Genomic DNA, 57,671 nt, shown 5'->3' on the forward strand with positions numbered 1-57,671 from the left:
TTAGTGGCTATCGCGCCGCCCCCCCGTTCGGTATTGTTAGCTAAAGAACCGTCATTGTCGCTAAACTTGCTGTTAATTACATTGGTCGTGCTGCGAAAACCCGTGTAAATGCCGCCAGCAAAACCCGCAACATTATTATTGACTTGGCAATTTTCTAAAGTTAAAGTGCTGTTACCTCCCGTTTGAATGCCACCACCGGCGCTAGTTGCCTCATTATTCGGATCGGTTCCAGAAACTTTGCCGTTGGCAATAATCAGGTTTTTTAGAGTAACATTTGTTGCACCTTCTGTGCGGATTACCCGCGAAGTATTGTTGCCACTGATGGTTAAATTGGCTGCACCAACGGCATCAATTGTCAAGTTTTTGTTGATGACCAGTTGACCGGAAGTGAGAGTAATTGTTTGGCTGGCAAGAGTGGAGGCAAATTGAATGGTATCGCCGGCCACAGCCGTGGCGATCGCATCTCTCAATGAACCCGGCCCGCTATCATTACTGTTAGTAACGGTAATGGTGGCTAAAGCCCCTTGATAATCCGCCATTGCGTCTGGAGTCAAGGCTAGCGGTGCTTCAATATCACCCTTGGCAAACTCCAAATTCCAGTTACCTCCGCGGCCAGTGCGATCGCTAGATGCCGCAATATCAGCCCCGGTTAACTCGCCCAGGCGATCGACAAAATCGCTTCCCGAACCCGCCGCAACATCACAACCGTAAAGCACAATATCTGCTTTGTCACTCAGCGCATTTCGCCACTCTTGCAACTGGCTTTCATATTGTGACAAATTATCCGAATTCAGCGTTGCAGAACCTAGCTGCAAGCTGCCAGAATTGCCGTGAGAAAAAACGTGAACTTGGTCTACAGTTTCCCCCGCAGCAGAAATTGTTTGCAGTTTCGCAGTAATTTGCTCGACTCCGTTACCATTTTTATCTAAAATGATTATCTCTGTACCGGGAAGCACGCCACCCGCAAGAGTTTGATAGTCATCTAAGCCGGAATCAATGAAGAGAAGAGATTTAGAACCAGCATTGCGGAGAACAGATTGTGAATCCATGTTGGTGGCAAAAGTTGAACTCATTTCGCATACCCATGAGAATGTTTACTATTTGCTGGTAGATTCACCTTGAAAGCAGAAGGCTAAAGATGCAGAAGGCAGTAGGCAGAATTAAAACCTCGGTGATCCGTCGGAGAGATTAAAATTTAGGGGAAAAGTTTAATTTTATCCCTAAGTGAAATCCGAGACTTGTCTCCCTAATCAGCTTAAGCTGTGTGAAAATTGCGATTTTTTGAGCAATTAACTGCAGAGAATGTAATGTAAATAGTCCGGCACGGGGAACCTCTCTATGTAGATTTGCCCTGCACATTCTTAGCCAGATAAGTAGTGCATCAAAGCATTTGAAAGCCTTGGTTAGGGAAAATCCCAAAAAAATTTTATGGGTTCCAAATTTCTGACAATTTCTCTAGCTAGTACCTGATACATTCACCTTCGCGGAAACCAGGAAAATTGCCTAAAAATTTGATTAATTTAACTTTTTTTATACCTGGCAAAAAGTTCCAAAAAATCTGAAATTTAGTTGTTGAGAAAGCTTGTTTTATTCGGGCGCTGCTTATGGCTAGCCAGCTCAGGAGTGCAAGAGACGGATGTGCATCATTCTACGTGTGGGCGATCGGCAATAAACAAGATTTATTACCGATCGCTGTTAAAAAGAATCAGATCGAGCGCTCCTCTTCGTTAGCGCAGCCCGCCCCTACGGGGGCTGCGCTAACGTTTTCCACCAAATTTCAGGAGTTTGAGAGCTTTCTTCACCACTTCTAAGCGGGCTTGCTGCTTATAGCGCACTCTACCCGAGGTAGTTAGATTGTTACCTGAGTGAAATCGGTAGCGGTGAGAATACCGGGGGTAATACCGTTAAGCTTAGCCAACAATTGATTGGTGTCCGTCACAGTAATCAAAGTTTGATTGTTGCTGGAAGTAATACTGAGTTGATTAAAACTCAAACCAGGATTCAACCCAATTAAATCCTCTCCCTTGCGGAAATCATTAATGATGTCGCTACCCAAACTTTGATTTAGGAAAAACACATCATTTCCCGAACCACCAGTCAAAGTATCGTCCCCAACATCTCCGGAAAGGAAATCGTCCCCAGCACCGCCGCTGAGAATATCATTACCTTTGCCGCTGTAGAGGGTATCGTTACCGATGTCGCCACAGAGCACATCGTTGTCATTGCCACCGAAGAGCAAGTCGTTGCCCTCACCGCCATCGAGACTGTCGTTTTCTTTGCCGCCGTAGAGGGTGTCATTTCCCCCCTCGCCAAAAATCAGGTCTGCACCTTCATTGCCAAAGGCAATATCGTTGCCGTTTCCGGCATTAATTGTGTCATTTCCTAAGTTGCCTAAAATGTAGTCATCGCCATCTTCACCCAGCAAGATATCGTCATCTTTACCGCCGAAAATGCTGTCGTTACCAACGCCGCCGGCAACTGTATCATTGCCGAGATCTCCCCTCAACAAGTCGTCGCCCTCGGCATCTACCACAGTGTCAGGATCTTTGCCAGCGTAGATGGTATCGTTGCCAGCGCCGCCAGCGATGAAATCGCTGCCTCCATTGCCGAAGATTGAGTCGTTATCTGCGCCACCGTCAATGTTGTCATTGTCACCCATGCCGTAGAGAGTATCGTTGCCGGCTTGTCCGTTAATTGACTCGTTGATGCCACCGCCCATGATGAAATCGTTACCTTCGCCGCCGTTGACAGTTTGTTGGACGGGGTTGGGGGTGATGGTGGCAGGATCTAGTTGCGGGGCGTTGAGGCTATCGAGTAGGCAATCATCTACGGCCGGAGTGGGAGTCGGTGCGGGAGTAGGAGTCGGCGTCGGCGGAGTCGGCGCAGGTGTGGGAGTAGGAGTGGGTTCGGGTGTAGGTGTCGGAGTGGGTTCGGGTGTGGGAGTAGGAGTGGGTTCGGGCGTCGGAGTTGGCGCCGGAGTCGGTGTGGGAGTAGGAGTCGGCGTCGGCGGAGTTGGTGTGGGAGTCTCAGTTGGAGTTGGCGCCGGAGTCGGTGTGGGGGTAGGAGTCGGCGTCGGCGGAGTTGGTGTGGGAGTCTCAGTTGGAATTGGCGCCGGAGTCGGTGTGGGAGTAGGAGTGGGTTCGGGCGTCGGAGTTGGCGCCGGAGTCGGTGTGGGAGTAGGAGTGGGTTCGGGCGTCGGAGTCGGCGCCGGAGTCGGTGTGGGAGTAGGAGTGGGTTCGGGCGTCGGAATTGGCGCCGGAGTCGGTGTGGGAGTAGGAGTGGGTTCGGGCGTCGGAGTTGGCGCCGGAGTCGGTGTGGGAGTAGGAGTCGGTTCGGGCGTCGGAGTCGGCGCCGGAGTCGGTGTGGGAGTAGGAGTGGGTTCGGGCGTCGGAGTTGGCGCCGGAGTCGGAGTTGGCACTGGGACGACACTACCTCCCAATTCAAAAGAGCCGCTGTCCACGATCGCGCCTGGAATGCTGTCGCCATCTTGAGGGCGAGTCACGCCGCGCTGATCTGTAGCGGGTGCGCCGGTGGCAATCCCTTTATCAATTGCCGGGCTTCCTGTCAGCAGCGGCCTGACTAAAGCGCCGTTGAGGTTTTGCAAAGGGCCAAGTAAGGGGTCTGCGATCGTCACACTTGTCGTCACCTTGGTATCGGTGTCAATCACCGGCCACTGAAAATTCCCTCCTTGATCGCTATATTGGGCGGTGACGTGTTGCTGAATGCCCCAAGGGTTTCCTCCGTTAGCCGCTGTATTGTTGGAAAGAATCGTGTTTTTGAGGGTGACATTATTGGCATCGGCGAAGATACCTCCACCAACCCAGCCTGCTGAATTATCGGCGATCGTCGTGTTGAGAATGGTTGTGGGTGCACCAAGAGTCATTGCACCGCCGAGTTTGTTGAAATCACCAGCAGCAAACGCCGTGGAGTTGCCAGAAAACGTACTGTTAGTAATCGTAGTAGGGGCATTTCGCATCCACAGCCCGCCACCTTGATTGCCGGCTTTGTTGCCCGCAAAGGTGGTGTTGGTAATGGTCAATCCCTGGTTGGTGCTGTCGCTCAAAATCGTTACCCCACCACCGTTTCCAGGATTTCCACCGTTGGGTAGCGCCAGAATTTCGTTATTTTGGAAGGTGCTCTTTTCCAAAATAACCTTGTCTTGGCTGCCGGTGAACAGATAAGCTGCGCCTCCTTCACCTCGACCTTTATTGTCTTGAAATACGCTATTGGTAATCTTAATTGTGCCGGAAGCTTCGCTCGGATTGCTGGCTCTGTCTGTGTAAACTGCGCCGCCAAAACCCCTTAAAAACGGATTATCTTGGCCTGTTGCGTAAACGGCTGCGGTGGTATCGTTGCCGATAAATCGGGAGTTGTCAATTGTCAGCTTACCTTGAAGGCTGTTAATCGCCCCGCCGTTAATTCCTTTGTTGTTGGTGAAGTCGCTGTTGGTGACTGTAAAAGTTTTGAAACTCAAAAAGCCGATCGCACCTGCACCACGTTCATCGTTAGCGGAGGTGGCTACGTTGCCGTTGAATTTACTGTTGGTAACAGTTAGGGTATTGTTGAAATTACCGAAAATTGCGCCACCGCCTTTATCGGCGACGTTGTTGTTGAACTGAACGTTTTCTACTGTGAGGTTTACTTCGTCGGTTGTGCCGATCGCGCCACCTCGATCAGTAGTTTTGCCGTTAGTAATAATCAGGTTTTTGACAACAAAATTGGTAGCAGTCGCAACGTTTGCATTGACAAAAAAGGCGCGGGATGCGTTGTTGCCACTGATAGTTAAACCCGCTGCTGCGGCGCCGTCAATCGTGATGTTTTTGCCAACGGGAATATCGAGTTGACCGCTGGTTAGAGTAATGGTTTGGCTGGCTAAACCTGGAGCGAAGGTAATTATATCGCCGGCAACAGCGGTGGCGATCGCAGCCCTTAATGAACCCGGTCCGCTATCGCTATTGTTGGCTACTACGATCGTAGCTAAATCACCTTGGTAACTTGCCATAGCCTCGGTCTGCAAGGCTAAGGGAGATTCAATTTTGCCCTTAGCAAATTCTAAATTCCAGTCGCCGCCGCGGCCGGTTGTGTTGGTGGATGCCGCAACGTCAGCCCCGGTTAATTGACTGAATCGATCGACGAAATTAGCACCTGTACCGCCTGCTACATCGCAGCCGTACAGCATGATGTCTGCTTGTGGGGCTAGTGAACTTTGCCACTTTTCTAAGTGGCTTTTGTATTGCTCTATGTTATCGGAACCCACAGCGGTATTGCCTAATTGTAGGCTGCCAGAACTGCCATGAGAAATAATGTGAACCGAGTCTAGCGCCCCCTTAGTAGAGGCGTATTTTTCCATCTCGGAGGTGATTTGTTCGATGCCGTTTTTGGTGCGATCGAGTATTACTACCTGCTGTCCCGGCAGCACTCCCGCTGTCATTGACTCGTAATCTTCCACGCCGGAGTCAATGAAGACTAAGGAGCGCATTGGTCGTTTTTCAAAAGAAGATTGTGAGTTAATTTGAGCGAATGTAGAACTCATAGTGGAGACTCCATAAAGGGCATTATTAGTAGATACACCCCGGATTAATCTCATCAGGCTTATTTAATTATATCTTAACACCACATTGAGAAATTGTACATTTTTAGAATTTTTTTGTTTTATTATTTATTTGTATTCCCATATACCTGTTGGCGCATTTCTCGAAGGGAAGTTTTGGCCACTACCGCTGGGAATAGATAGCAAATTTTATGGGAATATTCAAATACATCCCGGTGTTACATACAATTCTTTTCAACTTTATGTGGCTAAGAGTAGCCTTCTCTTAGGTATTAGAAAATGGTGCACTAATTTTCCATTCCCTCAATTTTATTAATTATATTTAGGAGTTTTTAGGGGACTGTGATATTTTACGTGTATGCACAAGGTAGTACGGATTACCTACCTTTATTTCATTCCCTCTAAAACTGAATAATGTACATTTTTAATAATTATATATGCTTTGAAATTGCTAGATATTCGATACACCCAAATACTGATGCTAAGGGGGTTTGGCCGCATTTACTAAGAGTAAAAACTCTGATATTAAATAGAGGTTAATGGCTGGGGAGCAATTTGTTTGTAGGCGGGTGCGGACACTTTGAGGACTGCCCTCGTCCCTAAAAACGGGATTAAAATTATTCAGGGGGATTTGATAGGATTGCAGGTTGAGTCCGAGCAAATCGTTGATTGCGATCGCGCCTGCCTCCCTAATTACAATTGCATTCGAGTCCAGTCGCCCTCGGTACGTTCCACACCCTCCATTAAATCACTCTCCTTAATTAGCAAACAGTCGATCGCGCCCACCGCCGTTGCTGAGTGTATCACTATCTCGATCGGCATAACACGAACCAATGCCGCTGTTTTGAGTCAGAGAACTATGCGATTTTGGCAATTGACTTTTGTATGGTTCTAGGTAATCTGAAGTGAAGATAACAGAGCCTAATTGCAGTTGACCCGAGCTTTCCCTAAAAGTTGTGCGAACTTTGTCAATCTCTCTAAGGATAGAGGCATATTTTTGAAGTGCCGAGGTAATTTTCTCGATGCAGTCAGATTCCCCAGCCAAAATTCCGGAAACACAATATCCACCGTTATTAATGCTGGAGTCCTTGAATACAAAGCTTTTGGATGGGGGATTTGCGTATTCCGAGGCGGGAGTCGTTTCCCTTAAAGAAGTCAACATATTCCGTCCTCCAAAAGTGAGTTGAGCGCTAGATAAACCCCTGGGATCAGACCGCCAGAAGCTGCCAGCTACCTTGTTTATTTCGCTCATTCTTATTTAACCTATCTCTTAGTTTCCCCTATTTCTGCAGCACTGCCATCCGCGATCGCACGGAATTTACATTCTGCGTGTTTTCCCTGACTTCCGGCAAACGCGCAATTACCTATCGATCCGATATCCTATCCGTGATACCACTTTAAAAAAAAAATCCAACTGTAAGCCGGTGCTTCAAACCTCGATAGTCTGCACTCATTCCCCTATCTAAAATCTAAAGGGGTATGACAGTTAGCTGATTGGCCTCGCAACTGCACCGCTCAAGATTCTGTGGAAGATGGCGGTTTTTTCCCTGCATTGCGAATATTAATAATCTTGTTGAGCGCCTCAAACCAAAAAGCAGCCCCCATAGAAATAGCTACGCCGCTCAATATCCAACCAAACAATTTTGCCATCAACGCCGGCCACAATAAATTGCCCTGCTTATCTCTATCTAAGCTGTTCTGTTCGCTCCATCCAAAAGGCAGAGCTACCTGATCCAAAGCTCGATCGACATCCTTTTGAACTTGTGTCAGACTGCTTAAATTATTTGATTTAGTCTTAGCATTGTTTGCCACCAACTGCTGAGCATACAAGTTAACATTCGATCGCAGCATCGAATCCTTCGACAGCCGATCAATAATATTAATGGTATCAGCATTAGCAGCGACAGCAATCGCAGTTCCGAGCAAAATAGCCACCCCTCGGGCATTCCGCTTGTAAACCCCAGAAGCACGCTGCATCGATTGGTCAAACCAAATTTCAATTTCTTGCTGAAACCGCTGCAACTGCTCTTGAGTATCTCCCCCGCCTTTTTCAGCGCGCTGCGCTAAAAGATAAAGGCTGCGTTTCAAAGAGTCTGGCATACTGTCCAAGGTTTGTTGAATTTGTTGGTAAATCGGACTGTCCTCTTTTAGCTCCATAATTTCGCCTACCGTATCTTGACTTTTTTTAACAGTATTTAACAGATTGCTCAAACTCGGTTGCAGTTGCCCTAGCAGCGCCGCCCGCTCAAATTTGCTGTCAAAACGAGCCTTAACAAATGCCATATGCCTCTGAAAATCTCTCCCTGCCAGCTCGGCTTCAGGCAGATAAACCTGAGAGTCCTTAATATAAAATCCCAGCTTTTCCGACATCCTATCCAAGCTGTTGTTCAAACTTACCAACTCGTTTTTATAATCTTCAATAACTCGATTAAACTCCGCAGTCAGCCAGCCAAATTCTTGCTCGATAATCGGTTTAGTAGAGTGCGGCAGATTCAGACTCTCTCCTATCCTTTTAATTTGTGCCAACTGTAAATTCTTAAATCTTTCTAATCTCGTTTTAGAAATAGAGCTGAGCAAACTAGAAATCTTTAAAGTATCCAAAAGGCTAGCAGAAAAACACTCGGCTGGAATATAAGAAGGTCCACTGGATTTATTGCCGAAAACATTTTTAGTACCCGTAACTCCGTGGTAAAAATCTCCCATGCGGTGCGTAACAGAACGGAATCCCTCGGATAAAAGCCCTTTCGCGCCCTGATTCAAATCCTTGATCATGGGATTGGTGTAAATCGAATTTGCCAATTGTCCGACTCGCTTAAATTGCATGGGATCTTTCGCGCCTTCGCTGCCACCAGAAATCAGCACTTCGATCGACTTCTTTAAATGTTCCGCGCGCCACTGCAAAACAGTAGCAATCAGTTCCTGAATTTCCGAAGCTAGCAAGCTTAAAGTCAGGTAGATAAAGACTAAGCCAATGATAATATCTATAATTACAGGCAAGTTCATGGTATTTTCCTAGTCGCAAATAACTGCTGTCTAAGTTTACCTTCAGTTTGGGACGCTCAAAACTCTCTTAACTTATGTCAGAAATCTTTCCATTCCTGGGCCACAAACCGAAAAATCGCTGGAATGACAACTTTACAGACAAAGTGTGGATGCTGGCTTTTCTGTTGGCTGCAGTGCTGATTTTCGGGCTGAATCTGGGCGGCGTGGCTTTGCGGGATTGGGATGAAGGCATTGCAGCGCAGGTAAGCCGCGAAATTTGGCGCGGCAACTTAAATTGGCTGTATCCGACGATCGACTCAATGCCTTATGTCAACAAACCGCCGCTAGTACACTGGCTAATCGGGCTGTGTTTTGCAGCAGGCGGTGTCAGCGAATGGACGGCGAGGTTGGTACCGGCGATGCTGACAGCCACTTCAGTGCCCTTGCTTTACGCCATTGGCAGGGAGTTGTTTCCCAGACGGTCGATCGCCATTTTTTCTGCCTTCGTTTATCTGACGCTGTTACCGGTGGTGCGGCATGGACGTTTGGCGATGTTGGATGGGGCGGTTTTGTGTTTTTTGCTGGGGGCGATGTGGTGTTTGCTACGATCGCGCCGGGATTTGCGCTACGCTTTGGGCGCGGGGATTGGGTTCGGACTCATTTGCCTGACTAAGGGCGTGATGTTGGGGCTGCTGTTGGCTGCTGTTGGCTGTATTTTTTTGGTTTGGGATACCCCGCGACTCCTCACTTCTGGGTATCTTTGGGGCGGATTGGCGATCGGAACTTTGCCAGTAGCTGCTTGGTATTTTGCCCAATGGCTGCACTACGGCCAATATTTCATCCACACTAATTTAGTTAACGAATCTTTCCGGCGCATTTCGGAACCTGTGAGCAGTCACAGAGGCCCGCCTTGGTATTATCTTTTAGAAATTTTAAAATTAGCTTGGCCCTGGCAGTTATTTTGGCTGCAAGGGCTGCGTTTGAGTTGGGAAAATCGCAGTTTTCCCGGGCCAAAATTAGTATTGGTTTGGACGGGAGTATATCTGCTGGCTATTTCTGTGATGAATACTAAATTACCGTGGTATGTTTTGCCAATTTATCCAGCTTTTGCTCTTGCAGTTGGCAGTTATCTCGCTGAAGTTTGGGAGCAACTGTGGCTCCCGCCAGAGCCGGTCAAAGAGGAAGCAGAAGAACGTTTTGATGCTATTTCTTTGTTGCCTCATCCCGCGATTTTGGCAGTGCTGGCTGTAGTTGCTGTCGTCGGTTGCGTGTACTTCAGTGGCTGGGTACCGATCGGGGGACAAATTATGGCTCCCGAGCGTGATTTGCAGTTAATGCTGATGGTTGTAGCTTTGACAATGACAATGGCTGCAGTGTTGCTGCACCGCAAAGACCGGCAGTTTATATTAGTTTTAATTTGGGGAACTTACCTGACGCTATTGGTATTGGTGGCTTCAGATAACTGGGTTTGGGAACTGGCGGAGGATTATCCCGTTAAGCCGATCGCCGAAATTGTCCGCACAGGAACTCCGGCGGGTCAACAAGTGTTTACTTCTCACCGCTTGGGCCGTCCATCGCTGAATTTTTACAGTGAACGCCAAGTTATTGTCGCCGACGCGCCGACGCTCAAACAGAAATGGCAATCTCATCCTCCACCTTATTTTCTGTTAGAAAAACCAGTTTTCAAACATTTAGGTTTGCAGAATGCTGAGATTGTCAAAACAGCGGACGATTGGGTTTTGGTCACTCGAAAATAAGTGATCGTGTGTGCCCCAATTCTCGTAGGGCCGGATTTCACCAACCATCTATGTCAGAAACCAACAATATAATAAACCCGCCCCCACCCAACGACTGAGAATAGTTATATTTTGCCCCGATTATGGGGCTTTTTTTTGTGCTTGTTAATTCTTCGCAACTAGGATTGATTGCAGAAATTTGAGTTGTAAAAGTTTGTCTTTGGAGTTTTCCAGAGCTTAAAAATTTAGAGATTTTGGCACTACAGAAGGCTCTGATTTTTTAATTTCTGTTTGCGGTGTCGGGTGGAGTCGAAGCCTCCTTCGATTCCGCATTAATAGAAGACCTCGACAAAATTTGTCTTAGCTACCTATTTCTAGGCAGTGCCGACTTAAATTTAAGTGCCGTAACCCTTCGGCTGGGGGGATAGGACGATGCCTTAGGGACGGCTTTCTATGCGGTAGAGGCGTCCCCCAAAATTAGACTATTAGAAATCTAGTCTTTTGTCAACAGCTATTTATGGTTTCCCTTAAACTGTCGCATTAATAGAAGAATTCCACTGGGTTTTGGTAACTCGAAAATAAGCGATCGTGTGTGCCCAAATTCTCGTAGGGGCGGGTTTCACCAACCATCTATGTCAGAAACCAACAATATAATAAACCCGCCCCCACCCAACGACTGAGAATAGTTATATTTTGCCCCGATTATGGGGCTTTTTTTTGTGCTTGTTAATTCTTCGCAACTCGGATTGATTGCAGAAATTTGAGTGGTAAAAGTTGGTCTTTGGAGTTTTCCAGAGGTTAAAGATTTAGAGCTTTTGGCACTACAGAAGGCTCTGATTTTTTAATTTCTGTTTGCGGTGTCGGGGGGGGTCGAAGCCTCCTTCGATTCCGCATTAATAGAGACTTCGACTAAATTTGTCTTAGCTACCTATTTCTAGGCAGTGACAATGTAAGTTGCTACACAGTGACAATGTAAGTGGCGTAACCCTTCGACTGGGGGATAGAACGATGCCTTAAAGACGTTATTCTATGCGGTAGAGGCGTCCCCTAAAGGCATCCCCCCAAAACTACACTATTAGAAATCTAGTCTTTTGTCAACAGCTATTTATGGTTGCCCTTAAACTGTCGCATTAATAGAAGACTTCCACTAATTTTGTTTTAGCGTTTCCATTCAATTAGTTTCCCCAACGAGTGGGGAGATATCAAAACCCAGTCCTTAAAAGATTTCAATCGGCTGGTAATGTTTCCATTCAATTAGTTTCCCCAACGAGTGGGGAGGCAAAATCAAACTAAGTTATGTCTTTCTAAGTCTAAAGTTTCCATTCAATTAGTTTCCCCAACGAGTGGGGAGTAGAGAAGTACAACACATAATTCGAGTTTTGAAAGCACATGAACTAGCGTTTCCATTCAATTAGTTTCCCCAACGAGTGGGGAGTTGATTGTGATCGCATCATTTACATCAGCAAAGATCACCGCAAGTTTCCATTCAATTAGTTTCCCCAACGAGTGGGGAGTCTTCGTTCCCCGGTCTTTGTCGGTTGTGCTCGTGGCGTTGATGCTGCTTTGTTTCCATTCAATTAGTTTCCCCAACGAGTGGGGAGTTGAAAATTATCGAAATGCTTGAAGGAGCGGTCAAACTGTTTCCATTCAATTAGTTTCCCCAACGAGTGGGAAGTCCGATCAAGATTTGTGAAAAGTCCCGACGGATTGGCATTAGTTGGGCGGATGCGTTTCCATTCAATTAGTTTCCCCAACGAGTGGGGAGTCTTTCGATCCTCGTGAAAAATGGGCGTACCAGATATTCAAGTTTCCATTCAATTAGTTTCCCCAACGAGTGGGGAGTAAAACAAGCCCTAATCAATAGGGTTCACAGATTGCGACTAGATATGTTTCCATTCAATTAGTTTCCCCAACGAGTGGGGAGTTGCTAGCGGTTTTTCCGCTAGTAGCTTCCGTCTGGGAAATTGCAGATGCGTTTCCATTCAATTAGTTTCCCCAACGAGTGGGGAGTATGGCGCAGATACGCAAGTCAATGATCGAGAATACTACACTACAGTTTCCATTCAATTAGTTTCCCCAACGAGTGGGGAGTGGGGATTACAAGTTTCGTGGTGAGTGGTTGAAAAATGAGTTTCCATTCAATTAGTTTCCCCAACGAGTGGGGAGTACACTTGGATCGTGATGGATGTCGCCGGAGCAAAGTTTCCATTCAATTAGTTTCCCCAACGAGTGGGGAGTCCTCCACATTAAACCTCATACAGCGCAAGATGTCTACAGGCAGTTTGCGAGGGGGTCGAAAATTTTCCTGACTAACGCCGCCCATCTCCGGCTCAAAATAGCTGAAACCCTTGTCCAGCAATATATCGAGGGGGTCAACCGCAGAATCAGTATTTTAGCGATTTGCGTACCCCCTCGCAAGTTTCAGATAATCACAGACTTCGGCAACTCAGTAATTGATGGGCCCACACCCCAAGTTTCCTCCTGACTCAAAGTATGGCGCGACACCGGATAAAAGCGGATGCTGCGATATATCAATTTTAGGTTGGAATGTTGTTAGGGTCGATCGCCTCTACTAATTCCTCATGCACTTTCGCCATCAAACTAGCTTCTTCAAGCGATGTAAATTCTTGTAGCAAATCTGGTTTGGCAATAAAATTCATGCAGCTTAAAATCCGCTGTTTCCACTCATCTTTATTTTGAGTATCCCAAGCAGCAAAAACCTCTGATTCTTGTAAACCTTCTAGACGATGAAAGCAATTATTGCGTTCTTTTTTAGCAACTTCCCAAACAGTTTTAATGTCGGGATGGTTTTGCCAATCAGGTCGAGCTTGTTTTAGCAACTCATAAAGTTGATCGCCATACAGTCCTAAACTGCGCCATTTTTGAAAGTTTTTTTGCAGATTTTCAGAGAGTGCATTTAAGTAGTTAGGTAATTCTTGACAAATGGAAATCTTAATTTGAAGTCCATAGGTTGGATGTTGAACGATGTGAGAACGAAAACGCTTTTCCGCCCATTTAATAATCGAGCCTTCAGCAGCACGGAAGCTATGAAATAACGCATCAACCGTACTGCCTTGTTCCAAGCGAATCCAAGCGAGATAGATTGATTCATATCCTGACTGATACCACGGAAAATTATGGACTGGTAACAATTTGCGATCGGCTAAAATTTTCTTGAATTTTTGAAATTCAGCAAAATTCCACTGTTCACCTGCATCTAGTAAATCTTTGATGCGTTTCTCTTTAGGATTATTTGGAGCTATTTTAGTCAGCCCTAAAATATCGCGAACACCTGCATAGTCATGCCGCTCCAAAAGTGCATTTGCTTCCTGTAGTTGAATAGCTCCGAGATAAGTAGAACGAGGTATCTTACGAGTTTCTAGATTATACTCATTGCTAACTAAAAACTCGACATTGTTTCTAAACCGTGCCAAGGTGACAAACTGTACAGCCGATGAAATTGCTGGAGTTCCTGCTTGATGGCTAACATATACCGTCTTAATTTCTTCATTTTTGATTTCTTCACCATCAAACTTAAAACTGTGTAGCTTTTCACGAACCAAGTCGAGAACGTAGTTCCAATCATCTAGTCCTTTATCCGCAGATGTCGGAGACAAAAAAACTGGTTTGCATTTTGCTTCCGGGAATTTCTCCTGAAAATACCTCTTCAAAATAGGCTCCAACTTGCAGGTATCTTGCCAGTAAGCACATTTCGGTTTCCGTCTCGCTTTGTTATCTTTGAAAATCTCAGATTGATCTGTTAGTATAATAGCGATCGCATCTGGGTGAGATATTTTGAACTCTCCCAGAAAATTATCTAGCAGGGGAAAGGTTAAATACGACCAAATTTCATCTTGTACTTTCAAAGAACTTGACTCATAAACCGTCCCCAAAGCTCTTGCTTCAATCCGGTAAGACTCATCACTCTTATTAGAAGATGTCTTGGGTACAAAAATTAGATCGTGGCACTCTTCCTTAATCGCCTCATCATACCATTCAGACCAAACCTTATCGCTTCTTTGCTTCTCAGTTAGGCCCTTTTCACGATTTATTTGCTCGCTCTCAAGTTGCACATCACTGCTACCGATTGTGACAATCCAAATATTCATCATTGCTCCTCTCCCCACAGTAGGTTAAATCCATCAGGTTGGGTATTCAGAAAATCCAAAAAATCATTTGACTCCCTTGAACCATCTGGAAAGAGCGCGATCAGTTCCAAATAGCGAGGAGTTGGTTTAATAATCGGCTTTCTCGGATTTTCAGGATTGTTTTTAACAACGATCAAAGGGTAAAGCCGATGCCAGATCAGACTAATTTGCTTAAGGCTTCCTGTTACAGATGATGGATAAATTGAGCCTTCTCGCTGAATGCCTGGTATTTTTTGTTGGTATGGTTCGTGAAACCAGCGCACGGCCGCACTTTCATCAGTATTGTCTGCAATTCGACCCCAAACCTGAACATTACTTGGATGCCAAGCTTCTCGCCAATCTTTTGCCCATTCAGTTTGTCGTAGCGGCTTGTTTTGAGATTGTATCCACTCTCTAGCTATTTGTCGGACTCTCTCTAAAAATTCACCTACCTTCTCTAATCGGCTAACCTGCACATTTCGTGATTGTGTATTCTCTCCTAACCATTGCCAGTGACAACCAATCAATGCTTTGTAGTTATTTTCGTAATATTCTTCAAAAAATTTGCGGTGATCCACTCGCCGCCATGATTTACCAAATCCTCCCATAACCATTGCAAACTGCATTAACTTGCTAACCAACTTTTTCAGAAGAGATTCTTGTTCGGGGTCAGATAATGGTTTAGCTAAAAACCAAATCAGTTCTCCCTCAACTTCGCAGGCAGGTTGAGCATACTTCCCAGAACCAAAAGATTTTATCTCTAATTTAGAAGCATGAAATTGGAACCCTAGCAACCCGACAGTTGCTTCTTTTTGCTGGATACCTCCAAACAAGTTCTGTACTAATTCTTCGGCGGTTTTACTATCTGTTAGGCCGCCAAAAATCCTTAAGGCATGACCGCGCAGTGCAGATCGAAAAATGTTAGGACGAAACTCTCCCGTACCATCAATCCGTTTAGCAGCTTGTCCTTGTCCTTTGAGTTTTGCCCGATAAACAATCGGGTGAGAAGTTTTGGTAATTTGTCCGTAACCTGTAGAGACTTTTGAACCTAATCCGGCCGCGATGGCTGCTTCCCAAATTTGCCAAATTTGCTGCCACCGATCCGATGATAGCGGTTTAGAACAGGAGATAGCAAATCTTAGGGTCGGCTGGTAAAGAGAAACTTGAGCATATGCACTCTCCCCTCTTGGTTTCTCATCAGTATCGCGAGTCATAACTTGCCAACCCTGTTGAGGATGAACTAAGTCTAGTAAGCCTTGTGTCCAATCATTAGTAGGATAAGCGCCCTGAAACCGCAAAATACCTGGTGTAATTTCAGACTCATCGCCGCAATAATTATTACAGGTTCCTAGCGGTATATCACCTGCTTTTTCCGCTTGTTCGCAAGCTTGGCGAAACGCTCCTTTCATACTGCTACCAGGATAAAAGGGCATCCCTGAAGCACCGATTACAGGACGAAGCATTCCATCATCTTGCCCGCCATTGGTGAGAAACCGCCAAGAGATTTGATAAGATTTTGCTCCGTATGTCTCAGTCTGTACGTCTTGTGCATCTTCCGCAGAAATAAACTCAGCTTTGTCAGTCCATTCATCTGCCCACCTTTCAACATCTTGTTGTTCGCCTGCCCTTTTCTTGTCAGGGTCAAGATATTGCAGTTGCGATCGCCCCTGCACCTGTGCCCGAAACATCATGGGAATCTTTTTGTGTGCATTAGGAATCAATTTCATTGACGACCCTCCCGAACTTTATAGCGTTGCGTCCACCACACAAGACAATCGCACAATTGAGTCAAAACTGCGATCGCCACTCGCTGATCTTCCACAGGCAATGCCCAGAGACTTTCAGACATCGCCTGAATTTCTCTAGTCGGAATCTTGCCATTACTATCAGGATGTAAAGGCTCGTTGGGAATTGTCACCCCTCCCTTCTCCATGATTGTTTCTAGAGCGTCCCAGGTTTCTTTCCAGAAAATTGATTTGTTTTCTTCTTTACCTTTAAGTCGCAAGTGCTCGCCCCAAAAGCGCTCTAACCCATAAGCTACAGCCATTCGCATATTATGGGACTGGTTGAGGGATTTTGGATCGCGCTCCCGTGCGTTGAGCACTAACTTTTGAGCAGCGCGATCGAGTTCGTAAGATTTCCAACCCATTACTGATAATCTCCTGAAAGCGATACAAGACAACGACCAAAACCAATTGATTCCAAACCGCCGAAATATAACTCTGATGAATTCTCATTTTCACCAAAGGGTTTCCAATCGGTTTGCTTCAACGCGATCGGAAATACTAAAATACTTCCTTCTGGCAAAGCTTCAGTATTGAAAAAAGCACCACCATCAACTTTTTTTTCGTTGGGTTTTTCTTTCGATCCCAATTTGACGCGACTCTGGCGATACAGTGCCATATCGTGCAGCATCGCAATATCGTTATCGTGAACCACGACTAACTTATTAGCATCTAAATCTGTCGTCTCCGCGGGAATCCAAGCTGATAAATCCTCCTCATGCTCAATTTCAAGAAACCCTAGATTGAAAAAGAGAATTTTGCCTCGGTCTTTCATTGGCCGACCCTGTAAACCTTTCTGTGCCGTGTAAGGTTCAGGAATATCTGCTGTCACGCCTGCAATGCGTTTAAACCGTTTCAACAGTAGAGGGCAACTTACCCAAACTACAGGCTGGCCAGGACAGAACACCGGGAACCAAACCAGTGAAGCATATTCAAACTTCACAAGTGCTTCGGTTGTCCCGCCATCCGAACGACCATCAACGGCTTCATGTCCGTACCATATTTGTTCTTCGCCCGGTTCCCTATCTCTCAAATCTGCGCGAAACCGTCCCCGAATAGAACTGCCTGGAATAATCCCTGTTTGCGTAAACTGATCGCGAAAAATCAGGTTGAGATTGCCCGTTTCTTCCCCTGCGGTTGCCCCAACATGGACAGGTGCAAGGGTTTCAATTACTCCGTAAGCTTTGCGGTACATTGCGGTAATCCTTGAATATCAATGGGTAAACACAAACCACACCCCAAATGTTTGAGGTGAAATCCTTCTTTTGGGAACCACTCGTCTGGGAAATCCCACCAAGTAAGTTCGAGGGGATGTTTGAAAACATAAACGCTTCCTGCTGGAACGGCGTAGCGTCCCCGGCTGAGTCGCCCGGTTTTTTTGGCATCGCAGCGCGAGCCCTCACCTTCTGTTTCTTCCTCTTTCCTGGAATGACCGATGCGATAGCGGTAGGGAACTGGTTTATCGGTCAACATTTTGAGTCCTTGCCGAGGAAAACTGGGATGGTGAGGGTAACGGTAGGATAATTTATTCGACCCCCAGACTCCAGGTGCAATCAGAGCAAAGGCTTGTTGAATCTTATTCTTAGAGTTAAGTAATCGATTGATTTTGTGTTTTTCTGAGATCAAGTGACTTTCAATTTCCACCAGATGTCCTTCACCGCCCAATCGATACCACCCATTAGGTATTTCATAGTTAGATAGATATACTAAACAGTAATCTTCAGGAATCTGCACGGCGCTTTCTAAGAAAAGTCCGTTCTTTTCGACAACGTGACGCTCCTGGGCCTTGATTTTGGGATGCAGAAAGGAGACAAATTCCCACGGTGCTTTGGCGATCGCTTTTCTTTCTCGCAGTTCTTCGGCGGGTAAATTCCAGGCATCAATCGACTGCCAACTATATTCTGGTTTCAAATCTTTGTTCTGGCGCTCCCACTGATGCTGACCCAGACACCATTTATCCTCATCTGCTCGAACAATCCCTGGTTCATCAGATTTCTTTTTCACAAAAACCCATTCATCATCCTCTTTTTCAGCAATTACTTGATGCCAGGGAATCGGCACGTAGAATTGTTTAGGTGTATCCTGTTTTGCCCAAAAAGGGCCTGAAATTACGAGGTGATCTCTAAGCTCTTGGTGAGAAGCAAACTTCTGTTCGCGATTGGCATTCAAAAACAGTCCAGCGATCGCGGCGCTATCCGGTGGAAACTTACTACCCGATCGCCCGACTAGATTCTCTGGAGACAGAAAAGCTCCCGCACTGCCATACATGAATCCCAAAGGGGAAACCGTAATTAAATATTGGAATTTTGACATAGCTGCCATCCCACTAGAACAAGGTCATCGATCCAATTCACGATCGCAGAGTCAGAGTTATCCCCTGCCAAATCGATCCATTTCCTTTCTTGCTTAAACTTCTCTCCGGCGTTATCGAAATATAAATTGAATAGAGCAAGAGCTAGTTCCTTGTTGATAGAAAGCTCTTCCATTTCTTGAAGTCTAATTGCATGACGCGCTTTTAGTTGCGCCCAATCGTTGTAGATGTGAGTCCAGTTGGGTTTTTCTCCCCAAGTTTTACCATCTCGATCGCGATAAATCCTCAACACATGAAGATAGTCCCAAGGACAAGTCCACTGCACAAATTGACCGCTGTTAAAAACTACTCGAAGTGTAACCCGATCGCGCCCCAAACTTTTTGCCCGTTTTTCCGCCTCCCGACAGTGTTGCAAAATATCTCGCTGTGGAACCTGATGCCCCGCCCAAACAAAACCTACACTATAGGTAAAATCTAGATTAAATTCCTGCTTAATTGTGTTTTGATGATCTTTCCAGTGGTCTTCTAGGGTTAACAACCAATTCAAAGCCTCTATCGGTTTCACTTTCTCAGGCTTTTCTTGTGTATCAGTTTTCTCACTGTAAAGCACTCCGAGAAAGTCATCGCCACCAGCATAGATGACACGACCTTTACCTTGAGGAAATAAATCTTTTTTATTCTGAAAACCTTTTCCCCAATTCCTCATTAACTCAGTGAAGCTTTTGAGGTCATGTTCTTGCTTGTTTTCATCATTTTCAGGGCGCGTGGCAAGTTCTTTAAGCTTATCTCCAACCTTGTCGCCATCGCCCATAAACCAGCCTGTCCAGTATCCGGCTTCACGATTAATATCTTTGAACTCTGGGTCATCTGGTTTCTTCTTCAGTTTCTCGATACCGATGTCATCAGCGATTTTGTCGTAGGTGACTAAACGCTTCACCAATTCTGGAATACTCAGACGCTCGTTAAATGCAATATATTTCCCAATATCATCAGGCTTAGATTTCTCATATTCTCTCAAGTTTTCCAGCGATAGGCTTGGTTTCCCAACCCTGTAATCTGGGTTGTCCAGCAGCCAAGACAATCGGCGATAAAAAAGTTCTTGATCTTCTTGTTCTTGTCTTGTGAGCGATCGCCCTGGTTCTTTTGACTCTTTACCTAGTTGATGCCATGCGATCGCATCTGTCCCAGTCAGACTCGAACTCTCACCCATCCAGTTGATAGCTGTCCAATCTCGCTTTAGCTTGCGAGTCTCCAAGTCATCCATTGCCTTTTTGATGGCTTCTTTTTCAGATTCACCGTATCCCCAAAAAATTTCCCAGGTATAGCTTCCCCATCGTTCCCACTCTCCTTTTTGTCGGCCTTTTTTATCTTCTGTTTGTGACCAGTAATATTGGCCTTTTGGGATGTCAAGATTGTCTTCTATCCACTCGCGGCAAACCTTTAAGATTTCTTGCCATTCTTTTAAGAGAGTATTTTGGACATCATTGCGCTCAAATTTTCCCTTAATGAGAATTCGGTTTGGCATTCCTTCTTGTATAGTAGGCAATCCAGGGGAAATCACCTTAAGTCCTAAAGACTCTGCTTTTTGTACAAGCTTAAAACTCAAAAAAGATAAAATCAGCGAGGCCCCATACAAATCTCGGAGTTTGCGGGATTTCTCGATAAAGCCTTGAACGGGTGCAAAGGCGATCGCAGTGTATGCAGACATAAATTCAATTTTAAGGCGGGCAATGCCCACCTGAATGCTGCTGGTAGTCTCCCAAGTAGCTAACTGCTTAAGCCCTACTCAACTCAATATATCAGCCGAGCCAGCTTCATGTCTCCAAATTCACAATATTTATAAAACTCTTTTCAAAAGCTAAACTGTTGCAAATAAAGGGTTTCAGTTATTTGTATATTTTTATGTCAATATTGTCTTTTACTTGACTTTTCCGGAAGTTACCCGATACACCCCTCATGGCCAAAAAACCCACCCCTCATCACTACGCCGACAAACTAACGTTCGATCGCATCATGCTTCTAATCGCCACATTAGTAAACCATCCCGGAATCGGACACTCGGACACCGAAACATCGGACAGTAAATATCACGATGCTTTGCTAGAAGTGCAATCTCAATTGCAGAAAATTGCCGCCGAATTCAGCATCGAATTTCCCGAAAACTATCCCGCAACTCCCACAATTCGCAAAGACTTAGAAACTTTGCGCCGCTACGGAATCCTGGACAAACGAATGTATCGCTTCGGCTACTATCTCGGTACTGGCGCAATGACTCGCGAAGAACTACTATTCGCATTTCAAGCAATAGCATCTCAAGCCAAATATCAGGGAAATCCCCAAGCCCGCCAAATTTGTGAAAAACTCACTAAACTGTTGCGCGGACTAGATATCGAACTCAAAGGTCAATTGTTTTATCCGGTTCGCGAACACCTAAATCGCGCGATTATTTACACCGATCCTGTAGAAATGCTCGATCGCCAAGAATATCGGAATACCCTATTTCACAAACTAGACATTGTAGAAACAGCAATTGTTCGGGGTCAGGCGATCGAACTTTACCGTCAAAGCGATTATTACGGTAAAGGCAAAGTCGGTTTCCGGCGCATCTGGCCCCTGCAACTGATCTATCACGATATCGCCTGGTACCTGATTTGCGAATCTTGCGACAGCGGGCATTTGAGCGTAGAACGGGTGAATCGCTTTACTGACTGCTGCGAAATAATCGATGCAGAAGGGCGCGGTATAGCCGTACAGGAACAGCGTTTGAAAATAGCTCAAAAGTTGTTAAAAAACGGCTGGGGGCTGTTCTTGGGCAATCCAGAGCAACAGCAGGCTGAATTGGGCGGTACGCTGAAGTTGGAAAAAGTGAAGGTACGGTTTTTTGAGAAAGTGGTGGGATTTATTTTAGAGGGCGATCGGCGGCATCCGCGACAAAAGATTAAAGAAGGCCCGAGGGATAGTTTTGGCAAAGTGGCTTATGTGGATTATCAGATCGATTTGCCCGATCGCTCCCTCAACGAATTCAGTCTGTGGGTGAACAGATATATGGATAGCGCCCAAGTGCTTTCCCCGCCGAGTTTGGTAGAAAAACACCGACAAGCAGCGAGAGATTTAGTCGATCGATACAGCTTGTAATCGTGGGGGCGGGTTTTATCCACCATCACTGTCTAAAACAAACCATTTCAAAAACCCGCCCCCACGCACGAAGAATAGTTAATTAGGACTTGTTAACGATCACTTGTTAATTATTCTGTCATTGTTTCGCTGTACTGCCTTTCTATTTTCAACGCCGTTTCGACTCTTTGATACTCGGCCTCAACCTGTTCTAAAAGCGCGCAGGCCGGATCGGGTAAAGGCTGGTTAGCATTCGTTCCCATGCGGCCCATGATTTCGAGTTCCTCGCACAGCTCAAACAAGCGAAAAGCACCGAGAGTACCGCTAATCGACTTTAAAGAGTGAGCCGATCGCCGCAAAGCCAGCGGATCGGCGTTGCTCAGGGCCATAGAGATGCCTTGCAGCAGTTCGGGAGCTGTTTCGAGGTAAATCTCGATCGCCTCGTCCAAAGCTTCCACTTCTCGCAGTCCCTCTATAATCTTGGCACTCAGGGAATCGTGGCTCTGTGACAAAGCCCGATCGAGATTTGATGCACCCCAATCGACGACTGTCGGCGAATTGGGAATTGTCAGTTGTGGATTTCCTGCAACAGCCACATTCGATCGCACTTGTAATTCACTCGTTCCTCCGATCTGTTCCGCCGGGGCATCCAAACAAACGATCGGCTGCAGGCGATCGAATGCGGAGTTGGATCGAGATTTACACCCGATCAAAGCTCGCACCAACTGCTCAATGGCGATCGGCTTGCTCAAATAGTCGTCCATCCCCGCAGCCATACACTCTTCGCGATCGCCCTGCATCGCATTTGCTGTCATCGCCACAATCCAAGGTCTCGTCGATTTTCGATTTTCGATTTTCGATTTTCGATTGTTAGATTCCTCCTCAGTCAATTTTGGATTTTGGATTCGGGATTTTCGATTATTAGATTGCTCATCTGTTGCGGAAACTTTTGATCCTCCCGTGGGATTTTTGGTCGAGTCTAGATTATTAGATGGCTCATTTGTTACGGAAATTTCTGATTCTCCCGTGTGATTTTCTAAGGTTAAATCTGCTGAAAATTGCTCGCGGATGCGGCGGGTAGTTTCCAATCCGTCCATTTCCGGCATTTGCACATCCATCAGCACCACATCGTAAGGCTGGCGGCGCAAAGCTTCAAGCACTTCGATACCGTTTCCCGCCACATCCGCCCGATACCCCATCCGCTGTAAAATTTGCAAAGCCACCTTCTGGTTCACCAAATGATCGTCAGCCAACAGAATCCGCAGGGGTAAGTCCTCAGCCAGCACGGGTATGCTTTGCAAGAAAGGCCCGCTAGTGCGCTGCCCTTTAAATTCAGTTGTCTGTTCTCCAAAAATATTGATTAAAACATTGTAAAGCTGAGATTGTTTGATGGGTTTATTCAAAAAAGCAGCAAAATCCATCTCCATAGCAGGAGAGTTAATTTCTTGCCTGCCGATCGAAGTTAGCATCACTAACGGCAACTTTTCGCAATCAGGATACCGGCGAATTTGCGCAGCTAAAGCTAACCCGTCCATTTCCGGCATTTGCATATCCAAAACTGCCAAGTCAAACATCTCTTTAGCAGCCAGCCAATCTAAAGCCAAATGAGCCGAAGCTGAAGCCCTAGCCACCATTCCCCAAGACTGAGCTTGGAGAGTCAAAATTCTGCGGTTGGTAGCATTGTCATCGACAATTAAGACTCGCTTGCCAGCTAATTCAGGTTGAGAATTGCTCAAGCTAACTGGTAAGCAACTGTTGCAGGCAGAAACGATCGTACTGAAATAAAAAGTAGAGCCAACGGATTTCGTATTTTGGCCGATCGGCTTGTTGCTGAGTACAGATTTGCCATAGCCATATTTTTCGGCAATTTCGCAAGATTCTCCCCATCCTAAATCAAAAACTGCGGATCTAAAATCGGCAGGAGGATTGCCCGCGACACTACCCATACTTTCCACCCACATCCGGCCGCCCATCATTTCGGCCAAACGCTTGCTAATTGCCAAACCCAATCCGGTACCGCCGTACTGCCGGCTCGTTGAAGAATCAACCTGGCTGAAAGATTTAAATAGCCGATCCATGCGATCGCTCGGAATGCCGATACCGGTATCTTTGACCGCAAAATGTATTTCGTATGCTGGGTTAATTACTACCGGTTCGCCATTAATTGCTGGCGGTTCTTTAGCGTTAGCCGCTGACACTGAAATCTTTTTGGCAGTCACCGCAACCACCACTTCTCCAGCTTCGGTAAATTTAACCGCATTACTGAGCAAGTTGATTAAAATTTGCCTCAAGCGGGTGCTATCGCCGATCGCCGTTGCGGGTACTGCACGATCGATCAAGTAACCCACTTCCAGTTTTTTTTCTGCCGCCTTGGCAGCTACCAAGTCTAGAGATTCCTCAATGCAAGTGCGGATGTCAAACGGATGTTCCTCCAAGTCCAATTTGCCCGACTCAATTTTCGAGAAATCTAGAATATCGTTGATCAGCGTCAGCAAGGCATCGCCGCTGCTGCGGATAGTTTCTACAAAATCGCGCTGTTCGCGAGTTAAGGGGGTATCCAGCAGCAAACCGGTCATGCCGATGACTCCATTCATCGGAGTGCGAATTTCGTGGCTCATGGTGGCTAAAAATTCGCTTTTGGCTCTAGTAGCCGCCAGTGCTTGATCGCGAGCTTTTGCCAAATCTACGTCTGTTTGCTGGCGTTCGAGTTCGCTTCCCACCCACTGAGCCATCAGTTTCACCAACTCTCTGTCTACAACTCGGAACGGTTCTGTCACAGGAGTCGGAGAAAAGAAGCACAGAGTGCCGTAAACTTCACCTGCCACCGTGACAGGAATGCCCATGTAAGCTTCGATTGGGAAAGCTCGATCGTCCCTGTTGAAGGAAAAACCCGAAAATCTTACCGACTCAAAGTAAATCGGTTCTTTTGCCATTGCCGTAGCGACGCAGAAGGTTTTTTCCAGATCGTAGATTTGTTCTTTGACGATCGACCCGTCGGGACACTCAACAGCCATTATTTGATAGTTGTCGCCTTGAATGCGGGACAAAATTCCCACGGACAGGCCTAAATGTCGGCATCCCATTGCCAGCAGTTCTTGGAGGCGCAAATCAAAGGTAGAGAGGTGGTTGAGCGGGTCTGTACGAGGAGCCGAAGTCACTTGGTACAACGCTTTTATTGCAGCTTCGCTTTCTCGCAGTTCTTGTTCTGTTTGCTTCCGCACGCTGATGTCGCGGGAAATGCCGATAATTTCTTGAACTTCGCCGGTTTGGGGATCGCTGATCGTGCGACCGGTGGTTTCAAACCAAATGTATTTGCCGTCTTTGCGGCGGATGCGGTAGCTGACGGTGTAAGTAACTGGGAGCGCCAGGACTTTCCAGTGAGCTTTGGCGATGGTTTCTAAATCGTCGGGGTGAAAATAATCGTTGGGGACGCGGCCGATGAGTTCCGAAGGTTCGTATCCCAGCAAAGCCCGGCTGGCTGGGGAGACGTAAACAAACACGCCTTTGGGATCGTGTCTGGTGATCATGTCGGTTGAGTTTTCGGCCATCAACCGATAGCGGTCTTCGCTTTCATTACGTTCGAGTTGAGAATTGCCCAATGCTTCTAGCATTCGGTTAATGGCGTCGGCCAAGCTTGAGAGTTCATCTGCTCCGGCCATATGAACTCTCAAGCTTGGGTCGCCGTTGGCTGCGATGTTGCTGACGCTGGTGCTCAAGGAAGCCAATCTCGCCAAGACTAATTTTTCTAGCAACAGCAGGGTGATCGCGCTAAATATTAAACCTACTGCCAGTATTGATAAGGTAAACAGCTCCAAGGTAGCCTGACCTTGGCGGGAGATGATGCGATCTGTCTCTACCCGCAGCAGCAACGCTAGGTTGCCGTGGATGTCGCGAATCAGGGCGTATCCTGCGACGAAGGTGTCGCTGAGTGGCTCGACTAAAATTTCTACTGATTTGAGGTGGGAAATTTTGAGTTTGAGATTTTCCAAATCCTGCCTCGATGGAGCCATCGCCTTGGCGCCGTGCGCGGAGTAGTTCGTGGCTCCCACTTTAAAATCCAAACTCGGCAATCTAAAATCTACTGACAGGTGAGTTAGTTTTGAAAGCAAACCGATTTCGCTGCTGTCGAGATAGCGTCCCACGATCAGCATCCCGCGCGGCGGGCCTTGGGCGTTGCTGTTGAAAATCGGCTTTGAAGCAATCAGCAGCGTGGCTTCTGGCAGGGTGAGGACGCCTGTTTTGGCGGCGGGGCGATCGCCAGAACCTGTCGAGGAGTCCAGCAGCCCCTCGGTCAAGTGCTGTTTTAAGCTTTCGGGAATTGGGATTTCGGTTTTGGATTTCAGGTCGAAACCTTTGCTGAAGATCGTCTTACCGTTGGAGTCCAGCAGCACCAATAAGTTTAGTCTCAAGTAAATAAATGTCGAATCGACGAAATTTGACTTGACAAAATTTTCGTTCCGTGTTTCGACGAAAGAGTAAGTATCGTCCCACTCGGCGTAATCTTGGGCGCTGGTGTCTAAATTCGACAAGTCATCATCTAATGCGTCCAAAGCCCGTGCGACATCCTGGCGGACGTACTGTGCCTCCAGGTTGTGAAAATCATGCAGCAAAATAGTTGATGCAGTGGCATAGAGAACCACAATCAGGCTGATCAGCGCTGCACCGATGATTAATAGTGTTTTTTTTCGGAGTTGCATGGCGTCGCCCTCCTCACGGTGCTAATAGGCAACTAGCCAGGAGAGGTTTGAGACGTAGGTTGTTTAGCATTGGCGATCGCAGGGCCTGCGTGTTTGGACTGTTCTGGGGTGACTTGGCAAAGCCCTTGGTATTTCCAAGGTATCCGGTATGTTGCCCCCCACAGTCAGTGTAGTATTTTCACAGCTTTAGTTCCCTATTATGCACAACCTATGACCTACAAGTTATAACTTGACGATCGGCATCTTCAAAGGAAACGGGCGATCAAACTCAAAACAGTTCGCGTTTGATACTGACGCAGCCAGGGAGGCGGGCGGGGGAGCATCTCACTTTTTCACAGCCAAGCTAGAAGAAATTGGAGTTTTGAGGCAGGAGGCAGGAGGCAGAAGGAAAGAGGAAGAAGCAAGCAGCCAGAAGAAGTGTTTTTACAAATATTTTTACAAATATCAGATGCTCCCGGCGGGCGGTTGGTAGAACATGCGTGCTGGGTTGAGAACCCTCACTATTATTGTACCTAAAAATATTCAGGAGAGAGCGGACTGGCGCGCCGAGTTGGGCCTGCCAAAAGGTTCTCATTCCCATAGCTGTTTTAATTTTTGTCGTTCTATAGCAATCCTTGCAGGAGTAGGGGAATAAGCTCAAAAGCCTATCCAGCCTAGAAGCTTGAACCGCGTTCAAAAATTGTCATAGCAGAGGCAATGAATATCCGGCGACTTTTCATTTATTACATCCGCAAATAAAATATACAACAATCAAAAAAATTAGTTTTTTACTTTTCTATTTTGAATTAATCAAAACTGCTAATTAAGATTTATAAAGTCACAGTTTGCACTCCTCAACAAACGGGTAGGAACGGGTTTACCCATAACATTATTCAACAGTACCAACAAATTAATACAAACCCGTTCTCACTTGCCGATCAAATCCTTTACTAACATTAGTGCCTGATATCAGTTTCTACTGATATCAGGCACTATCTGCAATCCGATCGCAACTTGAGTCTTTTTTACCGGATGACGGCTAAAGCACCGGCGCCGGCAGCTGCGGCGGCCGAGGAAAGAGCCGTGAAAAACAGCCACCAAGAGGCAACTTCTGCTGCTTTCCGGGTTTCTTCGGCTTGTTTTTCGGCTTGCAGTTTGATGCTTTCGAGGCGAAGCTGCGCCTCTTGCTGCAAGCGTTCTGCTCTTTGCAAGACGCTGTTGCGGCTTCTTTCAATTTGGTCGATCAAGCGGTTGGCATCTGCTTCGGAAATGTCCTCGCGGGAACTCATTAATGCTACTAAAGTATCGCGGTTGAAATGACCCAGCCGATCGCGCAAAGCGTCAAATCCGGCTTGCGGATCGTCAAATAACTTCCGCACGTCCCGCGTAATGCCTTCGTAGTTGAGTTCAGGGCGATCGAGCGAATTGAGGTAATCCCGAATTTTTCCGAGAATCCCGTCAATTACCGACTGAATACCCTCCTGTATTTTCTGAATTTGCATTGCGAACTCGTCACGCACCGACAAAATTCCATCGACAATGCGATTTGCTTCTGCTTCAGAAATATCCGGCCGCTGAGACAGCAGAGAAACAACTGTAGCTCGATCGATGTGTGACAAGCGCTCGCCCAAACTGTAAGCGCCGACTTTCGGGTCATGCAGCAGCAGTTGCAAGTCGCGCTTGATGGCGTCGGGATTTAATTCATCCTTGCCTGTATTACGCAAATAATCTTGTAAAACACTCTGAAAATCCTGCACTTGGCTTTGCATCCGCTTTGCCAAACGGCGCGGCGCTTTCACAATCGAGCCCAGGGTTTCCTGCACTTGGTCGATAATTTGATTGACTTGTTCCTCGCTCAAATCTTGTCTCTGAGAAAGCAGTTTCACCAAAGTATCGCGATCGACTTGAGACAGGCGGCCCCGCAGTGCTAAAGCTCCTTCTTTGGGATTTTCCAGCAGTTTTGTCAAATCCCGCTTAATCCCTTCTGGATTGAGTTCTGATTTGCCTGTATTGCGGAGGTAATCTGCAAGGGCGGTTGTTGTATTGTCGTACTGATCCTTAGCTTTTTCCGCCAACTTTTGCGGCGTATGCACCGCGCTGTGCCAATTTTCTTCAGTGCTGTCGAGAAGCTGATTTACTTGGTCTTCGCTGAGGTCTTTCCGCTGAGATAGCAATTTTACCAAAGTTTGGCGATCGAACTTAGAAGCTCTAGCTCTCAGCGCCCACATTCCCGCTTCCGGGTTGTCCAGCAGCGTTTTCAAATCGCGCTTGATGCCTTCGGGATTGAGTTCTTCTTTGCCCGTAGACTTCAAGTATTCTTGCACTCTTTGCCACTGGTTGTCTAGTCGGGCTTGCGCTGCTTCTTGCAGACCTTTAGCATCTGCTAAAACTACATCTCGCGTCCTTTCCAACTCTTGAACAATCTGTTCTACTTCCTGGAATCCGAAGTTTTCGCGACCTCGGAGAATTTGCACGAAACTGTCGCGCGTGTAAGGAGAAAGCCGATCGCGCAACTGTTCGTAACTAGCGTCGGAATCCTCTAAGATTTTTTTGAAAGCGCTCCCGATACCTGCTGCTGTCAGTTCTTCTTTCGGCGTCAGCTTCAAATAAGTTTCTACCCGCCACTGCAAATCGCGAGATTTTTCTTGCTCCTCGGCAAAGATCACGGTTTGTAAAACGCGCTGTCTAATTGCTTCTAATTCCTGGGAAATTTGTTTAATTTTGTCTTGGGTAAAAACACCTCTACTAGCCAGGATTTCGGCAAAATTAGACTGTTTTAGTTTTTCTAATTCGCGGCGCACAGTTCCTGGATCGGCCGTAGGATCGTAGAGAACGTCCCGAAATTCGCGCTCGATGGCTTGGGGGTTCATCTGCCACGAATAAGTGTTGAGTAGGTAGTTTTCTACGTCGGCACGAATTGGGCTGTAAGTTACGGGTTCGCCTTTGACTTGAGCGGTAATTTTATCAGTTTGCTGGGTAACTTTGTCTTTAGCTTCTTTAAGCTGACCGACTACTTTTTCAACATCGAAGTCGGACATATCCGTGCGACCCAATACTATTCCCATTAAAGCATTGACTGCCATTGTCGTTGCTTGGTTCATCATGGTCGGGCTTTGTCCAGAATTTTGACCACCGCCCAGATTGCTGAGGGCTTTTTCTACCCTACTTGCTAATGTATCTGAGACCAAATCTCCCGATTTTGCAGATTTGAGATAGTCTACTAATTGGGCAATGCCGTCTGATTGCTGCCCTTGTTTTCCTACTTGTTTCCAAGCATCTTGAAGTTGGTCTACAATCCGGTTTACGTCGCGTTTTGATAAGTCAGATCGCGAACTTACTAAATCTACGAGAGTTTGCCGATCGAGATTCGGCAAATTTTCGCTGGCAATGGTTTTTAGTTGCGGATCATTAAGCAATTTTTCAAACTCGCTACGCATCCCTTTGATGTCTAATTCCGGCGGTTTGAGGCTTTGGATGTAGTCTTCGACGTTTTCGCGCAAGCTTGTGGGGTCGATCGCGCTACCCAGTTCATGACCCACTGCTGCTGCTGCTGCTTTGGCCGTGGCGACGACTTGGTTGCTGGCTGCTTTTGCGCCGATGGCCGAGGCTGCGGTGCCGACAATGGCTTGAAAGCCTGATGTGGCGGTGTTGACGACGGAACCGATCAAGGAACCGACGGTGGTGGAACTCACCCAAACAAGCATTGAGAAATAGGTTGCCCACACGACTAAACCGACGATCGCACCTAAACCGGGACTGCTAATCAAGCTGAGCTTAACTGCTAGCAAGCAAGCGAAAAATAAAGCGATGGTGACGGTGATTAGCGTCCAAGTACCTACCTTTCGGCCGATGTGGCGGACTGGGGAGCTGCCACTATCCGAGTGGTGACCGTCGTCGTCGTGGGATTGTCCCATGTACGAAAGGCCCGCGGCTACTGATAAATTTGTTAGCAATAGTTGGAAAGCGCAGGCGAGTACCACTCCAGCTATCAAGGCGATAAAAAATTGCGGCCCGGAATAGAGGAGTGCTGCGTCTTCTGCTGTGTTTGTAGTAGTCTGCTCTACTGGCACTTGGGCCAGCCAGAACCCGATGTTATACAGTTGTGGATTTATTGGCAAATTTTGATACATAGTATATTCCTCGTTAAGCAGTGGGTGCGCGCGCTCATTGGCGCAAGTTAACCAATGTATAGTTTTAGACTCATGCCCCCACTGGCAAGCATCGCCTTATTGACGAGCTAAAGCATCCCCCTACAGTTGGAAGTGTAGAAATATGTCTGCGGCCGGCTGTCACTTTAGGAATATTTGTGCTATGTAAATTGGCAGTTGTGAAGTTGTTAGTTCTCAGGTATGAGTAAGGTGCGCTGCGGCGCATCCGAGATAGATGGTAGTAATGGTAAGTCGGATTAAAATAATCGCAGAGGAAAATCTTTGGTTGATCGATATTAAGAGTCGGCACAGAAGCCCAGACAAATTGTTCAGAATTCATCAACCAATGCCATAGCAAATTAGCTTTCAAGGAATTCGATAGTGCAGCGAGAAAGTCATGCAATTATTATTGGCGGCAGTTTAGCAGGACTGTTGGCCTGTAAAGTATTAGCAAAACACTTCGACCGAGTAAGTATTGTTGAACGAGATTTTTTTTCTGAACAACCGGCACCTCGCCCCGGGATTCCTCAATCCCGTCACCTTCACATCCTTTTAAATCGGGGGAAAATCATCCTAGAAGAGTTGTTTCCCGGCTTGGAAAACGAACTGGTAGCTGCTGGTGCTCCTAGGTTAAATCCGAAGTCGATCGGGTGGTTTAGTCCGGCGGGTTGGGCCCCGCAATTTAGCCCGGATCTAAATGATTTAATTATGTTCAGTCGGGATTTACTGGATTTGCAAATTCGCCGTCGGTTGGCTGAAAATACGAACGTGCATTTCCTCGAAGGAGGCACAGTAACGGGGTTGCTGACGAATGCCTCGCGTGCGGAGGTTGCTGGCGTGTCGGTGCGTTTTCGCGATCGCCACAACCCGGCTAACATCCATGCAGAGAATTTGTATGCAGATTTAGTAGTCGATGCTAGTGGCAAAGTTTCCAAAACACCTCAATGGTTGAAAAGTTTGGGCTATGAACCTCCGCAAGAAACCGCTATCAATGCTTTTGTCGGCTATGCCAGCCGCATCTATGAAGGCAGCGGTAAATTGTCAGACACTGCGCCAGTATTTGTGTCAACCGCACCGCCATTTCGCACCCGTGGCGGTGCAATTTTTCCGATCGAAGGCCATCGCTGGCTGGTGGGTTTCGCCGGGGGCGATCGCGATTATCCCCCTGCAGACGAAGCAGGTTTTCTAGAATTTGCCCGCAGTCTGCCAACCCCGACAATTTATGATGCGATTAAAGAGGCAGAAGCCATCACTCCAGTTTATAGCTATCGAGGTACAGAAAACCGTTGGCGCCACTACGAAAGCCTCGCCCGCTACCCTGAAAACTTAATAATTATCGGTCATGCAGTTTGCGCTTTCAACCCAGTTTATGGCCAGGGAATGACGGTTGCTGCGCTGGATGCTCAGATGCTAGATAAATGTTTGCAAAAGCAAAGAAAGCGGTATCCAGAAGGCGAGTTAACAGGCTTGGCGCGACAATTTCAACAAAAACTAGCAAAATTACACACTATTCCTTGGACGTTTGCCATCAGTCAGGATTCCCGCTATCGAGGAAGTACAGGTGCTAAACCAAATTTGGGAACGCGGCTGATTATTGAGTACATGGAGTTGGTGCTAAAAGCGCTTGTAGATGATGCTAAAGTTTGTCAAGCTTTTTTGGAAGTTCTGCACATGATTGAGTCGCCGGCTGTACTTTTTCATCCCAGTATTGCGGTTAAGGCGATCGGGCAATTAGTCACCGGAAGTCAGAAGGCCGAATTAAGATAAAGAGTTTATACAGAATCCGGTTAGTTTTGCCAATTCTATTTTTTCCCCGCCGGGGAAGGAAGATAAACCCAGATGAAATCCTATTCATCTGCGTTTATTTAACCTGATATGATGTCCGCTAGAACCTGCCTGATAAAAGTGGTTTGTAGTGAGGGCTGAAGTCCTCATACTTTTATGAGGAAGCACGTGGTTACTACAAACTTATAACGGTTATTTTAGCGGACATGATATCAAAATGTTCGGAAATCGTTGACAGCAATTAGGCTGGCGGTGACTCCCGTTAACGAAGCAATTACTTCTCCACTTCCCTTTAATTTAATCAGCGCGCTATTATTGTTCTGACTTATTTCTAACTGGTTAAAACTCAGCCCCCCCGACAATCCTATGAAATCCTGACCTTTGACAAAATCAGAGATAATATCGAATCCGCGATCGACACCTAAGACAAAAGTATCGTTGCCCAAACCTCCGATCAGGCTGTCATCCCCTAAATCTCCCGACAAGAAATCATCGCCAACGCAGCCGAGTAAGGTGTCATTATCTTCACCGCCGTAAATTGTATCGTTTCCTTCGCAGCCGTCGATTAAGTCCTTATTCTCGTTGCCGCTGAGGAAGTCATCTCCTGCACCGCCGCACAAAGTATCGTCTCCGAGTTGTCCGAAGAGAGTATCATTGCCTTCGCTGCCTAGAATTAAATCCTGAGCTTTTCCGCCCAATAGGATATCGTTTCCTTTGCCACCGTCGATAAAATCATTACCTCGATTGCCAAAGATTAAGTCATTATCTTCTTTGCCGTTAATTGCATCGTTGCCCTCATTCCCAAAGATAATATCTTCACCAAAACCACCAAGAAGGATGTCGTTTCCTTTGCCACCAAATAAGAGGTCGTCTCCTTTGTTGCCGTCAATGAAGTCATTGTCTTCATTGCCGTTGAAAATATCCTTAAATTCGCCACCAAATAGGTTGTCGTTGCCAGTTAAAGCATCAAAGATATTGGGACTGTTGCTGCCAAAATATGCGTCGTTTCTGGGAGTACCAATTAGAAGACCGGGACGACTATTGATAATAGTATCAATTTGTTCGTTGGGTTTGTTGAGATTGGGATACTCAATTTGATCGCAAATGCACTCTGTATCCGGAATGTTAACAGGCGTAGGCGTGGGTACGGGTGCTGGAGTCGGCGTGGGTACTGGTGTTGGAGTCGGTACGGGTGCTGGAGTCGGCGTGGGTACGGGTGCTGGAGTCGGCGTGGGTACGGGTGCTGGAGTCGGCGTGAATACGGGTGCAGGTGTTGGCGTGGTTACAGGTGCAGGAGTTGGCGTGGTTACGGGTGCAGGTGTCGGCGTTGGAGTTGGTGTGGCTGTGACGGAGGCCGCTATGGGGAAATCAAAAGGATTTTCGTCACTATCATCATTGACAAGTTGCAGCGTACCTGTTTTATTTCCTGCTGCTGTCGTATCTACTTGAATTTGGAAATTAGCACTCGCGCCGGCGGCAACAGTTGCAGGTAAGGTTCCGACACTGCTAAATCCGGTTGGTAAGGTAAGGTTGCTGAGGTTTAAAACTGCTGTACCGAGATTTTTGACGGTAAAGGTTTTGTTGAGAGTCGTGCCAACTATCACGCTACCAAAGTCGATCGCACTTGTACTACCATCAACAATATCCGTAGTTCCGTCTAAGACTTGGATTTCTGGTAAGGGCGTGGCTGTGACTGTGGCTGAAATCGCGAAATCAAAGGGATTTTCATCGCTGTCATTATTGACAAATTGCAGCGTACCTGTTTTATTTCCTGCTGTGGCTGTATCTACTTGAACTTGCACATTTGCACTACCGGAGGCGGCGACAGTTGCAGGGAAATTTCCAACTAAGCTAAATCCCGTTGGTAAAGTCAGGTTGCTGAGGTTTAAAGCTGCTGTACCGAGATTTTTCACGGTAAAGGTTTTGTTGAGAGTCGCACCGACTGTGACACTACCAAAGTCGATCGCACCTATCGTACCATCAGCAATATCCGTTGTACCGTCTAATACTGGAATTTCTGGTAAGGGAGTAAAGTTGATCGCACCTATCGTACCATCAGCAATATCCGTTGTACCGTCTAATACTTGAATTTCTGGTAAGGGAGTTACGTCGTTATCGGTGTTAGTCACCGCGACATTTGCTGGATTAACTCCGTTGTAATTAGTGTCGGTACTGGTAGCAGCGGCGGTGACAATGTTATAGGCTTTATTCCCATCTACTAGATTGTCATCAACTCCCGTGGCGGTGACTGTTTGGGCGACATTCCAATTAGCTGAGGTGAAGGTTACTGAAGTTGGGGAAACTGTACCTTCGGCGGTGTTATCGCTGGTTAAAGCTACAGTCACATCTGCCGTAGGTTGTGTGTTGAGTTGGATGGTAAAAGTTGCTGTTCCTCCGGCTTCTGTGGTGTTTCCACTAATTGCTGAAACTTTAAAGCCTGCGATGTCGTTATCTGTGTTAGTCACCGCGACATCTGCTGGATTAACTCCGTTGTAATTAGTGTCGGTACTGGTAGCAGCGGCGGTGACAATGTTATAGGCTTTATTCCCATCTACTAGATTGTCATCAACTCCCGTGGCGGTGACTGTTTGGGCGACATTCCAATTAGCTGAGGTGAAGGTTACTGAAGTTGGGGAAACTGTGCCTTCGGTGGGGTTATCGCTGGTTAAAGCTACAGTCACATCTGCCGTAGGTTGTGTGTTGAGTTGGATGGTAAAAGTTGCTGTACCACCGACTTCTGTGGTGTTTCCACTAATTGTGGAGATGGTGAATCCTGGGGAGTCGTTATCGGTGTTAGTCACCGCGACATCTGCTGGATTAACTCCGCTGTAATTAGTGTCGGTACTGGTAGCGGCAGCCGTGACGATGTTGTAGGCAATATTCCCGTCTGCTACTAAGTCATCTACTCCCGTAACGGTGACTGTTTGGGGAGTATTCCAGTTAGCCTTCGTGAAAGTTAAACTGGATTTATCTACAGTACCTTCAGCGATGTTACTGCTAGTTAATCCCAGAGTGACATCTGCTATGGGTTGGCTATTTAAAACTACTGTAAAATTAGCTGTTCCCCCTGCTTCCGTAGTTGTTAATCCTGCCGTCGGATTGATGGAAATTCCCGCAGTATCATCGTTTTGAATCGTGGTGGTGACAGGAGAACCGATAACATTAGCAGTCCCTGGCGCTGTGGCGTTGCTTAAAGTAAGTGCTAGGGTTTCGTCTGGTTCTACAATTTGGTCGCCGACAATATCCACTGCAATTGTGGCTGTCGTAGCATTAGCCGCAAAACTAATCGTACTGCCACTAACAGTAACTCCTGTTCCCGTAACATTGGCGTTATTGTAATCGACGTTATTAGTTGCGGTTCCTCCAAAACCAAAATCGATGCTACTACTTTGGTTGATTTCTCCGGTGCGGGTAATGGTGAAACTTACTAATTGAGTGCCACTATTTTGCTCATTGAGATTAGTGGTACTACCGACAACGCTGTAAGTAATATCGTTATCGGTAATCTGTGCATTCACAGGGCCGATTGCCAGTGTTGTGGGATGATTGGGATCGGTACTGTTGGTAATTGCGTGGGTTAATGCACTGGTATGGGTGCTTTCCGGCAGCGTGTCATCAACGGCGCGGACTGTGACAGTTTGGGGAGTTTGACCGTTAACACTGGTGAAGGTTAAGGTTTGCGTGGCGGCCAAATTCGTTCCATCTAAGCTAACTTGTGCTTGAGTATCTGCCGTCACGGTAACGTTAACATTACTGGTGGGGAGGGTGTTCAATTGGAGGGTATAAGTATCTGTAATTCCCCCCTCTGTTACTTCCGTGCTGCCACCAGATTGAGTGACGGTAACGCCGGGAGTGTCGTTATCTGTGTTGGTGACACTGACATCGGCCGGATTGAGATTGTTATAGTTGGTGTCGGCGGTGGTGGTGTCGGCTGCCGTGATAATTTGGTAGTTAATATTACCGTCAGCCACGGCATCGTCTACACCGGTGATGGTGGCGGTTTGGTAAGTGTTCCAATTGGTGGAATTAAATGTGAGGTTAGGGGGTAAAACCGTACCTTCTGCCGTGTTGCTGCTAGTTAAACCAATGATGACATTGGCAGTGGGTTGGCTGGTTAAGCGGATGTCAAAGGTGGCTTGGCCGCCGAATTCGCTGATATTGCCGCTGATGGGGAGGATGTCAAAGCCTGCGGTGTCGTTGTCGGTGATGGTGAAACTACCTGTGGTGGTGGTTCCTAATTGAATGCCTGCGGAGGGGTTGCTAATTGTGAGGTTGGCGGTTTCGTCAATTTCGTCGATTTGGTCGTCGTTGATAGTGAAGGTGACAGAACCGCTACTGGCCCCATTGGCGATGGGAATTTGGGTGGGAATTGCGCCGGTGAAGTCGGCGGCGGTGGCAGTTCCGGTTAAGCCGAGGTCAACGGTTTGGTTTCCTGATACTGGGCCGGCGGCGGTAGCTGTGACGGTGATGCTGGTGGTTTCGGCTTCGGTGCCCGTAGCAGGAGAAACGGAGAGGTTAACTGTGGGGAAATCGTTATCGGTAATCGCAACGTCACCCGATAAAGTAGTTCCCAGTGTAACACCACTAGAAGGAGTAGAAATAGTGAAAGTCCCTGTTTCACTTCCTTCGATTAGTGCATCATCATTAACATTAACCGTAAAGGCACCTGTGGTTTGACCGTTAAGAATGGTAATGTTAGTGGGAATTGTGCCGTTAAAGTCAGCAGCAGTGGCAGTTCCAGACAGAGCCACATTTACAGTTTGATCTCCGACAACTGCGCTGGATGCTGTGGCGGTGACGGTGATAACTGGACTTCCGGTTTCTGTACTTGTGACTGGGGAAACTGAGAGGTTGACTGTGGGGAAGTCGTTGTCGGTAATTGCAACGTTACCTGTTGTCGTATTTCCCAGTGTGATACCGCTAGAAGGAGTCGAGATTGTGAAAGTACCTGTTTCACTCCCTTCTACCAAGGTATCATCATTAACATTAACGGTAAAGGAACCTGTAGTTTGACCAGCAGGAATGGTAATAAGAGTGGGAATTGTACCAGTGAAGTCGGCAGCAGTGGCAGTTCCAGACAGAGCCACATTTACAGTTTGATCTCCGACAACTGCTTGAGATGCTGTGGCGGTGACAGTAATAACTGGACTTCCGGTTTCTGTACTTGTGACTGGGGAAACTGAGAGGTTGACTGTGGGGAAGTCGTTGTCGGTAATTGTTAGTGTAGCAGTAGTATTGGCGGCAACTGGATCGAGAAAGTAGTTAAAATTGTTGGTATCAGCAGTGACGTTGACTTTGACTGTTTCCCCTGGGTTGATAATAGCATCATCAATGGGGACGGCATTGAGGACAGCGGTAGTTGCACCAGCGGCAATGGTGAAAGTATTAGCAGTAACAGCCGTGATATTCGTACCCGCCGTTAAGGAGTAGTGACCAGGAGTAGCGGCGGTACTGTCGGTGGTGTTGAAGTTGACGACTATGCCACCAGCGGGCGCGGCAGTATCAAGGGTGATATTAAATGTGCCAGTGGTGGGGCCGGTTTCGCTGGGAGTAGTACCTGCGGCGATGCTGACTTTGGGGGTGTTGTTCAGGAAGATGGAGGTGCTGTTGCTGTTGCTCAAAACGTTCGCCACAGCTAAGTCTGGTTTGCCGTCGCCGTTGAAGTCGCCGATGCTGACTGATCCGGGTAGATCCCCAGTAGTTAAGTCAACTTTGGTGGCGAAGGTGGGGGTGGTGGCTCCTGTGGTGGTGGTGTTCAGCAGGATGGAGGTGCTGTCGCTAAAAGGGTTCGCCGTTGCTAAGTCAGGGAGGCCGTCACCGTTGAAGTCGCCGATGCTGACTGAAATGGGGCCAGCCCCAATGGTGAAGTCAACGTTGGTGGCGAAGGTGGGGGTAGTGGCTCCTGTGGTGGTGTTCAGCAGGATGGAGATGGTGGTGCTCGAAAAGTTCGCCACAGCTAAGTCAGGGAGGCCGTCACCGTTGATGTCGCCGATGCTGACTGATCTGGGTTGATCCCCAGTAGTGAAGTCAACGTTGGTGGCGAAGGTGGGGGTGGTGGCGAAGGTGGGGGTGGTGTTCAGCAGGATGGAGGTGCTGTCGCTGTCCGCGTTCGCCACAGCTAAGTCAGGGAGGCGGTCGCCGTTGAAGTCGCCGATGCTGACTGAAATGGGTTGATCCCCAGTAGTGAAGTCAACTTTGGGGGCGAAGGTGGGGGTAGTGGCCCCTGTGGGGGTGGTGTTCAGCAGGATGGAGGTGCTGTCGCTGCCCGCGTTCGCCACAGCTAAGTCAGGGAGGCGGTCGCCGTTGAAGTCGCCGATGCTGACTGATGCGGGTGTATCCCCAGTAGTGAAGTCAACTTTGGGGGCGAAGGTGGGGGTGGTGGCACCTGTGGTGGTGGTGTTCAGCAGGATGGAGGTGCTGTTGCTGTCCGCGTTCGCCACAGCTAAGTCAGGGAGGCCGTCGCCGTTGAAGTCGCCGATGCTGACTGAATAGGGCCTAGCCCCAGTAGTGAAGTTAACGTTGGTGGCGAAGGTGGGGGTGGTGGCCCCTGTGGGGGTGGTGTTCAGCAGGATGGAGGTGCTGTTGCTGTTGCTGCCCCTGTTCGCCACAGCTAAGTCAGGGAGGCCGTCGCCGTTGAAGTCGCCGATGCTGACTGATCTGGGTTCAAACCCAGTGGTGAAGTCAACTTTGGGGGCGAAACCCAGGATACCACTGTAGGTTTTGAGGGCACTTTCCGTGAAGGGGAGTTTGGGTGGTGTGGGGGATGGGGGGATGAGTTGAGAGATTTCCCAGTTGCCTCCGTTGGCCCAGTTGCCTGTCGGGTGGGCGTTGGCGGCGATTTTTGCTCCCGTGAGTTGGTGGAGGCGAGTGAGGAATTGGTTGGCTTGTTTGTGTTCGTCTCGAAGTCCACCGGGGGTGTGGCAACTCTCAGGGGTCTGGCCCTTCGCCACATTTACCTCTTGTGTATTTGTCGCGGCGACGTTACACCCGTAAATAATGATTTCTGCGTTTTCTGTGAGGCTTGATCGCCACTGTTGTAGCTGCTGAGTATATTGGGGGAGAGTTTCAATATTTAATGCTGTATTCCCTAACTGGAGATGGCCGGGTGCACCGTGTGAAATAATGTGGATGGCTGAGTATTGCTTACCTTTGAGGACTGGGGTAATTTGTGCCACAGCGTCGCGGTTGGGGTCCAGGATGGCGGTGTCGATGCCTTTGAGGATGCCGTCGATCAGGGTTTGGCTGTCTGGGATATCGGAAGAAATGAAGGCGATCGCTCTGGTAATTATATGTGGCATTAAACATTAGTTTAGTTAAATTTGTAATAACTATACCATTGGGAATATTATTCCTATCCGATCCCGATCACAACTTAATATATAAAATATATGATTTCTGATACAACCCATGACCCATCAGTTTTGAACACTATCCACGAACATGATATTTTTGGCGATCGCGAGTTTCCAACTTGGCTAACTCAACAACAAATCAGCCTTGCTTGCACTACCTATCAAACCAGCCGGTTAATATTAATCGGTGCTGCGCCAGAAACTAAAAAAATTTCAGCATTTTGGCGCATATTCGACCGGGCAATGGGGCTTTACTGCACACGCGATCGCATTTACTTAAGTTCTAAATATCAACTCTGGCAATTAGACAATGTGCTAACTGCGGGAGGGCAACATCAAGGTTACGATCGCTTATACATACCCCGCATCGCCTACACCACAGGCGATATCGACATCCATGATGTAGCTGTAGATAGCAGTGGACAAGTAATTTTTATCAGCACATTACTCAATTGTATAGCCACATTGAGCGATCGCCACAGTTGCAAACCTTTATGGAAACCACCCTTTATCTCACAATATATCAACGAAGATCGCTGTCACCTCAACGGTTTAGCAATGGTAGCGGGGGAGGCGAAATATGTCACGGCGTCGAGTCAGTCGGATGTTGTGGATGGGTGGCGCGATCGCCGACAAAACGGTGGCATAGTAATAGATATAGAATCAGATAATATCATCGTTACAGGATTATCAATGCCGCACTCACCTCGATGGTATCAAGACAAATTGTGGGTGCTGAATTCTGGTAGGGGAGAATTAGGATATGTGGATTTAGATACAGGGAACTTTCATGCGATCGCATTTTGTCCCGGCTATTTGCGAGGCTTAGCCTTTTGGCAAAACAGGGCAATAGTTGGACTTTCCAAGCCCAGAGGCGGTGACAAGACATTTAGCGGCTTAGAATTAGATGAATTGTTAATAAAAAAAGATGCCGAACCGCGCTGTGGTATCATGGTAATAGATATTAACACTGGAACAATAGTTCACTGGGTGCGATTTGAAGGAGTAGTTACAGAACTCTATGATGTGCAAATAATCCCCGAAGTGCAAAGAGCGATGGCTTTAGGTTTTCAGAGTGAAGAAATTGCTCAATTAATCACTTTGGAAGTTTAACATATAAGAGCCTAAAGAGAAGGTCGATCGTCCTTATTTTCGATCGAACCTATGATAATTTGATAGTCCTGCAATTCTCAATTGCCAACCAAACAATCTAATTGTTCTTGCATTTGATTTGTAACTAAATCGAAACAAGCATCAACATAATCGCGATCGCGCGCCGCCTCCGAACCGTACTTCTCAAATACAATCGGTTCGCAGACGCGAGTCCGAATTTGCACGGGTAAAGGCAGGTTCGGCAAAGGCCCAATACCCAGTCCCCAAGGCAATCCCAAATACACCGGAAATACCACTGGATCGATGCCCAACAACCACGGCATCCCCCATTCATGCAATTGCTTAATTTGTTCGTACAAATCTCCCAAAACTATCAAAGTATCGTGGGCGCCGTGGGATATTATTGGTATAATTGGCACTTCTTCTCGCAATGCTAATTTGATAAATCCCTTGCGTCCGGCAAAGTAGATTTGATCGCGCAAATGGTGGGGGCGAAAAACATCTTGGGCGCCGCCCGGATAGACGAGAACAGGGGCATTTTGGCGCAAAGCTGCGATCGCCATTTTCGGATGCGCCTTGAGGGCACCACACTGAACCGCCATGCTAGCAATATCAGGAGAAACTTGCCAAACCGTCGGGTGCATCAATCCGTAGGCCAAGCGTTCCGTGCCGTACCTGCGGAACCATTCGTAGAGGAACATAAACATATCTGGAACGGCGATTCCCCCATTGTGAGAACCGACAACGAGCATTTTTCCGCTCGCTGGTACGTGGTGCCAGCCGTCGCTTTGTACGCGAAAATAGTAGCGGTACAGCCATTCCCAGACTGGCAACAAAAGCTGAATGAAGTCGGGATTGCGATCGTCTAAAGATAGACCGTCCAAGGGATACTTAGAGGATTTGCCGTCTTTTTTGTTAGTAGTTTTTGTCACTGCAAAAATATTTAACGCTTTGGTCATTGTATAGCAGGAGGAAGAAAGCTTGAGCTATCTAGGAGAGAAGGAAGAAGAGAGAAGATCAGTTGTGCTTTTACTCTTCTTGTGCGTGCGAGCTTCCCGCTCGCCCTCAAAAAAAATGATTTTTACTCTCATTAATATGCTCCCATTCAGAAGGAACCTACCTCATTAGTTTCAGCAAGAAAAAATGTCCTAACCGTCGAGTGCGGTTGCTATATCAATATAATTAAATCAGAAATTGCACCAATATTTGGTTCCTAATTTGAGCGGGCTGGTTTTGTTCGGAGGTTTTGTGCTGATTGTCTATTTTGTTGGCTCAACCTGCCCCTTGTATCTTTAAACAGACAGGCGAGATAGAATCGCAGCAGGCCAAGTAAAGCGTCAGCGAGTAAATATAAAGAAACCATCCAAGTTCCTTACTTAAGAGCCAGAACTAAGGGTACCTGAAGTCTAGGAACTACAAGCCGGCGTTGCGGCGACTAGAATCGTTAATGGAAATATCTCCACAGGAACAAAACTGTTTGGAAACAGCGACCGCCACTGTCGTTGACCGATCGCGCGGCGGCTTTAGCCACAAAAACACAACCCTGTCTAAAGCCGATGGGTTTCCGTTTTGGAAGATTTTATCAAATTGAGGCCACCCATCGGGTCAATGCTAGGGATTTGCGCTGTTTGCCCCAACTTTAAGTAAGGTGCGATCGACATTTGAGTTATGTGAGCGAGATCGAAGAAGTGTATGTGGCTTGCGGCACCCGACTAGGACGATCGGGTCGATCGCACCAATCGCCTGTCACTCAGAATCTTGGAGCACCTCAAGCACCATCTCGCTCTCGAAGCTGCCAAGAATTCACCTGAAATGCAGCAAAATATTACTCAAGTGCAACAACTGGCAGCTAAATGGTTTAACGAACACCTGACAAGATCTTGACGGACAACAAATGACTTGCATTCCTATTGACACTCCTCGGTCTGAAGACGCGAGGATTCTTGGATCAATCAGTCGATTTGCTCGTTGATGCTGCCACGAACGAGTAGAGATCGGTCTGTCCCCAAGCGTTAATTTCGGCGTGCCCCGCCGTATTTAAAGTGATTCCTGCTTGCTTCAACCCTTTAGCCAAAATATTGCGACCAGCGTTGTGATCCCGATCCAATGTCGTACCGCAACCGCAAATATGGGTGCGAGTTGAAAGTGTTTTCAAGACAGTATTGCCACAGCTTGAACAGTCTTGAGAAGTGTACACAGGTGCAACAGCAATTACTGTTCTGTCGTACACTTTTCCAAAGTATTCTAACCATTGTGCAAATTGTGACCACGCTGCATCACTAATTGATTTGGCAAGCTTATGGTTTTTCACCATATTCCGCACCTGAAGATCTTCGTAGGCTACAAAATCGCTAGATTTTACCACGCACAACGCCGTCTTAATGGCGAAGTCTTTGCGCTGCCTGCTGACTTTCAGATGCTTTCTTCCTAACTTGTTGATCGCTTTTCTTCGATTGCTCGAACCTTTCTTCTTTCGAGAAATCCGCTTCTGCAATCTTTTCAAAGCTTTTTCACTTTTACGAAGATAGCGAGGGTTGGCAAACGTCTCACCATCGCTATCAGTATAAAAGTGGTTCTATCCCACATCTATCCCAATAGCTTTCCCAGTGAAAATAGGCTCCTCTTTTCGCTCCACGTTAATACAGAATTGGGCATAGTAGCCGTCGGCACGACGCACAACTCTGATTCGTTTGATCTCGTCAGGCGCATAGAAATGCAAATCCCGATTACCGATCAACTTAAACTTACCAGCAGCAAAACCGTCTTTAAATGTCAGACATCTTTTGTCGGTAGAAAGTAGCCATCCTGACGTTTTGTATTCGACCGAACGAGTGTGTTTCTTGAACTGCGGGTATCCCTTTTTTCCTGGTTTCTTGGCTTTACAATTAGCAAAAAAACGTTGGATAGCAAAAATGGCACGTTCGGCCGAAGCCTGACGTGCCATCGAATTAAGCTTACCTGCCCATTCAAACTCTTTTGCCATAATGGCGCATTGTTTGTACAGGTCAACTAACTTAACCCCTTGATTCTCTGTCCAATACCTAAGAGTTTTATTTCGGACAAATTGAGCCGTCCTAATCATCTCGTCAATGACTCGGTATTGCTTCGCTTTGCCTTTCAACTTAAACTCTAATGTTATCATTCAAATATCTTACCGTATTACGAAACACTATGTTTACAAAATGCGTATGTTTAATCATTCTTTACACTTTATAGAAACTAAAGCCGTCCTCTAAGGACGGGGCTTTAAACCCAATTTTTCTGGTAAACTGTCGCGCATTTAAACAGTTAACAGTTAACTATTGACTCCTCCACTCTCCCACTCCCCCACTCTCCCCGCTCTGCCCCTCTCGTCTTCTCCCCCTCCGTCGCTCTGCCATAACGAGCAATTTATAGGCGCACCAGCTTAATTTGTCTTGGCTTAACTCTCAGCAAAAATTAAATTATATAGATAAAACTTGACTTACAGCCATAAAAAATGTTATTAGAGCTTTTTCCTGGAAGACAAATCGATTTTTTTGCTATATTGACCTGCAATAAAGATAATGGTTTTGATTAGATGAGGAGTTGAACGGAATGAAAAACTTGAGTTACTGGAACAAACCCGCTGCATTGCTGGGCGCGATCGCCATCGCAGCCGGAAGTTTGCAAGCGAATGCGGCAAATGTTGCCACCCCATCAACATCCACTGCCAGTCAGGATGCTGAAAATAGTTCATTTGAAGATAGCGCCACCTTTCAAATAGCCCAAGCTGGCAACATTTGCCGCACAGTCACTCCCAAAGAAGGTTTGACCGTTCGCCAAAACCCAGATCCCAAATCCCCTAGAGTTGGCGGTGTAGCAATTAACACTCAGGTAACGGTGCCCCAAAGCGCTACTTCTGTTAAAGCCTCCGACGGCCGCCTGTGGATTCAAATTACCGCTCCTGTAAAAGGGTATGTAGCTACCGGATACCCCAACAACGAGGCTAATTTAGGTTCGTGCACGACAGCAAGCACAATTAGTCAAACTCCTTCCCCTAGTCCGGCACCCGCACCCGCACCGGCAGCGACACCAGCACCGGCACCTGCTGCGACACCAGCACCGAGTCCAAGTCCTGCACCGGCAGCGACACCTGCACCGGCACGGACTCCAAGTCCAGCACCGGCAGCGACACCAGCACCGGCACCGGCAGCGACACCAGCACCGGCACCGGCACCCGCACCAGCACCAGCGCCAGCACCAGCACCAGCACCAGCACCAGCACCAGCACCAGCGCCAGCACCAGCACCAGCACCAGCACCAGCACCAGCACCAGCACCAGCACCAGCACCAGCACCAGCACCAGCACCAGCAACGGGCCCCGTAAGTCTGTGCCGCCAAGTAGAACCTCGCGTAGCGCCGAGGGGTCTAGCTATCCGCACGGAGCCTTCAAAGACTGCTGCGGTTAAAGGTGGCGTAGCTGCTAACGGTCAAGTAACGCTTGTACCGAATTTCCAGTTAGTGAGAGATAAGAATGGAGAAGACCGCAATTGGGTTGAGATTTCAGCCCCTGTGGCCGGATTCATCTCGGCTGGAAATTTGATCATGTGCAAGTAAACTTCTGAGTTCGATCGCTCTTTTAGTCAAAAAGAGCGATCGACACCGAAAATAGTTTTAAGATTATCGCGCAGCCAGGGAACAACGCGGAGTCCAGACTGCTTCTGGGGCTTACGAATGAATAACTTATTTCTATCGGGAAGCAGCGGTAGCGAATCTTTCTGGGCCTCTGTTTTTCGTCGGTTGGGTTAAGTCCTAGCTTCGTGCCTGGCAACGCACGCAGAGTGAATGAATTTAAGCAAAAAGCCGATCGACCTTTCTACTGACAGCGGCCGCTTGCCCAATCTTGGTGTCCGCGATTTGGTTGACACTTCGATTGTCGGCCAATCCAGACAATTTCCCACTTATTTTGCCTGAGTCTGAGTTCGATGCGGTGTCGCATTGCAGCAACAGAATCGTCAGCTAAACCGACCACGGTTTGGACAATTACGGCTGTTTCTCGCGTGGGATATTCAACTGAAATTTGGTCGCTTTTTCTGCCTTCAGATTCTTGGTCACTGCTAAAGAGTTTTGCTGCGATCTCTTTGGGCTTGGAGACGGTAATTTTGCGCTCGGCAAGGAACTGTTTAGCGTTAATTGCTTCGTAGTTCGATCGGGCGGCAGCCTGCCCCATTGCTGCGATGGGAATTTGGATGCAGGTAAACACAGCTAGGAAAAAGAGCGATCGCTTGACAATTGATTGGTTCATGAGGCTTCAGATTGTGCGAGAAATTTTTGTCTCCGAGATGCGAAAGCCGCCACATCTGCCTCGGTGAATTGAGTTTGCTGCCATGAGGGACGCGACATTAGTCGATCGCACCAAGCTTGAATTTTTGGATAACCATCTATGGATACACCAACCTGCGACGACAGCAAAGGCACGACGGTACCGGCAGTGCACTCGGCAAACGTCACATTGTTGCTACCGAAAAAAGGGCGATCGTCCAACAAACCTTCAAAAAATGCCAGCACAGTATTGACTTTTTCCTTCGCCTTTTTTATTGCTTGAGGTTCAGGATTTCCCCAGCCCATTTTTTCGCTGATGAGGGGGGAAAGGGCCGGCCCAAGTTCGTTAATCGTGACCAATTCTACCATTTTCACAACTGCCAAATCTTGCGGTTCTTTCGGGAGCATTGCCGGTTCGGGATACTTCGTTTCTAGATAGTCAAGAATTGCCAGAGACTCGAAGACGGTGAAGCCATCATCGACCAAAACAGGGATGCGGTGAAAAGGATTGATTGCCACAAATTCAGACTGCAAGTGATCGCCGTCCAAGTGGATTTCTATTAATTCAAAATCGAGGTTTTTTTCTAAAAGGGCGACCCACACGCGGCGGGAGTTGGTGGAAATGGGAGTGTGATAAAGTTTCATAAATGGTGTGCCTGGTTATTGAGAGGTAATAAAAGCCACATTTTGATTATGCACCTTAACTGTCATTTGATTTATTTTCTCCAACTTTGTCCTCTCCAGTTTCACCGTCTCCACTGTCGGCTAAGTTGTTACTTTTATCGGAAACTTCATAATTCTCCATAATTTCGAGCAATAAACGCTTTAGATTCTGATCCGGTGGTCGTTTCTCAAATTCTGCGTGCGTGTAAATCCACACCAACACAACTTCTTTTTTTGTAATATCTAACAAATATATAAGTCGCCCCTGTTCAGCGGCTCCACGAAGCTGAGGCATTTTAAACTCCAGCTTCCACAATTCTAATCCATCACGGCTAGAGCCTTTAGGCCAAGGCTCTAAATGTCCCAACGGTGGACGGGGACGGGGGTCAATACTCAGAAATTTGATAAATTTTTGGATTAATTCGACAAATTTTACTAATCCTGCCTGATTTTTACGATAGCGATCGCGGATTAGTTTTTGCTGAGTTTTATCAAAGTTCTTCGAGAGCTTGATATGAAATTGCTCTGATCCGTTCACAGGCCTCCTCCGCTGTCATCGCCTCGATAGTTTCTAACTCTGCAAAAGTCTGTTCCAGGGCTTCAGATAGTGTTTTTTGATAAGCAATATCTTCCCGTTCTACTCCACTCAAAATCGCATTAATAAGTCTATTAAAGGCGTTAATATAAGCTACAAAACTATCGAGTTCACCTTTAAGTACAATCCAAGGTAAAGCCATAGCCAAAGAAAAAAGCCCCACAAATTTAAGCAACCTCTCTTTAATTCCTTGAGGCGGTTCCATGAAAGCATAGGCAAAAACTTTGAGTAATTCTTGCGTTTCAGCAGGAATTTTTTCCCAACGGTCTTCAATTATTACAGCTAAATTGTTTGCTTTTTGAGCCAATTCCCAAAACCTTGAAGCGCTGGACGTGCGGGGCTGAAATATCTGCCGAATTTCGCTAGGGCTAATTGTGATGGTGGCTGACATTGGCCTGACCTCTTGCAATTTAATTGCTTGACTGGTAATCACTGTTTTCATTATACCAGTAGAGCAGTATTATTATACTGTTAGAGCAGTATTATTACACTGCTCTAACAGTATTATTATACTGTTAGAGCAGTATTATTACACTGGTAGAGCAGTTTAGTCAGCCCCAAAAAAACATTGCTGTCACCATCAGGAAACAGCAATTTTGTCTCTTAAAAAGGCGGGCCCTAAAGCCCGCCCCATCAAACGATCGACTTAGTAATCGAAGTCGCCGCCGCCCATGCCGCCGCCAGCGCCAGCAGCAGCGCCATCCTTCGGTTCGGGCTTGTCAACGACGATGCACTCGGTTGTCAGCACCATGCCAGCAATAGATGCTGCATTTTGCAGAGCAGAACGAGTCACCTTCGCAGGGTCAACGATACCAGCTTCAAACATATCGACAAACTCATTTGTCGCTGCGTTGAAACCAACGTTAAATGGCTTTTCTTTGACGCGCTCAGCGATGACAGCGCCATTCAAACCAGCATTTTCAGCAATCCGCTTCAGAGGAGCAGCCAGAGCCCGTGCAACAATCAAAGCACCAGTCAACTCTTCGCCCTTCAGAGTGCTATTCGCCCACTCTTCCAATTGAGGAGTCAGGTGAGCCAAAGTTGTACCGCCGCCAGGAACAATTCCTTCTTCTACAGCAGCTTTGGTAGCGTTGATCGCATCTTCAAGACGCAGTTTGCGATCCTTCATTTCTGTTTCGGTAGCTGCGCCGACTTTGATGACTGCGACGCCGCCAGCCAATTTTGCCAAACGTTCTTGCAGCTTCTCTTTGTCGTAGGAAGACTCGGTTTCCTCCATTTGACGGCGAATTTGTTCGCAGCGGGACTTGACGGCAGCTTCGTTACCTTCGGCAACAATTGTGGTGCTGTCTTTGGTGATGGTGATGCGGCGAGCTTTGCCGATCATGTCGAGCTTGGTGTTTTCCAGTTTCAAACCGGCATCTTCGGTGATTAGTTGACCGCCGGTCAATACGGCGATATCTTCTAACATGGCTTTGCGTCGATCGCCAAAACCGGGTGCTTTAACAGCAGTCACGTTCAACACACCGCGCAGTTTGTTGACAACGAGGGTAGCTAGAGCTTCTTTCTCAATGTCTTCTGCAATGATCAACAGCGGGCGGCCGGAACGAGCTACTTGTTCGAGCACGGGTACTAAATCTTGTACCAAAGCGATTTTCTTGTCTGTCAGCAAGATGAAGGGTTCTTCGAGAATCGCTTCCATCCGTTCGGTGTCGGTGACGAAGTAGGGAGAAATGTAGCCTTTGTCGAAGCGCATCCCTTCGGTGATTTCCAATTCGGTGGTCATAGACTTCCCTTCTTCCAGGGAAATCACGCCTTCCTTGCCCACCTTGTCCATTGCGTTGGCAATCATTTGGCCGACTTCATCGTCGTTACCAGCAGAGATGGAGCCGACTTGAGCGATGGCTTTGGAATCTTCTACTTGTTTGGCGTGTTCGGCAATTTTTTCTACCAAAAACGTGGTTGCTTTGTCAACACCGCGCTTGAGGGCGATCGCATTTGCACCCGCAGCTACGTTCCGCAGGCCTTCTTTGACCATTGCGTGAGCCAAAACGGTAGCAGTTGTGGTGCCGTCGCCTGCTGCGTCGTTGGTTTTGGAAGCTGCTTGACGAATTAGAGCAACGCCTGTATTTTCTACATGGTCTTCTAGTTCGATTTCTTTGGCGATGGTAACGCCGTCATTGACGATTTGAGGAGCTCCGAATTTCTTTTCGAGAACCACGTTGCGGCCTTTGGGGCCGAGAGTTACAGCCACTGCTTCGGCCAAAATGTCCATACCGCGTTCGAGGGCGCGACGTGCATTTTCGTTGTAGATAATACGCTTAGCCATAGTTTTTGGGGATGAGAGGGTTTGAGATTTTGGATTGGGGATGATGGATTTTAGTCATTTGTCCCGTGTCATTAGTTGTTTGGCGGCGTTCGCTTTAAACTAATGACTGATGACTGATGACTAATGACTGATGACTAATGATTAATTAGTTAACGATCGCCAGAATGTCTTTTTCTGCAAGCAAGACGTATTCGTCTGTGCCGAGTTTGATGTCGGTGCCGGCGTACTTCGAGTAGAGAACTTTGTCGCCGACTTTGACTTCCATTTCAGTGCGGCTGCCGTCGTCATTGCGCTTGCCAGGGCCCACGGCCGCGACTTCGCCTACTTGGGGCTTTTCTTTCGCTGTGTCAGGCAGAAGGATGCCGCCGGCGGTTTTTTCTTCGCTAGCGCTTACTTTTACGAACACGCGCTCGCCTAACGGTTTAACGGTAGAAACACTCAGTGATACTGCTGCCATAAATAAATCTCCAGATTACAGATTGTCGTGAGTCAGTCGTCAGGGGTCACGATGAAAGCAACAGCGGACTACTTACAACTGACATATTAGCACTCTCGACTCCTGAGTGCTAATTTAGCTTTAGTCAGGGGCGATCGCAACTTAGTTGTCAGTACGGGTTCCCGAACCGAGCATGAGTTGGAGGGAAGCAGAGGGGGGAGTGGGGGCTGTGGTGATGACTTTCGACCGCTAAGCAATTACTTTTGATTGATGAATACAATGACAGAAAATAACGAGGAATCTTGCAGCCAAGGCTTGAGCGCTTGCGTCCAAAGCCTGGGAATCGCTCAAATCGAGCGGCATATTTTTATCTGTGCCGACCAAACCGTGCCCAAGTGCTGCGATCGGCAAACGAGTCTGGAGGCGTGGAATTACTTAAAAAAACGCTTGCAAGAATTGGGGTTGGACAAGCCAAATGCCACTCGACCAACCTGCGTTTTTCGCACCAAAGCCAATTGCCTGCGAGTGTGCGCGTCTGGCCCGATTATGGTAGTCTATCCAGACGGAGTGTGGTATCGCGACGTTACTCCACCCGTCATTGAGAGAATTATTCAGGAACATCTCCTAAACTCAAAGGTAGTTCAAGAATACGCTTTCTTGACTCATCCTTTGCCTGTGCCTCCTGAGGCGGAGCCAAACATTTAAGTGTAGCGCTGTTTAAAGTACAGGGTTATAGGTAAAGTGTTAAATTTAAGGTTAAGGGTGAGAATTTGAGACACTTTGGCGTCCGGGCGATCGCACCTGCTACAGTTCAATAAAACTGTAGGTAGGTGATTGTCTTCGTGCGGCTTCCCGTGTTCCTTGTGTTTCTCAAAAGGTACAGTAAAAAAAATCGATCAGAGGAACTGTGAAATTTTGTGCAAAAATTTCTCAGTGGCAGACACTAAGCAGGTTGCCAAACTACACTAGAAGCAGTTAAATACGTAAGTAGGGAGTCTGCTTAAATTTCTCTATATCAGAAGTATCATTTAAAACCGGGGCATTAACCTGAAATTGAACCGATCAGGATTAAATATTTAACTTGGGCTCTGTTAGGGAGTCTCCAATCAATCAAGGCTGATCTTGATAGGGCGATCGTCCATTACAGGTTTGGGCTGCATTCCAGGTCATAAGACACTGACAAACAGCCGTCAATTATTAGGTTGGAAAGCGGTAATACCCGCCCCGCTTTCCCTCACCGCCATCCCTTCAGCCGACCGTCGTCCTCCACCCCCAGCCTGGTGGCGGGGGACTGACGGAAAAAACAGAAGTGAAAACAAGGAAGCGTGCGGGATACTTTAGCGGGAATAAACATGACAAAGGACAATAATTCAGGAGAGCAAAAACGGCTGATGCTGGTTGACGACGACCCCAACTTGATCTTGCTCGTCAAGGACTACTTGGAGTTTCGGGGTTACAACGTCATTACAGCAGAAAACGGCAGAGACGCTCTGGAAAAACTCGAACAAGAAGTTCCCGACTTGATTATCTGCGATGTGATGATGCCGGAAATGGACGGCTACACTTTAGTCAAACACATCAGAGAAGACCCTCGCACTAACTGGATTCCGGTTCTTTTCTTGTCCGCAAAAGGTCAAAGTTCAGACCGAGTAAAAGGCTTGAGCACTGGGGCTGACGTTTATATAGTCAAGCCTTTTGAACCAGAAGAACTGGTAGCCCAAGTGGAATCTTCTCTGAAAGCAGCATCCCGCTTAATTCGCCACTCCAATCCCGGTATGGAGAGTGGCCCAAAAATTAAGGCGCGCCGCAATGTCGAATTGACTCCCACGGAGTTAAAGGTGGTACAGTTGCTAGCGCAGGGTATGGCAAACCGCCAGATCGCAGACGTGATGAATGTCAGCCAGCGGACTATCGAAAGCCACGTCAGCAATATGCTGGGCAAAACAGGTCTGCACAACCGGACAGAGTTAGCTCGCTGGGCTCTTGAAAGCAAAAAGGCTTAAGCGGAGGTAGTCTGCGCTATGAAATCAGGGGAGCAAAATCTACTGCTATGCGCTTCGGTATGCCTGCTTGGCGGTAGGGCGACGGCGGTAGTTTGAAGGCGCCATTAACCTTGACACGGCAGCCGGTATTGAGTTAGTAGGCGTATAGTTTGTGAGGGTCCCTCGCTCAAATGCAAGCAGGCTTAAAATAACCCTCTGGCGGTAGAGCCGAAAATATGAAATACTGGGGAGATGGAGTTTTCTGAAGTTTAATCTATTGCCTCAGTTAGCTCCATGTTGCTAAAATGTGATATTTAGATTAACTTCTTTCTACAATTATTAGGTCTAAGTTTCTATGACAAACTTAATGAACCGCCTTTCTATTTTTGTGGACGGGAACAATATGTTCTACGCTCAACAAAAGAACGGCTGGTTTTTTGATCCTCGCAGGGTGCTCGAATATTTCAAAACTTCGCAGCCGAATGTCATCTTGATCAATGCTTTCTGGTATACGGGTCTGAAAGACCCCCAAGATCAAAGGGGATTTCGAGATGCTTTGATCAGTCTAGGTTACACGGTTCGCACTAAAATTCTTAAGGAATATTACGACGATGCTTCGGGCAGATATTCTCAAAAGGCTAATTTAGACATAGAAATTGTGGTTGATATGTTTAATACCGTGGATCAATACGACCAAGTTGTGCTGTTTAGCGGGGATGGCGATTTTGAGCGGGCGATCGAGCTGCTCCGCTCGAAAAATACTCATATTACTGTGGTATCAACCGAAGGAATGATTGCTAGAGAGTTAAGAAATGCTACAGATAGGTATATAGACCTAAATGAAATTAGGGAACATATCGAAAAGATGGATTATTAGTCAGTAGTTATTAGTCATTAGTCATTAGTCATTAGTTATTAGTCATTAGTCATTAGTCAGCAGTCATTAGTCAGTAGTTATGGGTTAGGGGTTATTAATTATTCGTTATTGGCGCGAGACAGGGGACTGGTGACTGGAGGCTAAAAATCCAGAAAAACGGACAAGTAAAAATCAGGAAAACACTTTTTTAGAGCTATGAAAACTCAACCAAGTCAAGACCGGATTATTATTTTCGATACGACTTTGCGGGACGGAGAACAATCTCCGGGTGCATCTCTGAATGTTGATGAAAAACTGACGATCGCTCGCCAGTTAGCGAGATTGGGCGTGGATGTGATAGAAGCGGGTTTCCCTTTCACCAGCACCGGAGATTTCGAGGCAGTCCAAAAAATAGCCCGATCGGTTGGCACGGAAGATGGCCCGACAATTTGCGGTTTAGCACGGGCGAGAAAGGAGGATATTAAAACAGCAGCAGAGGCTCTGAAACCAGCAGTAAATTCGCGAATTCATACGTTTCTGGCTACGTCTGATATTCACTTGGAGTATAAGCTGAAAAAGACGCGGGCTGAGGTTCTGGAAATTGTGCCGGAAATGGTGGCTTACGCTAAGTCTTTTGTGGATGATGTGGAGTTTTCGCCGGAAGATGCTTGTCGATCGGAACCGGAGTTTTTGTATCAGGTTCTAGAACGGGCGATCGCAGCGGGTGCGACTACTGTTAATATTCCCGATACTGTCGGCTACACTACTCCGAGCGAATTTGGGGCTTTGATTCGCGGAATTAAGGAAAATGTGCCGAATATCGATCGCGCAATTATTTCGGTGCACGGTCACAATGACTTAGGATTGGCTGTTGCTAACTTTTTGGAAGCCGTAAAAAATGGTGCCAGACAGTTAGAATGCACGATTAACGGGATTGGCGAACGGGCGGGAAATGCGGCTCTGGAAGAGTTGGTAATGGCGCTTTATGTACGGCGTCAATATTATAATCCGTTCTTGGGCCGGCCTGCGGACTCTGAGGAACCGCTGACAAATATTGACTCACGCCAAATTTACAAAACATCGCGCTTGGTTTCCAATTTGACGGGGATGTTGGTGCAGCCAAATAAGGCGATTGTCGGGGCAAATGCTTTCGCTCACGAGTCGGGAATTCACCAAGACGGGGTGCTGAAAAATAAGCGGACATACGAGATTATGGACGCTGAGTCGATCGGCTTGACGGAAAATCAAATCGTCTTGGGTAAATTATCCGGCCGCCACGCATTTCACACTCGCTTGAAAGAGTTGGGTTTTGAAATGGCCGACGATGAGCTAAATAAGGCTTTTGTCAAGTTTAAAGATTTGGCAGACAAGAAAAAAGAGATTACGGATTGGGATTTAGAGGCGATCGCCAATAACGAAGTGCACCAAGCACCGGAACTATTCCGATTAGAATTGGTGCAAGTTTCCTGCGGCGACAAATCTCGCCCAACAGCAACTGTCACTGTGCGGAACCCCGCGGGCGAAGAATTGACCGATGCTGCGATCGGCACTGGGCCTGTGGATGCGATTTACAGGGCGATTAACCGGGTGGTAAACGTACCGAACGAGTTGATCGAGTTTTCTGTACAGTCGGTGACCGCGGGAATAGATGCGATCGGCGAAGTAACAATTCGCTTGCGCCACGAAGGCAAAGTATTTTCCGGTCACTCGGCAAATACCGACATTATCGTAGCGTCTGCAGAAGCATACATCAGCGCTTTAAATCGCCTGTATCAGGCATTGCAGCATAGTGCGGAAAAAGCCTCGGAACAGCCAACCCAGATCAGAAATGAAGTTGTTGCAGAAGCACAGCGCTGATAAATTTCTTGTCAGCCATTTTTCTTGAAACAAGCCGCAGACGAACCCAGATCGAAGCAGATAAATCTCAATTAATCTGCCTTGAGCCGGGTTTATCTGCGGTTTAAAAATACTTTTTTTTACCAATAACAAACTCTTGAAAAATGCAAGACGAAACTTTAAAAAAAGAGCGACAATTCCACGATGCTTGGGCATCTACGATCGATATTGACGGCATTCGAGTCAATGATTACTTTGAAGCTTGTACCGCCCCAGAAAATAGATTTATCGTCCAGCAAATGGGCGATATTACAGGTAAACGCCTCTTAGATTTAGGCTGCGGCGCGGGAGAAAATAGCGTTTATTTTGCTAAAAAAGGTGCCAATTGTGTGGCGGCCGACTATTCTCAGGGCATGGTAGAAGTTGCTCTGAAATTGGCTGAGAAAAACGGCGTCCAAATAGACGGCTGCACGGTGAATGCAATGGCGCTGGATTTCCCGGACAATAGTTTTGATATTGTTTACGCTTCTAATTTGCTGCACCATTTGCCGGAACCTGAAAAGGCAATTCGCGAAATGCACCGCGTGCTGAAGCCTGGGGGTAAAGCTTGCTTTTGGGACCCGATGAAGCACAATCCGGTGATTAATGTTTACCGCAGGATGGCGACTGAGGTGCGGACGGAGGATGAAACTCCTTTGGATATTAATATTGTAAATTTTGTCAATTCTTTGTTTTCGGAGACTGCTTATGATACGTTTTGGCTGACATCGCTTTGGATTTTTTTGCGCTTTTATTTGATCGAAAAAGTGCATCCGAATGAGGAGCGTTATTGGAAAAAGATTATCATTGAACAAGAGAGATTGAAAGCAGAATACTCTCGGTTGGAAGGGTTGGATGGGTTTGTGAAGAAGTTGCCTTTGATGAAGCGCTTGGCTTGGAATTTGGCTGTGGTGGCAACGAAGTAGTTACAAGAAGTACAATAAGTCAAAGCATTTAATTAAGAGGGTAATTATGCCAGAAACTATTACTGCTATCTACGAAAACGGGGTTTTTCGTCCCTTGAGTCCTTTGTCATTGAATGATGGGGAAACTGTGCAAATCACAATTGTACCGGAAGTTTCGCCGGAAGAAGTCCAGGGCGATAGCGAAAAGGCGATTAAGTTGATGGATGTACGAGGATTGGTGCGTTTGCCAAAGAAACAGGGTAAGCTCGATCGAGCCGAATTAATCAAGCGCGCGCAGCAGTGGCGCGAATTGATGGAAAAAATGGAACCGCTACCAGGTAAGCCTCTCTCAGAAATCGTTATCGAGGATCGTGGCCCGTGGTAAATGCTTATTTTCTGGATACTAGCGCTTTAGTCAAACGATACGTGCCTGAAATAGGCAGTGAGTGGATTTTATCGATTACCGATCCTGCTAGAGATAACGATTTAGCGATTAGCCAGATTACTTGGGTGGAGGTACACAGCGCTTTTGCACGCCGTCTGCGGGATAGAAGTTTGTCTGCGGAGCGCTTTGATTTAATTGGGCAAAAAGTTAGGGAGGATTTTGAAAATGAATACCGAGTCATAGATGTCGATCAAACTTTGATAGAAACAGCCACCGCATTGGTGATGCAACATCCGCTGCGCGCTTATGATTCTGTACAGTTAGCCTCGGCTTTGCGCTTTCAATCTACTACTCTCCTTTCGCAGCCAGAAACTCGACTGGTTTTTGTTTCGGCGGACAACCCATTGCTGGATATTGCTCAGTCGGAAGGATTGGCGATTGATAATCCTAATAATTATCCGTAATCAAGCTGTTGGTAGTGAGGAATGCAAGTCTTCATACCAATCAGAGGACTAAACTCATCACTATAAAGTAATTTTAGTGCGATCGTTATTTATAGGATTTCTTTCAAAGTTTTAACTAATATGTGATTTTGTTCCTCCGTACCTACACTAATCCGCAATTTGTCTTCTAATCGCGGCTGATTGAAGTATCGAATCAATATTCCCTGTACTTTCAGTGTTTGATAAATTCTTTCTGCATCGCCGTTTGGTGGCCTAACTAACAAAAAGTTGGTTTGGGAGGGCCAAACATCAAAGCCTAATTCCTTGAAGCTAACGGCTAGTTTTACTCTGGAAGCCTTAATCTTTTCGGCGTTGGCTATTTTGTGGTCTTGCTCTGCGATCGCAGCCGCCCCCACTGCATAGGCTAAAGCATCCACATTATAGCTGTCTTTGATTTTATTTAATTCTGCCAGCAGCGCCGGATTTGCTATGCCAAAACCCAGCCTCAATCCTGCTAGGGAATAACCTTTTGAAAGCGTCCTCAAAACTATAACATTACTGTACTTTTTTGTCAAGTTCAAAGCATTGTCTTCGGCGAAATCTACATAAGCTTCGTCGATAACAAGAATGCCCGATAACTCTTTAGCCAGTTTCTCCAAATCTGCAACAGATATGGCTGTTCCCGATGGACTGTTTGGCGAAGCTACAAATGTCACTGCACCCTGGGCTGCTATTAGCAAATCGACGGGTAACTTGTAGTCGTCGGGATAAGGAACTTCAACAAACTCTGCATCTTGAATTTCTGCCAAAGTGCGGTACAAGACGTAGGTAGGCGCGGGACAAACAATCTGTTTCCCTGATTCGCCCACAGCGCGAACTATCAAGTTTAATAAATCGTCGCTGCCGTTACCTACAACAATCCACTCGTCACCAACTCCAAAAACGTTACTAGCAGCAATGCGGAAAACTTTGCCAGTTGGATCGGGATAGCGCCGCAGCATTTCTCCGTCTATTTCCTGAAGCACTTTTAAGGCTTTTGGAGAAGGTGGATAGGGATTTTCATTAGAATTTAGTTTAATAATTTTTGTGCCTAGCGGTGGCTGTTCCCCCGGCACATAGCCAGACATTTCGTGGATGCTTGTGCGAAAGTAATTCATCTATTAATTGAGTTTTGTGGAACGGGCATCTTGCCCGTTCTTGATAATGGTGCAAGATATCAAGTTAAACAAATTATATCAAACAATTAGTGACTATCCGCGTTATACCCAAATCAAGTAACTTT

General features: G+C 46.9%; 35 protein-coding genes, 2 pseudogenes and 1 CRISPR repeat array (2 of these 38 cut by a window edge). Of the genes and pseudogenes, 14 read left to right on the forward strand and 23 right to left on the reverse strand.

What is annotated here, in order from left to right; genetic code table 11:
- Positions 1-1,073 carry the beginning of a DUF4347 domain-containing protein gene (locus D0A34_05850; protein ID UNU18462.1) on the reverse strand. The gene continues 2,260 nt to the left of window position 1, outside the view, so 1,073 of the gene's 3,333 nt are visible here — the first part of the coding sequence; the start codon lies at positions 1,071-1,073; its stop codon lies off the left edge, out of view.
- Positions 1,074-1,604: 531 nt separating this feature from the next.
- Here D0A34_05850 and D0A34_05855 point away from each other — a divergent pair.
- A complete protein-coding gene (locus D0A34_05855; GenBank protein ID UNU18463.1) occupies positions 1,605-1,811 on the forward strand; it encodes a hypothetical protein in 207 nt (68 codons plus the stop codon).
- Between the two features lie 38 nt (positions 1,812-1,849).
- On the opposite strand, the gene D0A34_05860 is transcribed toward D0A34_05855, so the two are convergent.
- The 3 genes from D0A34_05860 to D0A34_05870 all read right to left on the reverse strand — a co-directional run bounded on the left by D0A34_05860 (position 1,850) and on the right by D0A34_05870 (position 8,554).
- Positions 1,850-5,533, reverse strand: a complete 3,684-nt coding sequence (locus tag D0A34_05860) for a DUF4347 domain-containing protein (protein UNU22185.1) — start codon at positions 5,531-5,533, stop codon at positions 1,850-1,852.
- 775 nt (positions 5,534-6,308) lie between these two features.
- On the reverse strand, positions 6,309-6,713 hold the full coding sequence (locus D0A34_05865) for a hypothetical protein (GenBank protein ID UNU22186.1): 405 nt from the start codon (positions 6,711-6,713) through the stop codon (positions 6,309-6,311).
- Between the two features lie 353 nt (positions 6,714-7,066).
- Positions 7,067-8,554: a hypothetical protein gene (locus D0A34_05870; protein ID UNU18464.1), complete on the reverse strand. Its 1,488-nt coding sequence runs from the start codon at positions 8,552-8,554 to the stop codon at positions 7,067-7,069.
- Between the two features lie 74 nt (positions 8,555-8,628).
- Between D0A34_05870 and D0A34_05875 the strand changes: the two genes are divergently transcribed.
- Positions 8,629-10,290 carry a glycosyltransferase family 39 protein gene (locus D0A34_05875; protein UNU18465.1) on the forward strand — a complete coding sequence of 554 codons (1,662 nt, stop codon included), beginning with the start codon at positions 8,629-8,631 and terminating at the stop codon, positions 10,288-10,290.
- Between the two features lie 1,142 nt (positions 10,291-11,432).
- Positions 11,433-12,507: direct repeats of the CRISPR family, unit length 36 nt; unit sequence GTTTCCATTCAATTAGTTTCCCCAACGAGTGGGGAG.
- A 299-nt stretch (positions 12,508-12,806) separates the two neighbouring features.
- On the opposite strand, the gene D0A34_05880 is transcribed toward D0A34_05875, so the two are convergent.
- From D0A34_05880 to D0A34_05905, 6 genes are read right to left on the reverse strand one after another with little or no spacing between them, the layout of a single operon-like run.
- Positions 12,807-14,378 (reverse strand): hypothetical protein, encoded by a 1,572-nt coding sequence (locus D0A34_05880; protein ID UNU22187.1) that lies wholly within the window; start codon positions 14,376-14,378, stop codon positions 12,807-12,809.
- Complete coding sequence (locus D0A34_05885; protein UNU18466.1) at positions 14,378-16,123, reverse strand: RAMP superfamily protein; 1,746 nt, start codon at positions 16,121-16,123, stop codon at positions 14,378-14,380. The genes D0A34_05880 and D0A34_05885 overlap by 1 nt, the downstream gene beginning before the upstream one ends.
- A complete protein-coding gene (locus tag D0A34_05890; protein UNU18467.1) occupies positions 16,120-16,545 on the reverse strand; it encodes a hypothetical protein in 426 nt (141 codons plus the stop codon). The genes D0A34_05885 and D0A34_05890 overlap by 4 nt, the downstream gene beginning before the upstream one ends.
- Positions 16,545-17,375: a type III-B CRISPR module RAMP protein Cmr4 gene (locus D0A34_05895; GenBank protein ID UNU18468.1), complete on the reverse strand. Its 831-nt coding sequence runs from the start codon at positions 17,373-17,375 to the stop codon at positions 16,545-16,547. Before D0A34_05895 ends, D0A34_05890 begins: the two co-directional genes overlap by 1 nt.
- Positions 17,351-18,493 carry a CRISPR-associated protein gene (locus D0A34_05900; protein ID UNU22188.1) on the reverse strand — a complete coding sequence of 381 codons (1,143 nt, stop codon included), beginning with the start codon at positions 18,491-18,493 and terminating at the stop codon, positions 17,351-17,353. The genes D0A34_05895 and D0A34_05900 overlap by 25 nt, the downstream gene beginning before the upstream one ends.
- On the reverse strand, positions 18,472-20,199 hold the full coding sequence (locus tag D0A34_05905) for a CRISPR-associated protein Cmr2 (protein UNU18469.1): 1,728 nt from the start codon (positions 20,197-20,199) through the stop codon (positions 18,472-18,474). Before D0A34_05905 ends, D0A34_05900 begins: the two co-directional genes overlap by 22 nt.
- 248 nt (positions 20,200-20,447) lie before the next feature.
- On the opposite strand from D0A34_05905, the gene D0A34_05910 reads away from it, so the two are divergent.
- A complete protein-coding gene (locus D0A34_05910; protein ID UNU18470.1) occupies positions 20,448-21,626 on the forward strand; it encodes a WYL domain-containing protein in 1,179 nt (392 codons plus the stop codon).
- 110 nt (positions 21,627-21,736) lie between these two features.
- On the opposite strand, the gene D0A34_05915 is transcribed toward D0A34_05910, so the two are convergent.
- A complete protein-coding gene (locus D0A34_05915; protein ID UNU18471.1) occupies positions 21,737-26,302 on the reverse strand; it encodes a response regulator in 4,566 nt (1,521 codons plus the stop codon).
- A gap of 229 nt (positions 26,303-26,531) precedes the next feature.
- On the opposite strand from D0A34_05915, the gene D0A34_05920 reads away from it, so the two are divergent.
- Entirely contained in the window at positions 26,532-26,774 is a 243-nt protein-coding gene (locus D0A34_05920) for a hypothetical protein (GenBank protein UNU18472.1), read from the forward strand.
- 532 nt (positions 26,775-27,306) lie between these two features.
- On the opposite strand, the gene D0A34_05925 is transcribed toward D0A34_05920, so the two are convergent.
- Entirely contained in the window at positions 27,307-30,411 is a 3,105-nt protein-coding gene (locus D0A34_05925; protein ID UNU18473.1) for an MFS transporter, read from the reverse strand.
- 399 nt (positions 30,412-30,810) lie between these two features.
- On the opposite strand from D0A34_05925, the gene D0A34_05930 reads away from it, so the two are divergent.
- Positions 30,811-32,196: a 2-polyprenyl-6-methoxyphenol hydroxylase-like oxidoreductase gene (locus tag D0A34_05930; GenBank protein ID UNU18474.1), complete on the forward strand. Its 1,386-nt coding sequence runs from the start codon at positions 30,811-30,813 to the stop codon at positions 32,194-32,196.
- 230 nt (positions 32,197-32,426) lie between these two features.
- Here the strand turns inward: D0A34_05930 and D0A34_05935 are convergent, their stop codons facing one another.
- Positions 32,427-39,512, reverse strand: coding sequence for a DUF4347 domain-containing protein (locus tag D0A34_05935; protein UNU18475.1), 7,086 nt, complete (start codon positions 39,510-39,512; stop codon positions 32,427-32,429).
- 90 nt (positions 39,513-39,602) lie between these two features.
- Here D0A34_05935 and D0A34_05940 point away from each other — a divergent pair, with 90 nt between their 5' ends.
- Positions 39,603-40,679: a TIGR03032 family protein gene (locus D0A34_05940; GenBank protein ID UNU18476.1), complete on the forward strand. Its 1,077-nt coding sequence runs from the start codon at positions 39,603-39,605 to the stop codon at positions 40,677-40,679.
- A gap of 77 nt (positions 40,680-40,756) precedes the next feature.
- Here the strand turns inward: D0A34_05940 and D0A34_05945 are convergent, their stop codons facing one another.
- Both D0A34_05945 and D0A34_05950 read right to left on the reverse strand, forming a co-directional pair.
- Positions 40,757-41,563: a glycerol acyltransferase gene (locus D0A34_05945; GenBank protein UNU22189.1), complete on the reverse strand. Its 807-nt coding sequence runs from the start codon at positions 41,561-41,563 to the stop codon at positions 40,757-40,759.
- Between the two features lie 1,064 nt (positions 41,564-42,627).
- Positions 42,628-43,821, reverse strand: a pseudogene (locus tag D0A34_05950) (transposase).
- A gap of 434 nt (positions 43,822-44,255) precedes the next feature.
- On the opposite strand from D0A34_05950, the gene D0A34_05955 reads away from it, so the two are divergent.
- A complete protein-coding gene (locus tag D0A34_05955; protein UNU18477.1) occupies positions 44,256-45,257 on the forward strand; it encodes an SH3 domain-containing protein in 1,002 nt (333 codons plus the stop codon).
- A gap of 361 nt (positions 45,258-45,618) precedes the next feature.
- Here D0A34_05955 and D0A34_05960 read toward each other — a convergent pair.
- The 6 genes and pseudogenes from D0A34_05960 to D0A34_05985 all read right to left on the reverse strand — a co-directional run bounded on the left by D0A34_05960 (position 45,619) and on the right by D0A34_05985 (position 49,964).
- Positions 45,619-45,945, reverse strand: a pseudogene (locus D0A34_05960) (hypothetical protein).
- Complete coding sequence (locus tag D0A34_05965; protein ID UNU18478.1) at positions 45,942-46,607, reverse strand: glutathione S-transferase family protein; 666 nt, start codon at positions 46,605-46,607, stop codon at positions 45,942-45,944. The pseudogene D0A34_05960 and the gene D0A34_05965 overlap by 4 nt, the downstream one beginning before the upstream one ends.
- A gap of 55 nt (positions 46,608-46,662) precedes the next feature.
- Positions 46,663-47,163 carry a hypothetical protein gene (locus D0A34_05970; GenBank protein ID UNU18479.1) on the reverse strand — a complete coding sequence of 167 codons (501 nt, stop codon included), beginning with the start codon at positions 47,161-47,163 and terminating at the stop codon, positions 46,663-46,665.
- Positions 47,117-47,662, reverse strand: coding sequence for a hypothetical protein (locus tag D0A34_05975; GenBank protein UNU18480.1), 546 nt, complete (start codon positions 47,660-47,662; stop codon positions 47,117-47,119). Before D0A34_05975 ends, D0A34_05970 begins: the two co-directional genes overlap by 47 nt.
- Before the next feature lie 204 nt (positions 47,663-47,866).
- Positions 47,867-49,507, reverse strand: coding sequence for a chaperonin GroEL (groL, locus tag D0A34_05980; protein ID UNU18481.1), 1,641 nt, complete (start codon positions 49,505-49,507; stop codon positions 47,867-47,869).
- Between the two features lie 145 nt (positions 49,508-49,652).
- Positions 49,653-49,964: a co-chaperone GroES gene (locus D0A34_05985; GenBank protein UNU18482.1), complete on the reverse strand. Its 312-nt coding sequence runs from the start codon at positions 49,962-49,964 to the stop codon at positions 49,653-49,655.
- Positions 49,965-50,222: 258 nt separating this feature from the next.
- Here D0A34_05985 and D0A34_05990 point away from each other — a divergent pair, with 258 nt between their 5' ends.
- From D0A34_05990 to D0A34_06020, 7 genes are all read left to right on the forward strand, one after another.
- The gene (locus tag D0A34_05990) at positions 50,223-50,648 is read left to right on the forward strand and encodes a ferredoxin (GenBank protein UNU18483.1); all 426 of its coding nucleotides are present in this window, start codon (positions 50,223-50,225) and stop codon (positions 50,646-50,648) included.
- 647 nt (positions 50,649-51,295) lie between these two features.
- Positions 51,296-51,946, forward strand: a complete 651-nt coding sequence (locus D0A34_05995; GenBank protein UNU22190.1) for a DNA-binding response regulator — start codon at positions 51,296-51,298, stop codon at positions 51,944-51,946.
- 334 nt (positions 51,947-52,280) lie between these two features.
- Positions 52,281-52,802: an NYN domain-containing protein gene (locus tag D0A34_06000; protein UNU18484.1), complete on the forward strand. Its 522-nt coding sequence runs from the start codon at positions 52,281-52,283 to the stop codon at positions 52,800-52,802.
- A 195-nt stretch (positions 52,803-52,997) separates the two neighbouring features.
- Entirely contained in the window at positions 52,998-54,638 is a 1,641-nt protein-coding gene (locus D0A34_06005) for a 2-isopropylmalate synthase (protein ID UNU18485.1), read from the forward strand.
- 143 nt (positions 54,639-54,781) lie between these two features.
- Positions 54,782-55,582 (forward strand): class I SAM-dependent methyltransferase, encoded by an 801-nt coding sequence (locus tag D0A34_06010; GenBank protein UNU18486.1) that lies wholly within the window; start codon positions 54,782-54,784, stop codon positions 55,580-55,582.
- A 46-nt stretch (positions 55,583-55,628) separates the two neighbouring features.
- Positions 55,629-55,946 (forward strand): DUF104 domain-containing protein, encoded by a 318-nt coding sequence (locus D0A34_06015; GenBank protein UNU18487.1) that lies wholly within the window; start codon positions 55,629-55,631, stop codon positions 55,944-55,946.
- A complete protein-coding gene (locus D0A34_06020) occupies positions 55,940-56,410 on the forward strand; it encodes a PIN domain-containing protein (GenBank protein ID UNU18488.1) in 471 nt (156 codons plus the stop codon). Before D0A34_06015 ends, D0A34_06020 begins: the two co-directional genes overlap by 7 nt.
- A gap of 89 nt (positions 56,411-56,499) precedes the next feature.
- On the opposite strand, the gene hisC is transcribed toward D0A34_06020, so the two are convergent.
- Both hisC and D0A34_06030 read right to left on the reverse strand, forming a co-directional pair.
- Complete coding sequence (gene hisC / locus D0A34_06025) at positions 56,500-57,546, reverse strand: histidinol-phosphate transaminase (protein ID UNU18489.1); 1,047 nt, start codon at positions 57,544-57,546, stop codon at positions 56,500-56,502.
- Between the two features lie 73 nt (positions 57,547-57,619).
- Positions 57,620-57,671 carry the 3' portion of a glycerophosphodiester phosphodiesterase gene (locus tag D0A34_06030; protein UNU18490.1) on the reverse strand. It continues 662 nt past the right edge of the window, so only the last 52 of its 714 coding nucleotides appear in the window; its start codon lies off the right edge, out of view; it ends in the stop codon at positions 57,620-57,622.

It is taken from the genome of Microcoleus vaginatus PCC 9802 (assembly GCA_022701275.1).
GTDB lineage: Bacteria > Cyanobacteriota > Cyanobacteriia > Cyanobacteriales > Microcoleaceae > Microcoleus > Microcoleus vaginatus_A.

Coding starts and splice junctions, on each gene's coding strand:
- D0A34_06010 (UNU18486.1), top strand. CDS start 54,782: ATGCAAGACGAAACTTTAAAAAAAGAGCGACAATTCCACGATGCTTGG.
- D0A34_05895 (UNU18468.1), bottom strand. CDS start 17,375: ATGTACCGCAAAGCTTACGGAGTAATTGAAACCCTTGCACCTGTCCAT.
- D0A34_05985 (UNU18482.1), bottom strand. CDS start 49,964: ATGGCAGCAGTATCACTGAGTGTTTCTACCGTTAAACCGTTAGGCGAG.
- D0A34_05870 (UNU18464.1), bottom strand. CDS start 8,554: ATGAACTTGCCTGTAATTATAGATATTATCATTGGCTTAGTCTTTATC.
- groL (UNU18481.1), bottom strand. CDS start 49,507: ATGGCTAAGCGTATTATCTACAACGAAAATGCACGTCGCGCCCTCGAA.
- D0A34_05865 (UNU22186.1), bottom strand. CDS start 6,713: ATGTTGACTTCTTTAAGGGAAACGACTCCCGCCTCGGAATACGCAAAT.
- D0A34_05955 (UNU18477.1), top strand. CDS start 44,256: ATGAAAAACTTGAGTTACTGGAACAAACCCGCTGCATTGCTGGGCGCG.
- D0A34_05880 (UNU22187.1), bottom strand. CDS start 14,378: ATGAATATTTGGATTGTCACAATCGGTAGCAGTGATGTGCAACTTGAG.
- D0A34_05855 (UNU18463.1), top strand. CDS start 1,605: ATGGCTAGCCAGCTCAGGAGTGCAAGAGACGGATGTGCATCATTCTAC.
- D0A34_05925 (UNU18473.1), bottom strand. CDS start 30,411: ATGTATCAAAATTTGCCAATAAATCCACAACTGTATAACATCGGGTTC.
- D0A34_05860 (UNU22185.1), bottom strand. CDS start 5,533: ATGAGTTCTACATTCGCTCAAATTAACTCACAATCTTCTTTTGAAAAA.
- D0A34_06015 (UNU18487.1), top strand. CDS start 55,629: ATGCCAGAAACTATTACTGCTATCTACGAAAACGGGGTTTTTCGTCCC.
- D0A34_05905 (UNU18469.1), bottom strand. CDS start 20,199: ATGTCTGCATACACTGCGATCGCCTTTGCACCCGTTCAAGGCTTTATC.
- D0A34_06000 (UNU18484.1), top strand. CDS start 52,281: ATGACAAACTTAATGAACCGCCTTTCTATTTTTGTGGACGGGAACAAT.
- D0A34_05965 (UNU18478.1), bottom strand. CDS start 46,607: ATGAAACTTTATCACACTCCCATTTCCACCAACTCCCGCCGCGTGTGG.
- D0A34_05885 (UNU18466.1), bottom strand. CDS start 16,123: ATGAAATTGATTCCTAATGCACACAAAAAGATTCCCATGATGTTTCGG.
- D0A34_05875 (UNU18465.1), top strand. CDS start 8,629: ATGTCAGAAATCTTTCCATTCCTGGGCCACAAACCGAAAAATCGCTGG.
- hisC (UNU18489.1), bottom strand. CDS start 57,546: ATGAATTACTTTCGCACAAGCATCCACGAAATGTCTGGCTATGTGCCG.
- D0A34_05940 (UNU18476.1), top strand. CDS start 39,603: ATGATTTCTGATACAACCCATGACCCATCAGTTTTGAACACTATCCAC.
- D0A34_06005 (UNU18485.1), top strand. CDS start 52,998: ATGAAAACTCAACCAAGTCAAGACCGGATTATTATTTTCGATACGACT.
- D0A34_05990 (UNU18483.1), top strand. CDS start 50,223: ATGACAGAAAATAACGAGGAATCTTGCAGCCAAGGCTTGAGCGCTTGC.
- D0A34_05900 (UNU22188.1), bottom strand. CDS start 18,493: ATGTCAAAATTCCAATATTTAATTACGGTTTCCCCTTTGGGATTCATG.
- D0A34_05910 (UNU18470.1), top strand. CDS start 20,448: ATGGCCAAAAAACCCACCCCTCATCACTACGCCGACAAACTAACGTTC.
- D0A34_05975 (UNU18480.1), bottom strand. CDS start 47,662: ATGAAAACAGTGATTACCAGTCAAGCAATTAAATTGCAAGAGGTCAGG.
- D0A34_05935 (UNU18475.1), bottom strand. CDS start 39,512: ATGCCACATATAATTACCAGAGCGATCGCCTTCATTTCTTCCGATATC.
- D0A34_05890 (UNU18467.1), bottom strand. CDS start 16,545: ATGGGTTGGAAATCTTACGAACTCGATCGCGCTGCTCAAAAGTTAGTG.
- D0A34_05915 (UNU18471.1), bottom strand. CDS start 26,302: ATGCAACTCCGAAAAAAAACACTATTAATCATCGGTGCAGCGCTGATC.
- D0A34_05995 (UNU22190.1), top strand. CDS start 51,296: ATGACAAAGGACAATAATTCAGGAGAGCAAAAACGGCTGATGCTGGTT.